This window comes from Promicromonospora sp. NPDC110617 (assembly GCF_055598465.1).
The window spans coordinates 1-55995 of the sequence record NZ_JBVKBM010000003.1; the positions used below are offsets into that span (position 1 = coordinate 1).

The 55995-nt window shown below is 73.9% G+C and carries 52 protein-coding genes and 1 pseudogene (1 of these 53 only partly in view); 29 read left to right on the forward strand and 24 right to left on the reverse strand.

Translation table 11 applies throughout. The features are described from left to right. The 4 genes and pseudogenes from ACZ7LE_RS17685 to ACZ7LE_RS17700 form a co-directional block, all read right to left on the reverse strand. A pseudogene (locus ACZ7LE_RS17685) lies at nucleotides 1-161 on the reverse strand (ABC transporter ATP-binding protein); the annotation flags it as partial. 117 nt (nucleotides 162-278) lie between these two features. Further along, nucleotides 279-2498 (reverse strand): alpha-galactosidase, encoded by a 2220-nt coding sequence (locus tag ACZ7LE_RS17690; protein WP_470404567.1) that lies wholly within the window; start codon nucleotides 2496-2498, stop codon nucleotides 279-281. Beyond that, nucleotides 2495-4537, reverse strand: a complete 2043-nt coding sequence (locus ACZ7LE_RS17695) for a beta-galactosidase (RefSeq protein ID WP_470404568.1) — start codon at nucleotides 4535-4537, stop codon at nucleotides 2495-2497. Before ACZ7LE_RS17695 ends, ACZ7LE_RS17690 begins: the two co-directional genes overlap by 4 nt. A 122-nt stretch (nucleotides 4538-4659) precedes the next feature. After that, nucleotides 4660-5835 (reverse strand): ROK family protein, encoded by a 1176-nt coding sequence (locus ACZ7LE_RS17700; RefSeq protein WP_470404569.1) that lies wholly within the window; start codon nucleotides 5833-5835, stop codon nucleotides 4660-4662. A gap of 175 nt (nucleotides 5836-6010) precedes the next feature. On the opposite strand from ACZ7LE_RS17700, the gene ACZ7LE_RS17705 reads away from it, so the two are divergent. The 3 genes from ACZ7LE_RS17705 to ACZ7LE_RS17715 are packed head-to-tail and all read left to right on the forward strand — an operon-like array spanning nucleotide 6011 to nucleotide 9145. Further along, on the forward strand, nucleotides 6011-7300 hold the full coding sequence (locus ACZ7LE_RS17705) for an ABC transporter substrate-binding protein (RefSeq protein WP_470404570.1): 1290 nt from the start codon (nucleotides 6011-6013) through the stop codon (nucleotides 7298-7300). Nucleotides 7301-7313: 13 nt separating this feature from the next. Further along, entirely contained in the window at nucleotides 7314-8240 is a 927-nt protein-coding gene (locus ACZ7LE_RS17710) for a carbohydrate ABC transporter permease (protein ID WP_470404571.1), read from the forward strand. Beyond that, nucleotides 8237-9145, forward strand: coding sequence for a carbohydrate ABC transporter permease (locus ACZ7LE_RS17715; protein ID WP_470404572.1), 909 nt, complete (start codon nucleotides 8237-8239; stop codon nucleotides 9143-9145). The genes ACZ7LE_RS17710 and ACZ7LE_RS17715 overlap by 4 nt, the downstream gene beginning before the upstream one ends. Before the next feature lie 43 nt (nucleotides 9146-9188). Here the strand turns inward: ACZ7LE_RS17715 and ACZ7LE_RS17720 are convergent, their stop codons facing one another. Continuing rightward, nucleotides 9189-9395 carry an EF-hand domain-containing protein gene (locus ACZ7LE_RS17720; protein ID WP_470404573.1) on the reverse strand — a complete coding sequence of 69 codons (207 nt, stop codon included), beginning with the start codon at nucleotides 9393-9395 and terminating at the stop codon, nucleotides 9189-9191. A 134-nt stretch (nucleotides 9396-9529) separates the two neighbouring features. On the opposite strand from ACZ7LE_RS17720, the gene ACZ7LE_RS17725 reads away from it, so the two are divergent. Further along, nucleotides 9530-10123 (forward strand): hypothetical protein, encoded by a 594-nt coding sequence (locus tag ACZ7LE_RS17725; protein WP_470404574.1) that lies wholly within the window; start codon nucleotides 9530-9532, stop codon nucleotides 10121-10123. Nucleotides 10124-10129: 6 nt separating this feature from the next. Here the strand turns inward: ACZ7LE_RS17725 and ACZ7LE_RS17730 are convergent, their stop codons facing one another. Then, complete coding sequence (locus tag ACZ7LE_RS17730) at nucleotides 10130-10876, reverse strand: GntR family transcriptional regulator (RefSeq protein WP_470404575.1); 747 nt, start codon at nucleotides 10874-10876, stop codon at nucleotides 10130-10132. A gap of 128 nt (nucleotides 10877-11004) precedes the next feature. On the opposite strand from ACZ7LE_RS17730, the gene ACZ7LE_RS17735 reads away from it, so the two are divergent. The 8 genes from ACZ7LE_RS17735 to ACZ7LE_RS17770 all read left to right on the forward strand — a co-directional run bounded on the left by ACZ7LE_RS17735 (nucleotide 11005) and on the right by ACZ7LE_RS17770 (nucleotide 20323). Beyond that, nucleotides 11005-12306, forward strand: coding sequence for an MFS transporter (locus ACZ7LE_RS17735; RefSeq protein WP_470404576.1), 1302 nt, complete (start codon nucleotides 11005-11007; stop codon nucleotides 12304-12306). 3 nt (nucleotides 12307-12309) lie between these two features. Beyond that, complete coding sequence (locus ACZ7LE_RS17740) at nucleotides 12310-13305, forward strand: phosphoglycerate dehydrogenase (RefSeq protein ID WP_470404577.1); 996 nt, start codon at nucleotides 12310-12312, stop codon at nucleotides 13303-13305. Next, on the forward strand, nucleotides 13302-14381 hold the full coding sequence (locus ACZ7LE_RS17745) for a tartrate dehydrogenase (RefSeq protein ID WP_470404578.1): 1080 nt from the start codon (nucleotides 13302-13304) through the stop codon (nucleotides 14379-14381). Before ACZ7LE_RS17740 ends, ACZ7LE_RS17745 begins: the two co-directional genes overlap by 4 nt. Nucleotides 14382-14395: 14 nt before the next feature. Next, entirely contained in the window at nucleotides 14396-15775 is a 1380-nt protein-coding gene (locus ACZ7LE_RS17750) for an acyclic terpene utilization AtuA family protein (RefSeq protein WP_470404579.1), read from the forward strand. After that, on the forward strand, nucleotides 15772-16134 hold the full coding sequence (locus tag ACZ7LE_RS17755; RefSeq protein WP_470404580.1) for a DUF4387 domain-containing protein: 363 nt from the start codon (nucleotides 15772-15774) through the stop codon (nucleotides 16132-16134). Before ACZ7LE_RS17750 ends, ACZ7LE_RS17755 begins: the two co-directional genes overlap by 4 nt. 9 nt (nucleotides 16135-16143) lie before the next feature. After that, a complete protein-coding gene (locus tag ACZ7LE_RS17760) occupies nucleotides 16144-17433 on the forward strand; it encodes an acyltransferase (protein WP_470404581.1) in 1290 nt (429 codons plus the stop codon). 48 nt (nucleotides 17434-17481) lie between these two features. Further along, nucleotides 17482-17856: a hypothetical protein gene (locus tag ACZ7LE_RS17765; protein ID WP_470404582.1), complete on the forward strand. Its 375-nt coding sequence runs from the start codon at nucleotides 17482-17484 to the stop codon at nucleotides 17854-17856. A gap of 106 nt (nucleotides 17857-17962) precedes the next feature. Then, complete coding sequence (locus ACZ7LE_RS17770) at nucleotides 17963-20323, forward strand: beta-galactosidase (protein WP_470404583.1); 2361 nt, start codon at nucleotides 17963-17965, stop codon at nucleotides 20321-20323. A 62-nt stretch (nucleotides 20324-20385) separates the two neighbouring features. Here ACZ7LE_RS17770 and ACZ7LE_RS17775 read toward each other — a convergent pair whose 3' ends face one another. The 3 genes from ACZ7LE_RS17775 to ACZ7LE_RS17785 form a co-directional block, all read right to left on the reverse strand. Further along, nucleotides 20386-21084, reverse strand: a complete 699-nt coding sequence (locus tag ACZ7LE_RS17775; RefSeq protein WP_470404584.1) for a GOLPH3/VPS74 family protein — start codon at nucleotides 21082-21084, stop codon at nucleotides 20386-20388. 48 nt (nucleotides 21085-21132) lie between these two features. Further along, complete coding sequence (locus tag ACZ7LE_RS17780; RefSeq protein WP_470404585.1) at nucleotides 21133-21909, reverse strand: helix-turn-helix domain-containing protein; 777 nt, start codon at nucleotides 21907-21909, stop codon at nucleotides 21133-21135. A 249-nt stretch (nucleotides 21910-22158) separates the two neighbouring features. Beyond that, nucleotides 22159-22629 (reverse strand): carboxymuconolactone decarboxylase family protein, encoded by a 471-nt coding sequence (locus ACZ7LE_RS17785; protein WP_470404586.1) that lies wholly within the window; start codon nucleotides 22627-22629, stop codon nucleotides 22159-22161. Nucleotides 22630-22770: 141 nt separating this feature from the next. On the opposite strand from ACZ7LE_RS17785, the gene ACZ7LE_RS17790 reads away from it, so the two are divergent. Further along, the gene (locus ACZ7LE_RS17790; protein WP_470404587.1) at nucleotides 22771-23697 is read left to right on the forward strand and encodes a S1C family serine protease; all 927 of its coding nucleotides are present in this window, start codon (nucleotides 22771-22773) and stop codon (nucleotides 23695-23697) included. Between the two features lie 32 nt (nucleotides 23698-23729). On the opposite strand, the gene ACZ7LE_RS17795 is transcribed toward ACZ7LE_RS17790, so the two are convergent. After that, nucleotides 23730-24416, reverse strand: coding sequence for an alpha/beta fold hydrolase (locus tag ACZ7LE_RS17795; RefSeq protein WP_470404588.1), 687 nt, complete (start codon nucleotides 24414-24416; stop codon nucleotides 23730-23732). 214 nt (nucleotides 24417-24630) lie between these two features. On the opposite strand from ACZ7LE_RS17795, the gene ACZ7LE_RS17800 reads away from it, so the two are divergent. Both ACZ7LE_RS17800 and ACZ7LE_RS17805 read left to right on the forward strand, forming a co-directional pair. Then, nucleotides 24631-25203 carry a dihydrofolate reductase family protein gene (locus tag ACZ7LE_RS17800; protein WP_470404589.1) on the forward strand — a complete coding sequence of 191 codons (573 nt, stop codon included), beginning with the start codon at nucleotides 24631-24633 and terminating at the stop codon, nucleotides 25201-25203. Nucleotides 25204-25236: 33 nt separating this feature from the next. Continuing rightward, nucleotides 25237-26196, forward strand: coding sequence for a helix-turn-helix transcriptional regulator (locus ACZ7LE_RS17805; RefSeq protein ID WP_470404590.1), 960 nt, complete (start codon nucleotides 25237-25239; stop codon nucleotides 26194-26196). Between the two features lies 1 nt (nucleotide 26197). Here ACZ7LE_RS17805 and ACZ7LE_RS17810 read toward each other — a convergent pair whose 3' ends face one another. Then, complete coding sequence (locus tag ACZ7LE_RS17810; RefSeq protein ID WP_470404591.1) at nucleotides 26198-27001, reverse strand: CHAD domain-containing protein; 804 nt, start codon at nucleotides 26999-27001, stop codon at nucleotides 26198-26200. 481 nt (nucleotides 27002-27482) lie between these two features. Here ACZ7LE_RS17810 and ACZ7LE_RS17815 point away from each other — a divergent pair, with 481 nt between their 5' ends. Next, complete coding sequence (locus ACZ7LE_RS17815) at nucleotides 27483-28553, forward strand: radical SAM protein (RefSeq protein ID WP_470404592.1); 1071 nt, start codon at nucleotides 27483-27485, stop codon at nucleotides 28551-28553. A 21-nt stretch (nucleotides 28554-28574) separates the two neighbouring features. Here ACZ7LE_RS17815 and ACZ7LE_RS17820 read toward each other — a convergent pair whose 3' ends face one another. From ACZ7LE_RS17820 to otnK, 3 genes are read right to left on the reverse strand one after another with little or no spacing between them, the layout of a single operon-like run. Continuing rightward, the gene (locus ACZ7LE_RS17820; protein WP_470404593.1) at nucleotides 28575-29363 is read right to left on the reverse strand and encodes a DeoR/GlpR family DNA-binding transcription regulator; all 789 of its coding nucleotides are present in this window, start codon (nucleotides 29361-29363) and stop codon (nucleotides 28575-28577) included. Nucleotides 29364-29384: 21 nt separating this feature from the next. After that, complete coding sequence (locus tag ACZ7LE_RS17825; protein WP_470404594.1) at nucleotides 29385-30038, reverse strand: class II aldolase/adducin family protein; 654 nt, start codon at nucleotides 30036-30038, stop codon at nucleotides 29385-29387. Further along, nucleotides 30035-31273, reverse strand: coding sequence for a 3-oxo-tetronate kinase (otnK, locus tag ACZ7LE_RS17830; protein ID WP_470404595.1), 1239 nt, complete (start codon nucleotides 31271-31273; stop codon nucleotides 30035-30037). Before otnK ends, ACZ7LE_RS17825 begins: the two co-directional genes overlap by 4 nt. 120 nt (nucleotides 31274-31393) lie before the next feature. On the opposite strand from otnK, the gene ACZ7LE_RS17835 reads away from it, so the two are divergent. Then, on the forward strand, nucleotides 31394-32791 hold the full coding sequence (locus ACZ7LE_RS17835; RefSeq protein ID WP_470404596.1) for a homoserine dehydrogenase: 1398 nt from the start codon (nucleotides 31394-31396) through the stop codon (nucleotides 32789-32791). 52 nt (nucleotides 32792-32843) lie between these two features. After that, a complete protein-coding gene (locus tag ACZ7LE_RS17840) occupies nucleotides 32844-34193 on the forward strand; it encodes an SLC13 family permease (RefSeq protein ID WP_470404597.1) in 1350 nt (449 codons plus the stop codon). A 6-nt stretch (nucleotides 34194-34199) separates the two neighbouring features. Here the strand turns inward: ACZ7LE_RS17840 and ACZ7LE_RS17845 are convergent, their stop codons facing one another. Further along, nucleotides 34200-34994, reverse strand: a complete 795-nt coding sequence (locus ACZ7LE_RS17845; protein WP_470404598.1) for an SDR family NAD(P)-dependent oxidoreductase — start codon at nucleotides 34992-34994, stop codon at nucleotides 34200-34202. A gap of 462 nt (nucleotides 34995-35456) precedes the next feature. Beyond that, nucleotides 35457-36893, reverse strand: a complete 1437-nt coding sequence (locus ACZ7LE_RS17850) for a zf-HC2 domain-containing protein (RefSeq protein WP_470404599.1) — start codon at nucleotides 36891-36893, stop codon at nucleotides 35457-35459. A 156-nt stretch (nucleotides 36894-37049) separates the two neighbouring features. On the opposite strand from ACZ7LE_RS17850, the gene ACZ7LE_RS17855 reads away from it, so the two are divergent. Then, nucleotides 37050-37409, forward strand: coding sequence for a nuclear transport factor 2 family protein (locus ACZ7LE_RS17855; protein ID WP_470404600.1), 360 nt, complete (start codon nucleotides 37050-37052; stop codon nucleotides 37407-37409). 5 nt (nucleotides 37410-37414) lie between these two features. Continuing rightward, nucleotides 37415-37927 carry a MarR family winged helix-turn-helix transcriptional regulator gene (locus ACZ7LE_RS17860; RefSeq protein ID WP_470404601.1) on the forward strand — a complete coding sequence of 171 codons (513 nt, stop codon included), beginning with the start codon at nucleotides 37415-37417 and terminating at the stop codon, nucleotides 37925-37927. Here ACZ7LE_RS17860 and ACZ7LE_RS17865 read toward each other — a convergent pair. The 4 genes from ACZ7LE_RS17865 to ACZ7LE_RS17880 form a co-directional block, all read right to left on the reverse strand. Beyond that, entirely contained in the window at nucleotides 37918-38781 is an 864-nt protein-coding gene (locus ACZ7LE_RS17865; protein WP_470404602.1) for a DUF4184 family protein, read from the reverse strand. The two genes, ACZ7LE_RS17860 and ACZ7LE_RS17865, sit on opposite strands and share 10 nt — an antisense overlap. 71 nt (nucleotides 38782-38852) lie before the next feature. Then, complete coding sequence (locus tag ACZ7LE_RS17870) at nucleotides 38853-39365, reverse strand: mycothiol transferase (protein ID WP_470404603.1); 513 nt, start codon at nucleotides 39363-39365, stop codon at nucleotides 38853-38855. A 67-nt stretch (nucleotides 39366-39432) separates the two neighbouring features. Continuing rightward, complete coding sequence (locus ACZ7LE_RS17875) at nucleotides 39433-40458, reverse strand: L-idonate 5-dehydrogenase (protein WP_470404604.1); 1026 nt, start codon at nucleotides 40456-40458, stop codon at nucleotides 39433-39435. Further along, entirely contained in the window at nucleotides 40455-41840 is a 1386-nt protein-coding gene (locus ACZ7LE_RS17880; RefSeq protein WP_470405311.1) for an MFS transporter, read from the reverse strand. Before ACZ7LE_RS17880 ends, ACZ7LE_RS17875 begins: the two co-directional genes overlap by 4 nt. 167 nt (nucleotides 41841-42007) lie before the next feature. Here ACZ7LE_RS17880 and ACZ7LE_RS17885 point away from each other — a divergent pair, with 167 nt between their 5' ends. The 8 genes from ACZ7LE_RS17885 (at nucleotide 42008) to ACZ7LE_RS17920 (ending at nucleotide 49621) form a co-directional block, all read left to right on the forward strand. Next, entirely contained in the window at nucleotides 42008-42718 is a 711-nt protein-coding gene (locus tag ACZ7LE_RS17885; protein WP_470404605.1) for a GntR family transcriptional regulator, read from the forward strand. 138 nt (nucleotides 42719-42856) lie between these two features. After that, entirely contained in the window at nucleotides 42857-43552 is a 696-nt protein-coding gene (locus ACZ7LE_RS17890; protein ID WP_470404606.1) for an ABC transporter ATP-binding protein, read from the forward strand. Next, nucleotides 43549-44832: an ABC transporter permease gene (locus tag ACZ7LE_RS17895; protein WP_470404607.1), complete on the forward strand. Its 1284-nt coding sequence runs from the start codon at nucleotides 43549-43551 to the stop codon at nucleotides 44830-44832. The genes ACZ7LE_RS17890 and ACZ7LE_RS17895 overlap by 4 nt, the downstream gene beginning before the upstream one ends. Nucleotides 44833-44933: 101 nt before the next feature. After that, nucleotides 44934-45656 carry a ZIP family metal transporter gene (locus tag ACZ7LE_RS17900; RefSeq protein WP_470404608.1) on the forward strand — a complete coding sequence of 241 codons (723 nt, stop codon included), beginning with the start codon at nucleotides 44934-44936 and terminating at the stop codon, nucleotides 45654-45656. A 105-nt stretch (nucleotides 45657-45761) separates the two neighbouring features. Continuing rightward, nucleotides 45762-47261, forward strand: coding sequence for an arylsulfatase (locus ACZ7LE_RS17905; RefSeq protein ID WP_470404609.1), 1500 nt, complete (start codon nucleotides 45762-45764; stop codon nucleotides 47259-47261). Further along, a complete protein-coding gene (locus tag ACZ7LE_RS17910; protein WP_470404610.1) occupies nucleotides 47258-48277 on the forward strand; it encodes a formylglycine-generating enzyme family protein in 1020 nt (339 codons plus the stop codon). Before ACZ7LE_RS17905 ends, ACZ7LE_RS17910 begins: the two co-directional genes overlap by 4 nt. Beyond that, the gene (locus ACZ7LE_RS17915) at nucleotides 48274-49182 is read left to right on the forward strand and encodes a haloacid dehalogenase-like hydrolase (protein WP_470404611.1); all 909 of its coding nucleotides are present in this window, start codon (nucleotides 48274-48276) and stop codon (nucleotides 49180-49182) included. Before ACZ7LE_RS17910 ends, ACZ7LE_RS17915 begins: the two co-directional genes overlap by 4 nt. Nucleotides 49183-49213: 31 nt before the next feature. Beyond that, complete coding sequence (locus tag ACZ7LE_RS17920) at nucleotides 49214-49621, forward strand: hypothetical protein (protein ID WP_470404612.1); 408 nt, start codon at nucleotides 49214-49216, stop codon at nucleotides 49619-49621. 39 nt (nucleotides 49622-49660) lie between these two features. Here ACZ7LE_RS17920 and ACZ7LE_RS17925 read toward each other — a convergent pair whose 3' ends face one another. The 4 genes from ACZ7LE_RS17925 to ACZ7LE_RS17940 all read right to left on the reverse strand — a co-directional run bounded on the left by ACZ7LE_RS17925 (nucleotide 49661) and on the right by ACZ7LE_RS17940 (nucleotide 54325). Then, entirely contained in the window at nucleotides 49661-52453 is a 2793-nt protein-coding gene (locus tag ACZ7LE_RS17925) for a response regulator transcription factor (protein WP_470404613.1), read from the reverse strand. A gap of 234 nt (nucleotides 52454-52687) precedes the next feature. Beyond that, nucleotides 52688-53146 carry a DUF7144 family membrane protein gene (locus ACZ7LE_RS17930; protein ID WP_377233379.1) on the reverse strand — a complete coding sequence of 153 codons (459 nt, stop codon included), beginning with the start codon at nucleotides 53144-53146 and terminating at the stop codon, nucleotides 52688-52690. After that, nucleotides 53143-53664 (reverse strand): DUF1269 domain-containing protein, encoded by a 522-nt coding sequence (locus ACZ7LE_RS17935; protein WP_470404614.1) that lies wholly within the window; start codon nucleotides 53662-53664, stop codon nucleotides 53143-53145. The genes ACZ7LE_RS17930 and ACZ7LE_RS17935 overlap by 4 nt, the downstream gene beginning before the upstream one ends. Nucleotides 53665-53755: 91 nt before the next feature. Then, entirely contained in the window at nucleotides 53756-54325 is a 570-nt protein-coding gene (locus tag ACZ7LE_RS17940) for a hypothetical protein (RefSeq protein WP_470404615.1), read from the reverse strand. Nucleotides 54326-54590: 265 nt separating this feature from the next. Here ACZ7LE_RS17940 and ACZ7LE_RS17945 point away from each other — a divergent pair, with 265 nt between their 5' ends. Next, nucleotides 54591-55995, forward strand: partial view of an MSCRAMM family protein gene (locus ACZ7LE_RS17945; RefSeq protein ID WP_470404616.1) — the 5' end (the start) only. Its footprint extends 2948 nt past the window's final position; the window shows 1405 of its 4353 coding nt (coding positions 1-1405); the start codon lies at nucleotides 54591-54593; its stop codon lies off the right edge, out of view.

A 55995-nucleotide genomic window follows, 5' to 3' on the forward strand; every position in this document is an offset into this window, starting at 1 on the left:
GAACCCGAGGGGCCCATGATCGCGGTGAACCGGCCCTGCTCGAAGTCCACGTCCACGCCGTCCAGAGCGCGCACGACCGCCTCACCCTTGCCGTAGGTCTTCGTCAGGGAACGGGCGCGCACTGCGGGTGACGACCCGGGCGCGTACACGGTGGTGTCCATGGGAAGGACGCTACGGAGCGGAGGCACCGGAGCGCGTCCGGCCCCGGGCTGGTCTTGGTCGGCCCCCGGGTCATACCCAGGTCGTACGACCCACCCTGACCAGCCCGGAGGCGGGCGTCAGTCCACGGCGTCGAGCTCGATCACGATGCCGTGCGCGGGGTGCAGCAGCGGGAGCCGCAGCCCGACCGCGCCGAGCGCCGCGCCGGGCACCACCGCGGGGTCGTCCGGGGAGTCCGCCGCCGCGAACAACGGCGGTGCGTTGCGGTGCGGTTCGCCGGCCAGCGGCAGCGACACCCGGTACCGGCGCGCCGGGTCCAGCCCGGGTACGCGCTGCAGCGCGGGCAGCGCCCGGTCGCCGGTCACCGACCGCACCACGCGCACCACCGCCCGGCTCCGGTCGGGCGCGACGACGACGGTCGCACTCGTCCCCGCGTCGCCCGTCGGCGGGTGGTGCACGTCGCCGGTGTGCAGCAGGGGCCGCAGCCGCCGGTACGCGGCGATGCCGTCGCGCAGCCGCTCCAGCTCGTCCGGCGTGCCCGCCGTCAGGTCCCACTCGATGCCGAAGTGCCCGGTCAGCGCCACGGCGATCCGCAGGTCGAGCCCGGTGGCGCGCCGCGTGGTGTGGGCCACGGGCGGGCCCACGTGCGTGCCCACGAGCTCCGGGGGCAGCAGCAGCTCCGTCCAGCGCTGGATGGCGAGCCGCTCGACCGGGTCGTTCGTGTCGGAGGCCCACACCCGGTCGGTGTGCTCCAGGACGCCGAGGTCCACGCGGGCCCCGCCCGAGGCGCACGCCTCGATCTCCAGGCCCGGGTGCCGCGCCCGGAGCGCCGCCAGCAGCCGGTAGACCGCCTCCGTGTGCCGGTGCACGTTGGCGCGGCCGGCGGTCACGGCCTCGATGAGGTCGCGGTTCTGGTCCCACTTGACGTAGTCGAGCCGGTACTCGGCCACGAGCGCCGAGACCGCCTCCAGCAGGTGGTCGAACACGTCGGCCCGCGACACGTCGAGCACGAACTGGTTGCGCCAGGGCCGCACCTCGTTCTCGATCGGCTGCAGCAGCCAGTCGGGGTGCTCGCGGGCGAGCTCCGAGTCGAGGCTGACCATCTCGGGCTCGAGCCACAGCCCGAACTCCATGCCGTGGCCGCGCACGACGTCGACCAGCGGGTGCAGCCCGTCCGGCCACGGCTCGGGGTCCACGCGCCAGTCGCCCAGCCCGGCCGAGTCGTCGCGGCGGCCGAGGAACCAGCCGTCGTCGAGCACGAACCGCTCCACGCCGACATCGGCGGCGAGGCGGGCGAGCCGCTGGAGCTTGCCGAGGTCGTGGTCGAAGTAGACGGCCTCCCAGGTGTTCAGCGTCACCGGGCGGGGACGGCGTGGGTGCCCCGCCCGGCCGCGCACGAACCGGTGGAAGCGCCGCCCGACGCCGTCGAGACCCTCGTCGCTCCACACGAACAGCGCGGCCGGGGTACGGAACGAGGCGCCGGGCTCGACCGCGATCTCGCCCGGCCGCAGCAGCGGCCCGGCGCCGAGCAGCGTGCGGCTCTCGGGCAGCGCGTCGACCCGGTGCACCGCGTCGCCGCTCCACGCGAGGTGCACGGCCCACACCTCGCCCCGGACGTCGTCGAACCCGGCGGTCCCGAGCGCGAGCACCAACGGGGAGTCGTGCCCGGTGCGGCCGCGGCGTGACTCGCGCGCCTGGCTGCCCTGCGTGAGCGGACGGCGCTGCGGGGTGCGCTCGCGCGTCCAGCGCCCCGAGAAGTCCAGCACCTCCGCGGCGACGTCGCCGACCGGCATCGTCGCCTCCAGGAGCGCGAGGTCGACCGGCTCGGCGCCGGTGTTGTGCAGCTCGTGCTCGACCCGGAGCACCCCCGACGGATCGAGGGCGAGGCCGACGACGACACGCAGCCCCGTGGCCTCGGCGACCACGCGCAGGTGCCGTTCGTCGCCGTCGGCCGCCGCGCGCCGCCAGCGCGGCAGCAGCGCCCGGCGTCCCACGTGGCCGGCGAGGCCCGGGCGGCCCTCCCAACCGTCGTGCTCGCCGGGGAGCACGGTGAGCGGCCACGGCGCGTCGAGCGCGCTCGGAGACGCCGGGCGCGCCACGGACCGCAGCAGCCGCCGCGCGTCGTCCGCGTCGAGCGGGCCGATGTCCCGGCCCCAGTGCACCACCTCAGGCAGCCCGTCCTGCGGCAGGGCGACGACGACGCCGACGCCCGCGGCCCGCAGCACGTGCACGGACGGACCGGACCCGGTGCCGGGCTCCGGGCCGGTCAGCCCGGCGCCGGCCGGGCCGGTCACCTCGGTCGCCTCCCCGGTCGCCTCCTCGGCCGCGTCGAGCGTCACTCGGCGGCGCTCTCGCGCAGCACGACCACGCGGCCGGCGGGCACGAGCGCCGCGCCGTCGAACGTCGCGTCGTCCAGGAGCGAGCGGCCGGACACGGCCACGGTCTCGTCGACGCCGGAGTGGTTGATCAGGAACAGGACGTCGCCGTCCGGCGTCCGCCGGCGCACCGCCTCGATCCCCGTGCTCGCCTCGACCGCGCGGGGCAGGGCGAGCTCGTCGATGAGCCGGTCGGCGATCCGCGTGGCCGAGTCGAGCGGGAGCTGCGCGGAGACGTACCAGGCGGCGCCGTCGCCGACGGCGTTGCGGGTCACGGCCGCCCGGCCGGCGGAGTCGCCGTCGGTGTAGGTCACGACCGCCTCGGCGCCGCGCAGGTTGGTGTCCTCGCTCCAGTCGGTGACCTCGCCGCCGTCGGACAGACGCACCGTCTCGTCGGCCTGCAGCGGGCGGAACTCCTCGGTCGTGACGCCGAGCAGGTCGCGGAACGCGCCGGGGTAGCCGCCGCCGCGCACCCGGCTGGTCTCGTCGACGACGCCGGAGAGGTACGTGACGAGCACCGTGCCGCCGCCGCGCACGAACGCGTCGACCCGCGCCGCCTGCGCGTCGGAGACCACGTACAGCGTGGGCAGCACCACCAGGTCGTAGCCGTCGAGGTCGGCGGCCACGGGGAGCACGTCGACGAGCACCTGCCGCTGCCAGAAGACCCGGTGCCAGAGCCGGGTCTCGCGGGCGTACCGCAGGGAGTTGTGCGGCTTGAGCCCCTGCTGCAGGGCCCAGGCGGACTCCTCGTCGACCAGGAGCGCCACCTTCGCGGGCTCCACCGGCGCGCCGGCGATGCCACGCAGCTGCCGCAGCGCCGCGCCGAGCCGCACGACCTCGCGCCACACGCGGCTGTCGGTACCGGCGTGGGGCAGCATCGCGGAGTGGAACTGCTCGGTCCCCGCGGTCGAGGCCCGCCACTGGAAGAACATCGCGCCGTCCGACCCGCGCGCCACGTGGGCGAGCGCGTTGCGGAGGATCTCGCCGGGGGTCTTGGCGCGGTTGCGCTCCTGCCAGCTCGGCGCCCCGGTGGAGTGCTCCATGAGCAGCCACGGTTCCCGGGCGCGCGTCAGCCCGCGCATCCGGTCGGCCGCGAACGCGAGGTCCTGCTCGCGCACCGGGTCGGCCCCGATCGTGTAGTGGTCGTTCGCCACGACGTCGACGTGCCCGGCCCAGTCGGAGTAGTCGACCACGTGCCCGCCGGAGCCCACCATGAAGTTGGTGGTGACGGGCGCCGTGCTGTGTGCGCGCAGCACCTCGGCCTCGGCGAGGTAGTGCTCCAGCAGCTCGTCGGAGGAGAAGCGCTCGAAGGCGAGGAACAGGCCCGGGGTCGCCTTGTCCCGGTCGCCGCGGGGCGGCTCGATGTGCTCGATGTCGGCGAAGGTGTGCCCCCAGAACGCGGTGCCCCAGGCGGCGTTGATCGCCTCGACCGTGCCGTACTGCGCGCGCAGCCACTCCCGGAACCGGGCCGCGGACACGTCGCACCAGCACCGCCCGTTGCCGCCGCCGAGCTCGTTGCTCACGTGCCACAGGCGCACCGCGGGGTGGTCGCCGTAGCGCTCGGCGAGGGCGGTGGTGATCCGCAGGGCGTGCTCCCGGAACACCGGTGAGCTGGCGCACCAGCCGAGCCGCCCGCCGGGCTGCTCGCGCACGCCGTGGGCGTCGACGGGCAGCACCTCGGGGTGCTCGTGCAGCAGCCAGCTCGGCGGCGCGGCCGTCGGGGTGGCGAGGTCGACGGCGATGCCCGCATCGTGCAGCAGGCCGATGATCTCGTCGAACCAGCCCCAGTCGTACTCGCCCTCGCGCGGTTCGAGCAGGCCCCAGGAGAACACACCCAGGGTGACGATGTTGACGCCCGCCTCGCGCATGAGCCGCACGTCCTCGCGCCACACCTCGGGCGCCCACTGCTCGGGGTTGTAGTCGCCGCCGTAGCCCAGGCCGTCGGTCGGCCAGGCGGGCAGGGCGCGGCGGGTGGGGGGTCGTCCGGTCGCACGACGGGCCACGGGGCATCTCCTTCGATGTCGGTGCGGGGACGGGCGCCCCCGGCGTCAGACTTGTCGAGCCGATGGTTGTTTGTCAATCTGCGGAACAAACGGGCGCTGCGGACCAGGCGTCGGGCCGGGCCTCAGAACCGGAGCATCGTCCGCAGGCCCACCACGGCCCCGCCGCGGGCCCACTCGTCGAACTCGAACGGCTGGACGTCCAGCGCGAGCGGCGGGATGCCGGGCGAGCGCACCTCCTCGATCGTGGCCCGCACCTGGTCGCCCGCGAGCTCCATGACCACGAGGCCGTCCCCGGCGAGCACGATCTTCTGCGGGTCCAGCGCGTTGGCCACCGTGCCGATCAGCACCCCGAGCGCCTGCCCGGCGTCTGCGAAGGCCCGCCGGGCGACGGCGTCGCCGCCGCGCGCCAGCGCGACCGCGCCGTCGAAGTCGAGCCCGGGGATGCGCAGCGCGTCGACGATCGCCTGGTTGGGCAGCAGCGCGCTGACGCAGCCGCGGTGGCCCTGGCCGCAGATGGGACCCGCCGAGTCGACCCGGAGGTGGTCGAGCCGGCCCGCGCGCCCGTGGTGCCCGGTGACCACCCGGTCGTCGACGACGAACCCGAAGCCCACGCCGGTGCCCACGGTGATCAGGGCGAGCGAGGAGCAGCCCACGCCCGCGCCGAACCAGTGCTCGGTGGCGGTGAGCGCCCGCACGTCGTTCTCCGCGCCCACCGGGATGCCGAGCCGTGCGGTGAGCAGCTCCGCGAGGTACACGTCCCGCCAGCCCAGGAACGGGGAGTCCTTGACCACCTGGCGCCCGTCCACCACGGTGAGGTCGCCCGCCAGCGCGATCCCGCCGGCCACGATCGAGCCGAACCGCCCGGCGAACCGGGCGTGAGCGGCGGCGACCTGGTCGACCACCGCGGCGGGCTCCCGGTCGGCGAGGGGCTCCTCGTGGCTGGCCACGATGCGCGCCCCCAGGTCGGTGACGACGGCGAACAGCGTGTCGCCGGTGAGCTTGACCCCGAGGAGGTGGTGGGCGGCGTGCCGCACCACGAGCAGCTCGCTCGGCCGCCCGGTCGCGCCGCGCAGCTCGACCTGGCCCTCCGTGACCAGGCCGTGGTCCATGAGCGCGCGGGTGACGCGGGTCAGGCTCGCGCGGGACACGCCGAGCCGGCGCGCGATCTCGGCGCGGGGGAGCGGGCCGTGGATCAGCAGCTCGCGCAGCACGCTGCGCTCGGCGTCGGCGAGCGCCGGCCACACCGCCGCGCCGTCCGGTGGTGCGCCGTCCGACACCGCCGACTGACCTCGTGACATCACTACCTCGTCTCTGGGGCTCGGATCCTATCCGCCGCCAGGGGGCGGACAGGCGTGCCGCGCCGCCTGCCGGCCCAGCCCTTTGTTTCGATAATTGACAAAGGGTAGGCGCGCCGTCAGACTCTGGTCCAGTTGGCGCCCGGTCGCCGACGAGTACCGATCAAAGGAGATCCCGATGCGCATCCGACCCCTCGTGGCCTGTGCGGCCACGGTCGCCGCCGTCACCGTCCTGAGCGGCTGTGGCGCCGCGAGCGCCGAGTCCGAGGGTCCCGTCACCCTCGAGTACTGGGCGTGGCCGGCCGGCAGCAAGACCGTCGTCGACACGTGGAACGCGACCAACCCGGACATCCAGGTGAAGCTCTCGGACGCCGGCGGCGGGGACGAGTCGTCCCAGAAGCTGCTCACGGCGTCGCGTGCGGGGAACGCGCCCGACCTGGCCCTCGTCGAGTACACGACGCTGCCGTCGCTGATCGTCGCGGACGTGCCGCTGGAGATCACGGACTACGTGGGCGACGTTCAGGACGCCTTCACCGAGGGCACCTGGGCGCAGACGACGTTCGACGGCGCGGTCTTCGGCGTGCCGCAGGACGTCGGCCCGATGGCGCTGGTCTACCGCGAGGACCGCTTCGAGGAGCTCGGCGTGCCGGTGCCCACCACGTGGGAGGAGTTCCGCGACGCGGCGGCCGCCGTGCAGGAGGCCGACCCGGACGCCGTCATCGCCAGCCTGCCGCCCACCGAGTTCGGCTTCTTCGCCGGCGTGGCCACGCAGGCGGGCGGGCAGTGGTGGGGGGTGGACGGCGAGGAGTGGACCGTCGGGATCGCCGACGAGGCGTCCCTGGAGGTGGCCGACTACTTCGAGGCGCTGGCCGCCGACGGCCTGATCCAGACCGAGCCGCTGCTGACCCCCGAGTACAACGCCATGATCAACGAGGGCACCATGCTCTCGTGGCCGTCGGCCGTGTGGGCGCCGGGCGTCATCGAGTCCGTCGCGCCCGACACCGCGGGGAGCTGGGCGATGGCGCCGCTGCCGCAGTGGACCCCGGGTGACGCGGCCGTCGCCTACCAGGGCGGCTCCGCCCTGGTGGTGACCAAGGACAGCGAGCACCCGGAGGAGGCGGCCAAGTTCGCCACCTGGCTCAACTCCACCGAGGAGGGCAACACCCTGCTCCTGGACGAGCAGAGCCTGTACCCGGCGTCCAGCCTGGGGCAGGAGATGGCCGAGAGCAACGACCCGCCGACCCTCATGCCGCAGCAGAAGGACTTCTACTCCGTCTCCGCCGACATCTCCGCGCAGACCGTCCCGGTGACGTGGGGGCCGAACGTCAACCTCGCCAAGTCGGTCTTCGAGGACGAGCTGGGCAAGGCCATCCGCAACGGCACCCCCTGGCGGGACGCGTTCGTCGCCACCCAGGAGGCCGTGGTCGCCGACATGACGGAGACCGGGTTCGCCGTGAGCAACGGCTGACCCGGAGCCCGCGATGTCGACCACCCTGCCACCGGCCCGCCGCCGTCCCCGACGGCGGCAGGTCGCGCCCTACCTGTTCACCGCCCCGGCGGTCATCCTGTACGTCACGTTCATGCTCGTCCCGGTGGGCTACGCCGTCTGGCTGAGCCTGCGCGCCTACCGCATCGAGGGCGCGCTGCTGGGGCGCAAGACGGAGGTGTTCGTCGGCCTCGACAACTACGTCGCGGTGCTGACCGACCCGGAGTTCGCGGCCGGCTTCGGCCGGCTCGCGATCTACGGCATCATCGCCGTGCCGCTCACGCTCGGCCTCGCGCTCCTGTTCGCGCTCGTGCTGGACACGCCCGCCGCGCGGCTCAAGCGGTTCGGCCGGACGGCGATCTTCATCCCCTACGCGGTGCCCGGCGTCGTCGCGGCCCTCCTGTGGGGCTTCATGTACCTGCCGAGCACCAGCCCGTTCTCGTACGTCACCCGCGCGCTCGGGCTGGGGACCATCCCGTTCCTCGACGGCCCGGGGCTGTTCGGCTCGCTCGCGAACATCGCCATCTGGGGCGGCGTCGGGTTCAACATGATCATCATCTACACCTCGCTGCGGTCCATCCCGGGCGAGATCTACGAGTCCGCCCGGCTCGACGGCGCCGGGGAGGTGCAGATCGCGCTGCGGATCAAGGTGCCGCTGGTGGTGCCGGCGCTCGTGCTCACCGGGGTGTTCTCGCTGATCGGCACGCTCCAGCTCTACAGCGAGCCCGCGACGCTGCAGCCCATGACGAGCGCCATCTCGAACACGTGGGTGCCGCTGATGACCATCTACCGCGACGCGTTCGGGACCGACGACCTGCCCCAGGCGGCCGCGGCGTCGACCGTGCTCGCGGTCGGCACCGTGCTCGTCTCGGTGGTCATCCTGCGGATCGTCAACCGCCGGCGGATGGGGGTGCAGCGATGAGCGTGCTCACTGCCCGCCCGGAGCCGGCGCCGACCCGGCGCGACCCGTCCGACCGGGCGCGCTCGCGGGCGCGGCAGGGCGGCTGGGGCGTGCTGCCGACGATCGTGCTGCTCGTGGGCGCCTTCTACTGCCTGATCCCGGTGGCCTGGGTCTACGTCGCGGCGACCAAGACGCGCGGCGAGCTGTTCACCACGTTCACCTTCGCGCCGGGCACCGGCCTGGGGGAGAACCTGACGGCGCTGTTCGCCTACGAGGGCGGGCAGTACCTGATGTGGTGCCTCAACTCGCTGATCTACTCGGGCGTCGGGTCGCTCCTGTCGGTGCTCGTCTCGACGATGGCCGGGTACGGCCTCGCCAAGTACGAGTTCCGCGGCCGCTCGTTCCTGTTCCTGTCGATCCTCGCGGGCGTGCTCATCCCGGGCATCGTCCTGGCCGTGCCGCAGTACCTGCTGCTGTCCCAGCTCGGGCTGGTCGGCACGCACTGGTCGGTGCTGCTGCCGAGCATCGTCAGCCCCTTCGGCATCTACCTGTCGCGGGTGTACGCGATGTCCGCGGTGCCGCAGGAGACGCTGGAGGCCGCGCGCATCGACGGCGCGGGGGAGTGGCGCATCTTCCAGCGGATCGTGCTGCCGCTCATGGTGCCGGGCATGGTCACGGTGTTCCTGCTGCAGTTCATCGGCACCTGGAACAACTTCCTGCTGCCGTACATCATGCTGTCGGACCAGAGCCGGTACCCGCTCACCGTGGGGCTGTTCACCCTGCTGGCCAAGGGGTCGAGCTCCCCGGCGCTGTACTCGGTGGCGATCACGGGGGCCGCGGTCTCCATCGTCCCGCTGCTCGCTCTCGTGCTGTTCCTGCAGCGCTACTGGCGCCTCGACCTCGTCTCGGGCGGGCTCAAGGGGTAGCCGGCCGGACGTCGGGCGCCCGGGACCCGGGCGCCCGACGGCCTCAGGCGTCCCAGGCGATCGTGAACTCGGCCAGGTCGATCTTGCCGTCCCGGTCGTGGTCGGCCTTGCCGAAGATCTGGTCGAGGTCCTTGTCCGTGGTCTCCTCGCCGCGCGTGGCCATGGCCTGGCGGAACTCGTCCGCGGTGATGCGGCCGTCGCCGTCGGAGTCGAACTCGACGAAGGTCCGGGTGAGCTCGTCGGCAGCCATGCTGATACCTCGCAGAGTCGGAAACGATTCGGGGAGTATGCAATCACATGTCGGTCTGATCGGTGGTGGAATTGCTGACCGGTAAGTCCGATACGGTGCGGCGTGCCGAATGTCGACACCCGGAGGTCCGCACCATGAGGTTGTACGCCGCCGCGCCGGCCAGGGGCGCCCGCCAGGTGCTCGGCGACCTGCTCCTGCTCGCCTGGGTCGCGGGGTGGGCGTGGGCCGGCCGCGAGGTCTGGGCGGCGACCCTGGAGCTCGGCCGCCCCGGCCGCGCGACGGCCACCGCGGCCGACGACATGGCCGCCCGGTTCCACGACGTCGAGGGTCGCATCGACGGCGTCCCCGGGGTGGGCGACGACCTGGCCGCGCCGTTCAGCGGGGCCGCGGACGCCGCGGAGAGCCTGGCCGCGGCGGGCCGTTCCCAGGCCGAGACGGTGGCCGACGTGGCACTGCTCGTCGGGCTCGCCGTCTTCCTCGTCCCGGTGCTGCTGGTGGCCGTGCTCTACGTGCCGCTGCGGGTGCGGTTCGTGCGGCGGGCGAGCGCCGGCCGTCGGCTGGTCGCGGCCGACCCGGCGCTGCTGGCGCTGCGCGCGCTGACGAACCGGCCGCTGCGCGCCCTGACCAGGATCTCCGACGACCCGGTGCGCGCGTGGCGGGACGGCGACCCCGACGTGGTGCGGCGGCTGGCCGACCTGGAGCTGCGGGCGCTCGGCCTGAAGCGGTAGCCGGGCTCAGGAGGCGGGCGCGGTCCGCGCGGCGCGCAGCCGGTCCGTCCCGGCGAGCAGGTCGCTGAGCCCGCCGCGGGCGTCCTCGATCACCAGCGCCTCGGCGGCCGCGGCGTCGCCCGCGCGCAGCGCGCTGACCAGCGCCCGGTGGGTGGCGTAGCGCTCCATGCCGAACTCGTCGTCGTGCGCGACGCGCTCGAGCCGCCGTGCGCGCTGCTCGGGCCGGGAGAAGACGCGGGTCTGGTCGAGCAGCCGCACCAGCACGGGGTTGTCCGCGCAGGCGTCGACGGTGTCGTTGAACTGCTGCATGACGTCCAGGAGCTGGTGGAGCTGCCGGGTGACGTCCTCGCCGGACCCGTGCCGCTGCCGGGCGACGATCAGCAGGTCGTCGGCCTCGTCCAGGAGGGCGTCGAGCCGGTCGAGCCGGCCGGGCGTCGCATGCCGCGCAGCGAACCGCGCCACCATGCCGCGCAGCGCCACCTCGACCTCGGCCAGGTCCTGGACGGCGGTGTCCCCGATGGGCGAGACCTTGACCGTGCGGGGCCCGGTCCGCTCCAGCAGGCCGTCCTGCTCGAGCCGCCGGATCGCCTCGCGCACCGGCGTGGGGCTCACCGAGAGCCGTTCGGCCAGCCCGCGCTCGGTCACCTTCTGACCCGGGCGGAGCTCCCCGGTCGTGATCGCGTCGCGGATGGCGCGGTAGGACCGGTCGGCGAGCGTGTCGCCGGCCAGGGCTGCCAGGGCTTCGGAGGTCACCGGCCCATCGTAGGGCCCGTGCTATCGCAGAGCACTTTTGCAACTGTTGACAGTTTTGCTATAGCAAAAGTACGGTGAGCGCCACACGCCGACGTGGCCACGACGAGGTGGCAGAGGGAGAAGGTTCCATGTCCACCACCGCGCCGCCGGTACGGCACGCGCAGACCAGGATCACGTTGCTGGTGGCGCTCGCCGTCTTCGCCCAGGAGTCGACCTGGAACTTCTACGACGCCCAGGTGCCGCCGCTGCTGCGGGAGCACCTCACCAGCGCGGCGCTGGTCGGCTTCCTGATGGGCATGGACAACCTGCTCGGCGTCTTCGTCCAGCCGTGGCTCGGCAACCGCTCCGACGGCACGCGCACGTCGTGGGGCCGCCGCATGCCGTACCTCGTGGTCGGCATGCCGGTCGCCGCCCTGCTCTTCCTGGTCCTCCCGCACGTCGCCGCGTCGCTGCCGCTGCTGGTGGCGGTCATGTTCTGCTACGCGCTGGTCGCCAACGCGTTCAAGCCGATCGCCGAGTCGCTGGTGCCCGACTTCGTGGCCCCCGAGAAGCGCAGCCGGGCCAACGCTGCGGTCAAGATCGCCTCCAGCCTGACCGTGATCGTCGCCGCGCTGATCAGCCTGCTGGTCGTCGACGAGCACCCCGGGATCGCGTTCGCCATCCCGTCGGCGCTCATGCTGGTCTCGATCGTGGTGCTCGGGCTCACGGTGCGCGACAGCCGCTCGCCCGGCTACCAGGCGGCCCTGGCCGAGGACGCCGCGGACGCCGAGGATTCGGACGCCGAGGATGCGGACGCCGCCGCACCCGCGCGGCCGGGCGTGCGCCGCGTCGTGCTCGACATCGTCCGCGACCCCGACCGCAGCCGGCTGCTCATGATGGTCGCGATCCTGCTCTTCGGCAGCGCCTGGTCGGCGTCCCGCGCCCTGGCCACGCCGTACGGCATGGAGGCGCTCGGCCTCTCCCGCGGCGACGCCGGCGGGCTGCTGCTGCCGAGCGGCGTCGCGTTCCTGCTGGCCGCCTACCCGACGGCTCTGCTCGCCGAACGCATCGGCCGGCTGCGGACCATGATGATCGGGATGTCGCTCTTCGCGGCGGCGATGGTGCTCGGCACCGTGGCGCAGACTCCCGCGGGCACCGTCGTCGCCTTCTGCGTCGGCGCGGCGGGCGCCGCCGCCTTCCTGGTCAACGCCGTCGTGGTGCTCTGGAACCTGGCCCCCTCGGCCCGCGTCATGGGCACCTACGCGGGCCTCTACGCCGTGGGCTGGGCCGGCGGCGGGTTCGTGGGCCCGGCGCTCGTGGGCGGCATGGTCGACCTGACGGGCTGGACGCTGATGCTCGTGGACGTCGCCGTCGTCGCGGTGCTCGGCGTGCTCGCCGTCGCCCGGGTCGAGGCCCTGCAGCGGCGCACCGACACCGTGAAGGCGGTGTGAGCGATGACCCGCGTGCTGATCACCACCGACTACCTGCGCCCCGGTGACGACGTCGACCGCTACCTGCGGGCCGCCGGGCTGGAGACGGCGCACCTGCCGCTCGTCGGCCGCCGCGACCCGGCGGAGCTGGTCGCCGCGCTCGACGGCGTGGCGGCGGCGCTCGTCGCCAACGAGCCGATGACGGCCGACGTCCTGGCCCGGGCCCCGCGCCTGCGCGTCGTGGTGCGCACCGGCGTGGGCCACGACTCGATCGACGTGGCCGCCGCCGCGCGGCACGGCATCACGGTCAGCAACCTGCCCGGGATCAACGCCAACGCCGTCGCCGAGTACACGCTCGGCCTGCTCCTGGCCGCGGCCCGCGGCCTGGTCCGCAGCGCCCGGGGCGTGGCGGACGGCGGCTGGCCGCGCGCCGACGGGCACGAGCTGCGCGGCGCCACCCTGGGGCTGATCGGCTACGGTGCGGCCGCCCGCGCCGTCGTGCCGCTGGCCCGGGCGTTCGGCCTGACGGTGCTCTGCACCACCCGGGTGCCCGAGCCGGAGCGCACCGCAGGGCGAGAGGCCGTCGAGTTCGTCGACCTGCCCGAGCTGCTGGCCCGGTCCGACTACGTCTCCGTCCACACCGCGCTGACCGACCGGACCCGCGGCCTCATCGGCCCCGCCGAGCTGCGCCTGATGAAACCCACCGCGGTGCTCGTGAACACCGCCCGCGGCGCCGTCGTCCAGGAGCAGGCCCTCGCGGACGCCGTCCGCGCCGGGGAGATCGCCGGCGCCGCCCTCGACGTCGTCACCGAGGAGCCGCTCCCCGCCCACAGCCCGCTGCGCGGCGTGGACGGCATCGTCGTCTACTCCCACCTCGCCGGGCAGACCACGCAGGCGCGCGCCGCCGCGGGCCTGGAGGGCGCGGCCGAGCTCGTCGCGGCGCTCGCGGGCCGCCCCCGGCACGCCGTGAACGCCCACCTGCTCGCCGTCCCGGCGACACGATCCGAGGAGCCCTCATGACCATCCCGGCCGAGTACCGCATCGCCGTCATCCCCGGCGACGGGATCGGCACCGAGGTGATCCCGCCCGCGCTCCAGGCCCTCGACCTGCTCGCCGCCCGGCACGGGTTCGCGCTGCGCTACGACCACCTCGACTGGTCCTGCACCCGCTACCTGGTCACCGGCGCTATGATGCCCGACGGCGGGCTCGACCGGATCGCCGGGCACGACGCCGTGCTGCTCGGCGCCGTGGGGTGGCCCGGCGTGCCCGACCACGTCTCGCTGTGGGGGCTGCTCATCCCGATCCGGCGGCGGTTCCGCCAGTACGTCAACCTGCGGCCCATCCGGGTGCTGCCCGGGCTGCCGGGCCCGCTGCGCGACGCGGGCGCCGTCGACCTCGTCGTGGTGCGGGAGAACGTCGAGGGGGAGTACAGCGAGATCGGCGGGCGCCTGAACCGGGGCCTGCCGGACGAGCTGGCGGTCCAGGAGGCGGTCTTCACACGCCCGGGGGTCACGCGGATCGTGGACCACGCCTTCGAGCTCGCGGCGACCCGGCGCGGCGACGTCACCTCGGCGACGAAGTCGAACGGCATCGTGCACACGATGCCGTTCTGGGACGAGATCGTCCGCGAGCGCGCCGCCCGGCACCCCAGCGTCACCTGGCGGCAGGAGCACATCGACGCCCTGGCCGCCAAGCTCGTGCTGCGCCCGTCTGCGTACGACGTGATCGTGGCCTCGAACCTGTTCGGCGACATCCTCAGCGACCTCGCCGCCGCCGTCGCGGGCAGCATCGGCATCGCCCCCGCCGGCAACATCGACCCCACCCGGGAGCACCCCTCGATGTTCGAGCCCGTGCACGGCTCGGCGCCCGACATCGCGGGCCGAGGCATCGCCAACCCGGTGGGCGCCCTGTGGTCCGCGTCGATGATGCTCGACCACCTGGGGCAGCCCGGCGCCGCCCGGGACCTCATGACGGGGATCGAGACGGTGCTGGCCGACGGCGCCGTGCGCACCCCTGACCTCGGCGGCACGGCCACCACCCGGGAGATGACCGACGCCGTCCTGGCCGCGATCCCCGCAGCGCCCACCGGCGCGTGACAGAGACGAGAACCATGGACACCAACACATCTACCGGCTCCGTCCGGATCCTCACGCCGAGCGGCATGCTCGGCGCGGGCTGGGACGAGTCGACGATAGAGCGCGGCCTGGCGCTCGGCGTCGACGTGATCACCCTGGACGGCGGCTCCACCGACTCCGGCCCCTACTACCTCGGGTCGTCGACCCCCAAGACCGCCGCGCAGGCGGTGACCCGTGACCTGCGCAGCCTGCTCAAGGCGGCGGCCCGCGCCGACGTGCCGCTGATCATCGGCTCGTGCGGCACCAGCGGCACCGACTCCGGCGTCGACTGGGTGGCCGGGCTCGCGGCGAAGGTGATGGCCGAGGAGGGGCTGGACCTCAGGGTCGCGCGCATCTACAGCGAGCAGGACGCCACGGACCTCAAGGAGCACCTCGACGCCGGGCGGATCCACGCCCTGCCGCCCCTGGGCGAGCTGAGCGCGGAGACCCTGGAGAGCTGCACCCACATCGTGGGCATGATGGGGCACGAGCCGATCGTCGAGGCGCTCCAGGCGGGGGCGCAGGTGATCCTCGCGGGCCGGGCCACGGACACGGCGCTCGCCGCGGCGTACCCGCTGCTCCAGGGGATGCCGGCCGGCCCCACCTGGCACGCCGCGAAGATCGTCGAGTGCGGCGGCCAGGCCACGACCGACCCGCGCACGGGCGGGGTGTACACGACGATCGACGCCACCGGGTTCACCATCGAGCCGCTGGACCCCGGGACCGCGTGCACGCCGCGGACGGTGGCGGCCCACATGCTCTACGAGACGGTCGACCCGTTCCAGATGCGCGAGCCCGACGGCACCCTCGACGTGCGCGACGCCGTCTACACGGCGCTCGACGAGCGGACCGTCCGGGTCGAGGGCTCGCGCTTCCACGTCGCCGACCAGCACACGGTCAAGCTGGAGGGCGCCCGGATCACGGGCTACCAGACCATGTCGTTCACGGCGGTCCGGGACCCGCTGATCCTGCGGGACATCGACGCCTGGGCCGACCTGATGCGCACCATGATCCGCCGGTGGGTGAGCGACACCCTGGGCCTCGCCGACGACGAGTACGCGTTCGACCTGCGCCTGTACGGCCACGACGCGGTGCTGGACGACCTGGAGCCCGAGAGCGGGCCGCCGCGCGAGGTGGGCGTGATGCTGCTGGTCGACGCGGCCGACCAGGCCACGGCGACGGCGGTCGCCAAGCTCGTCAACCCGCTGATGCTGCACCTGCCGACGCCCGCCATGGGCTACCTGCCGAGCCTGGCGTTCCCGACCTCGCCGGCGGAGGTCGAGCGCGGCGCCGCCTACGAGTTCGTGCTCAACCACGTGGTGGACAGCCCCACCCCGACCAGCCTGTTCCGCATCGAGTACGGAGTGCAGCGATGACCGAGCCCCTGACGACCGCCCCCGCCCCGCCGCGCACGATCGCCGACCTCGCCCACGAGGTCCGGTCCAAGAACGCCGGCCCGTTCTGGGTCACGATGGAGCTCTTCCTGCGCGACGCCGCCGGCTACCGCGTCGTCGCCGACGAGGGGTTCGTCAACGAGGACGTCGTCGCCGGCCTGTACGGGGTGGAGGCGAGCGCGGTGCGGATCTTCCGGATCCCGTCGCTCGACGTCGTCAAGATCTCGTTCCCCCGGCCGGTCTCGCAGGGCTCGCTGCGGGACCGGGACGTGCACGCCGGGCAGCACCACGTCCCGCTCGCGCTGCTGCGGCTCCCGGAGGGTGCGCCGGCACGTGGATAGGCTTGCGGCGTGGATCACTCAGCGGCCCAAGGTGTCCGACGTGTCGACTTTCTCCCCTGGGAGTACGACCCCGCCTCGGCGGAGGGCGCGGCGCAGGCCGTCCGGCAGCGCGAGCTGGTCGACGCCGGTGCGCAGCTCGGCACGGGCGTCTTCGTCGCCCCGAACGCCGCGGTCTACTGCGACCGGCTCGCCCTCGGCGACCGCACCTACGTCGCCGCGCTCGCCTACCTCTCCGGCGACCTGACGATCGGGGCGGACTGCTCGGTCAACCCGTTCGCCGTCGTCCGCGGGGAGATCCGGATGGGCGACGGCGTGCGGATCGGCGCGCACAGCTCGATCCTCGGGTTCAACCACCAGATGGCCAACGACCGGCCGGTCTTCCAGCAGGGCACCTGGAGCAAGGGCATCACCATCGGCGACGACGTCTGGATCGGCTCGAACGCCACGATCCTGGACGGCGTGACCGTGGGCGACCACGTCGTCGTCGCGGCCGGCGCCGTCGTCACCAAGAACGTGCCCGACTGGGCCGTCGTGGCCGGCAACCCCGCGCGTGTGCTGCGCGACCGGCGCACGGAGACGAAGGGCGCGACCGCCGGTGACCTCGCCGCCCGGCTCGCTGCCTTCGGCGACCGCGCCCGCGAGCAGGCCGGCGACGTGCTGGCCCGCTGCTTCGAGGACGGGCGGTTCGTGGACCGCCCGTCCGCCGCCGCGGGGCCGCTGCCGCCGGCGGTCCGACCGTGGGCGGACGCCGTCGAGATCGCCGACCTGCTGCTCGGCACCCCGCCGCCCGGGTTCGAGGCCGCCGACCTGGTCCGGCGGCTCACCGCCCGCCAGGACCCCGCGACCGGGCTGATCCCGGAGGGCGACCTCTCCGACGCGGGCCTGTCGGACGGCGGCCTGCCGGACGAGCCGCTCTCGCCCACGGACGGCGACGCCGCCTACCACGTGCTCAGTGTCGGCTACGCGGTGCGGCTGCTGGGCGCGCGCCTGCCGCACCCGGTCCGCGCGGTGCACGAGCTGACCGACCGCGACGTCGTCGCCGCCCTGGAGGCGCGGGACTGGGGCGCGCAGGCCTGGGGGAGCGGCGCCGCCGTCGACGCGCTGGCCACGGCCTGCGCCCTCAACGTCGCCGACTTCTCCGCCGAGCTGCCCGACGGCGGCGTCGGCCCGCTGTACGGCCTGCTCGGCTGGCTGACCGCGCGGGCGAACCCCGCCACGGGCCTGTGGGGCGGGCCGCAGCCCGCGCCGCGCTGGCTCCAGGCGGTCAACGGGTTCTACCGCCTGACCCGCGGCTCGTAAGCGCAGCTCGGGCTGCCGCTGCCCTACCCGGAGGCGGCGGTCGACACGGTGCTGGAGCACGCGGCCGACCCCGTGCTCGCGAGCCCCGAGGGCTGGACCGCGTGCAACGTGCTCGACATCGTGCACCCGCTCTGGCTCGCGGCGAAGCAGACCGCGCACCGCCGGGCCGAGGGCGAGGCCTGGGCGCGCGAGCAGCTCGACCGGGCGCTGGAGAGCTGGGCCGACGGCGCGGGTCTCGCGTTCGCCCCGCGCGGCGCCGGCCCCGACGGGGTCCCCGGTCTGCAGGGCACCGAGATGTGGCTGAGCATCGTCTGGTACCTGGCCGACTACCTCGGCGTCGCGGACCCCCTCGGTTACCGGCCGCGGGGCGTGCACCGCCCCGAGCCGCTCGTGCGGCTGACGCCGGTCGACGAGGTGGGCTGACGGCGGGACCGCGAGCCCCGCGGTCCCGGCGTCGCCACGCGATCGTCCAGGCGCGGCGTCGATCTGTGCATGTCGCCGCGCGCCGCCGCTTCGTAGGGTCGCGTGGGTGAGCCCGAACCTCGCGCAGCAGCCGACCGTCCACCGTGTCCGCGTCCCGGCGGCGCCGCCCGTGCGGTCCGCGCCGCTGGACCTCGGCGACCCCGCCGGCACCCCGGACGCCGTCCGCGTCACCGACCGGTACGTCGAGCGGGACGGGCGGCCCTGGTTCCCCGTCATGGGCGAGTACCACTTCAGCCGGGACCGCCCCGAACGGTGGGAGACCGAGCTGCGCACCCTGCGCTCCGGGGGCGTCACGGTCGTCGCGACCTACGTGCTCTGGATCGTGCACGAGGAGGTGCGCGGGCAGGTGCGCTGGGACGGGCCGCGCGACCTGCGCCGGTTCGTCGAGACAGCGGGCCGTGCCGGCCTCGACGTCGTGCTCCGCATCGGCCCGTGGGCGCACGGCGAGACGCGCAACGGCGGCTTCCCGGACTGGCTGCAGGCACTGCCCCTGGCGCACCGCACCGACGACCCCGCCTACGTGGAGCTCGCCCGCGGCTGGTACGCCGCGATCGCGGAGCAGGTGCGCGGCCTGCTGCACGCACCCGGGCAGCCCGGCCCCGTGATCGGCATCCAGGTGGACAACGAGCTCTACGACCAGCCCGAGCACCTCGCGACGCTCCGCGACCTCGCCGAGGCCGCCGGCCTGCGCGTGCCCCTGTGGCTCGCGACGGGCTGGGGCGGCGCCCGCCTGCCGCGCGGCCGCGTGCTCCCGGTGTACGCGGGATACTCCGACGGTTTCTGGGAGGAGTCGACCACGGGGTGGCCCGCGTTCGGCGCCGCGCACTACACGTTCTCCACCGTGCGCGACGACCTCACCGTCGGCGCCGACCTGCGCGACGGCCCCGCCCCGGCCCAGGCGGCGGACGGCGCCGCCGACCCGTGGCCGTTCGCCACCTGCGAGCTCGGCGGCGGCATGCAGGTCGCCTACCACCGGCGCCCCCACGTGGACGCCGACGACGTCGCCGCGCTCGCCCTCACGAAGCTCGGCAGCGGCTCCGCCTGGCAGGGCTACTACCTCTACCACGGCGGCACCCAGGTGCTCGGCGACCGCTCCACCACGCAGGAGTCGCACGCGACCGGCTACCCCAACGACCTGCCCGTGCGCGACTACGACTTCTGGGCGCCGATCGGCGCGGCGGGCCAGCAGCGCCCGCACTACCACCGGCTGCGCCGCCAGCACCTGTTCCTGCAGACGTTCGGCCCCGATCTCGCGACCTACCCGACGGCGCTGCCGGACGGCGCCAGCGGCGGCGACCCGGTGCGCTGGTCCGTCCGGGGCGACGGCGAGCGCGGCTACCTCTTCGTCAACAACCACCAGCCCGCGGTCGCGGCGCTCGCGGACGTCGAGGGGGTGCGGTTCGACGTCGAGCTCGGCCCGCACCGGGTGACCGTCCCGACCGCGACGTGCACCCTGCGCTCCGGGGTGTCGGCGGCCTGGCCGCTGCGGCAGCGGCTCGGGTCGGTCCCGGCGCTCACGGTGCCGGCCCAGCCGATCACGCGCCTGGACACCGCGCGCGGCCCGGTCTTCCTGTTCGCGACCACCGACGGCGTCGACGTCGAGCTGCAGCTCGAGGGCGTCGACGCCGAGGACGTCCGAGGGGCGGAGATCCTCCGGACCGGCACCCGCGTCGTGGCCCGGCCGACCGCCGCGCCGGGGCTCGCCGCCGAGGTCGTCGTCGGCGACACGACCCTGGTCTTCCTGCCGTCGGCCCTGGCGGACACCGTGTGGCAGGGCACGATCGACGGCCGCGAGTCCGTCGTGCTGTGGGACGGCAGCGGGTACTTCGACGGCGAGACGTTCCGCGTCGTGCCGCACGCCGAGGACCGCACCGTCGACGTCCTGCCCGCGCTGCCCGCGGGCGGGCGCACGCGGGTGCCCGGGGAGGGTTCGTTGTTCGCGCGGTACGTGGTCCCGGGCGAAGACCTGTCCCGGCCGCTCGCCGTGCCGCGGTTCGACGCCGCCGTGGTGGCGCCGGTGCGCACGGGCGGCAGCGCCGGCCGGCTGTCCGCGCCGGACGACGCCGACTTCGCGGCACTCGTCCCCGTCGAGGTGGTGGTGCCCGACGACGTCTTCGAGGACGCCGACCGGGTGCTGCTGAGCCTCGGCTGGACGGGCGACGCGATCCGGGTCCACGCCGGCGACCTGCTGATCGCCGACCAGTTCTGGTCCGGCCGCGGCCTCGACGTCGACCTCGCGCCGTACCGCGCCGAGATCCGCGCGGGCGGCCTGTGGCTGCGCGCGTTCGCCTGGTCGCCGTCGTCCGGCGTCCACGTCGACCCGCGGGTGCGCCCGTCGTCCGACGCGCCGCTGCTGGAGGTACGCACGGCAACGCTGCACGCCGTCCGCCCCCACCCCCTTCGTTGAGTGCTGGCTATTTGCGGGCCTACAGCCGTTCGGCCCGCAAATAGCCCGCACTCAACGACGGGTCAGGGGTTGTTCTGGACGGTGGCGATCGCGATGGCCGCACTCGCGGTGGTGACGGCGATGGTGGTCCGCGTGACCGCCTCGCCGGCGGCGGCAGCACCCCAGTCGCCGTGCTCCAGCTCCTTGCCGCGCGTGTAGACGGCGCCCGACCAGGGGATGTCGCGGTGCAGCGTCGGCAGGCTGCCGCTGGCCGAGAGCAGGGCCGCGAGCACGGCGGTGCGCGGGTCCGGATCGGCGCCGTCGGCCAGCACGGGCCGCACTGCGGCGACGAGCTCCGCGCGGCGGGGCGTGCCGCCGTCGGTCAGGGCCGTGGTGGGGATGAACCCGAGGGCCTTGCGCTTCTCGCGGACGACGTGGCCGCGTTCGACGAGCCGGTCGAGCAGCGGCTCGCGCAGCCGCGGGCCGACCTCGGCGAGGAACGTCTGTGCGCCGCGCGGCTTCCCGGCGATCCGGTCCCACGGCTCGTGCAGCAGCGGGTCGGCGGGCGGGTTGCCCGCGACGGCGCTCACCCGCGGGCCGGTCAGCGTGGGGCGGTCGTCGATCTCGACGTGCCCGGCCAGCGCCAGCTCGGTGAGCACCGCGCCCGCCAGGGTGTAGAAGAGGGTGTTCTCCCCGGCGATGGTGCCCGACCGGGGGTCGAACAGCAGGAGGAGCAGGTCCTCGGCGATCAGCTCGGGCTCGGGCGTGGTCGGTGCGGTCAACGTCTCGTCCGTTCGTCGGGGTCGTCTGGCCTGCGGCGTGGTCGGTGCTCAGGGGCGGGGTGTCCGGTCCACGACGAGCTCCTCGGCGTCGAGCCGTTCGTCAGTCTCTCCGGTGACGATCAGGTGCGCGCGGTAGAGCACCTCGAGCTGGGCCGGGTGGTAGAGCTCGCGCAGCGCCTGCACCACGGTGCACCCCGTCAGGCCGGGGCCGTGCAGCGCGTGCGACGCGGCGTCGCCGAGCGCCGGGTAGGCCGCGAGCTGCTGCCGCATGATGGGCGCGATGCGCTCGGCGAGCGCCTGCCGCGTGGCCCGGTCGGCGTCGGCGGGCAGCGTCTCGAACTGGTCGTCGGCGTCGGTGTGCGGCTGGTCGTGCAGCAGCGCGCGCAGCGCGTCCATGGCGTCGTCGTCGAACACCTGGGCGTAGATCATCAGCATGGAGCGGTCCACGTCGGTCAGGTCGCGCGCGACCTCGCTGAACCCCGTCGGCAGGTCCGCCGGTGCGCGGTGCCGCAGGATGACCGCCAGCTCCGCCCGGACACGCTGGAGCCGGGTGATCGTCGCCTCCAGCTCGGAGTCGAGCACGCGGAGCGCCTCGTCGGGGTCCTGGTCGGCGCGGCCCATCGTCGCGATCTGCGCGAGCGGCACCCCGAGGTCGCTCAGCCGCTTGATCTGCAGCAGCCGCACGAGGTGCGCGGTCTCGTACTGCTTGTACCCGTTGGAGCGGCGGGCGGGCTCGTCCAGCAGGCCGATCTCGTGGTAGTGCCGGACGGCCTTGATCGTGGTTCCCGCGATCTCCGCGAGCTGGCGGGTGCTCCAGGCGGCCACTGTCCGCTCCTCTCGGTCCGCCGGCGGGACCGCCGACGAGAGCAGTCCAAACCATGCCCCCGGGGCACAGTCAAGCGGAGCGGCTGTCGTCCGGCGGGCCGACGCCGCGGCCCGTGCGTGACTCCCGGTCGCGACGTCCCCTTCGAGGCCGGGGTTTCTTCGCTTTGAGGCAGCTCAAAGCGAAGAAACCCCGGCCTCAAAGGTGAGAGGGGCGGCCGGCCCCGGCGATCAGGCCGGGGCCGGACGGCGTCAGAACTGGCCGGGCACGTAGTGGCCGGCGGGCTGCCGGTTGATGACGTTGATCCGGTTGTACGCGTTGATGATCGCGATCAGCGAGATCAGCGCGGCGAGCTGGTCCTCGTCGAAGTGCTTGGCCGCCCGCGTCCAGGTCTCGTCCGAGACGCCGCCCGCGGCGTCGGCCAACCGCGACCCCTCCTCGGCCAGCTCCAGCGCGGCCCGCTCCGGCTCGGTGAACACCGTCGCCTCCCGCCAGACGGCGACCAGGTTGACGCGGAGCTGCGTCTCGCCCGCGGCGAGGGCGTCCTTGGTGTGCATGTCGGTGCAGAAGCCGCAGCCGTTGATCTGGCTGGCCCGGATCTTCACGAGCTCCTGCGTGACGGCCGGCAGCGTCGAGTCCACGACGAGCTTGTTCGCGGAGTTGATGTGCCGCAGGACCTTGCCGGCGAGGGGGTTACCGAAGAAGTCGATCCTGGCTTCCATGTCTGCTGTCTCCTTGGTCAGGTGTGCGGACCCGTCGCGGGCCCGGACACCTGACCGGAACCGGTCCCCGAATGTGACCGCCCTGTCTGCCCGTGGCGAATCCCCTCCCGGCCACCGGCCCCGCGGTGTGTGATGGGACCTATGGACGATCAGGAGGCGCTGGACGCCTACTCGGCGTCGATCGTGCGCGTGGTCGACGCCGTGCTGCCGTCGGTCGCGGCGGTCTCGGTGCGGACGGCGCGCGGGGCCGGGGCGGGGAGCGCCTCGGTCATCCCGGGCGACCGGCTGCTGCTCACGAGCGCGCACGTCGTCGAGTCGGCCACCGACGTCCGCGCCGCCTTCTCCGGCGGCTCGGAGGTCGCCGCGCGGGTGATCGGCCGGGACCCACTCTCCGACCTCGCGGTGCTCCGGGCGGACGACGACGTGCCGCCCGCCCTGACCCTCGGCGACGCGGCGAACCTCCGGGTCGGCCAGCTCGTCGTCGCCCTCGGCAACCCCCTGGGGCTGGCGGGCAGCGTCACCGCCGGCATCGTGTCCGCCCTCGGCCGCTCGCTGCCGACCGGGGCCGGCCGGATCATCGACGAGGTGGTCCAGACCGACGCGGCGCTCAACCCCGGCAACAGCGGGGGAGCGCTCGCGGACACGTCGGGCCGGCTCGTGGGCGTCAACACCGCCGTCGCGGGCATCGGCCTGGGGCTCGCGGTGCCGGTCAACGCCACGACCCGGGCCATCATCGACACCCTGGTCCGCGACGGCCGGGTCCGGCGCGCGTGGCTGGGCATCGCCGGCGCGCAGGTGGTGCTGCCCGAGCCGGTCGCGGAACGGGTGGGTTCCCGGACCGGCATGCAGGTGGCGCAGGTCATCGCGCGGTCCCCGGCCGACCTCGCGGGGATCCGGCGCGGCGACATCCTCGTGGCGATCGACGGCGCGACCGTCGTGACCACCACGGCCGTGCAGCGCCTCATGGTGGGCGACGCCATCGGGCGGCGTACCGAGGTGACGGTGTGGCGCAACGGCGCCCTCGTCGACGCGGTGGTGCTCCCGCAGGAGCTCGTCACCGCGCCGTGAGGGCGCCGGGCCGCCGTCAGACCGTCACGCCTTCACACCGCCGTGGCCGCGTCCGCCAGGACGCGCGCGAGCTCCGCCGGCCGCGTGAACATGGGCCAGTGGCCCGAGTCGAGGTCGACCAGGTCGACGTGCTTGGCACGCGCGAGCTCGGGGACGTCGCCGGCGTCGATCCACTCCTGCGCCTGGGCGGGCGTGAACTCGGGGCACACGACCACCACGGGCACGTCGAACCGGCGCTCGTCGCCCAGGTGCACCACGCCGCGGGCGACTCCCTCGGGGACGGGGACGGCCCGCGCCGAGAAGGCGCTGCGCGCGGCCTCGTCCAGGTCGTCGGAGTCAGGCCCCGCGAACGGCTCCCAGCCGGGGAACGGCATCACGCCGTCCGTGACCGGGAACAGGTCGGCGTAGGGCTTGCCGTCGTCCCACGGGAAACCGCCGACCTGGACCACGCCCGCCACCCGCTCCGGACGGGCGTCGGCCGCCAGCCACGCCAGCGTGCACGCCGCGGAGTGCCCCACGACGAGCGGCCTGCCGGCCGCCGCATCGACGGCCGCGACCACGGTGGCGACCTGGTCGGCCAGCGTGACCTCCGTGCGGCCGTCGCCCTGACCGGGCAGCGTGATCGGCACGGCCCGGTGGCCGAGCGCCTCGAGCTGCGGGACGACGTCGTCCCAGGCCGAACCGTCGAGCCAGAGGCCGCCGATGAGCAGGATGTCCATGATTCTCGTCTCCCGGGAGGTTCGTGCTGGGTGGTGGGTGCGGGGCGATGCGCTCCCCGTGCACCCCACGGTAGAACTGGTTCCGGACGTTCTGCTTCCGGATAAAAAATCGCGCGCGGAGCCGATGACTTTGCTGCCACGCTCCCGTCCAACCCCGTAGAACCAGCCCGCAGGACGCCGCACCGCGCGGCCACCACGACAGGAGATCCACCGCATGCGCACCATCGTCGCCACGCACTTCGTCTCGCTCGACGGCAAGGTCGACCCCACCGGGGGCGACCCCGGGCTGCACGACACCGCGTGGACCTTCAAGACCGTCGACATGGTCCCCGAGGCCTACGAGCTCAAGGGCCGGGAGCAGGAGGAGGCCGGCGCACTGCTGCTCGGCCGCGCCAGCTACCAGATGTTCGCACCGGTCTGGCCGGACATGGCCGAGTTCACGCGCTACAACGAGCTGCCCAAGTACGTCGTCTCCACGACCCTCACCGACGCGGACCTGACCGACGGCTGGGGCGAGACCACCATCCTGCGCTCGCTGGACGACGTCGCCCGGCTCAAGGAGACCGACGGCGGCGAGATCCAGGTGCACGGCAGCGTGTCGCTGACGCGGGCGCTCGCCGACGCGGGGCTCGTCGACTCCTACCACCTGCTCGTCTTCCCGGTGCTCCTGGGCCAGGGCAAGCCGCTGTTCAGCGACACCGACAAGCCCGCGCAGAAGCTCCGGCTGGTCGAGCACGAGGCGTACAGCAACGGCATCCAGAAGCAGGTCTTCGACGTCGTGCGCTGAGGCCGTCGTGCGCTGACCGCTTAGCCTGCAGGGGTGCCGTCCGAGACCAGCCCCACCGCCCGCGCGCTGCGCGCCCTGGAGATCCTGCAGACGCGCCCGGGGACGACGGCGGACGAGCTCGGCGACCGGCTCGGCGTCACCGAACGGGCCGCCCGCCGGTACGTCGAGATCCTGCGCGAGGCGGGGATCCCCGTCACCTCGACCCGGGGGCCGCACGGCGGCTACCGGCTCGGGCGGGGAACCCGCCTCCCGCCGGTCACCTTCACGCAGACCGAGGCGCTCGGCCTGGTCATGGCGGTGCTCGACAGCCACCCCGAGGCCGACGACCTCGTCAGCACCGCGCTCGGCAAGGTCATCCGCGCGCTGCCCGAGGACGTCGGCCGGCAGGCCGCCACCCTGCGCGAGTACGCGTCCGCGGCCCCGGACCGGTACGCGGCCCGCCCGGACACGGCCGTCACCAGCGAGCTCGTCGCCGCCGTCGCGGTCCGACGGCGCGTGCTGGTCACCTACCGCGGCGAGTCCGGCAGCGAGTGGGTCGCCGAGGTGGACCCCTGGGCCGTCGTCGTCCGCTACGGGCGCTGGTACCTCCTGTGCCACTCGCACCGCGCCGACGCCGTACGCACGTACCGCGTGGACCGGGTGCTCGCCGTCGAGCACACGGACCGGCCGTTCGAGCCGCCCGCCGACCTCGACCCCGTCGGGACGCTCGAGGAGCACCTCGGCACCGGCTGGCAGTTCACCACGCGGGTCGTGTTCGACGCCCCGCTCGCCGACGTCGCCCCCTGGGTCGGTGCGCAGATGGGCCGCCTCGAGGCCGCGGGGGAGCAGCGGTGCGTGCTGACGGGGACCACCCGCAACCCCGCGATGTACGCGCAGGAGTGGCTGGCGAGCGTGCCGTTCGCCTTCCGGGTCGAGGACGGCCCGGAGCTGCGGGCCGCGGTCGCGACGCTGGCGGCGCGCCTTGCGGCGGCGGTGGACGACGTCCCCGAGTGAGTCAGGAGCCGCGGGTCCGGCGCTCCAGGTCGCCCAGCACCGCCGGGAGGGTCGCCAGCGCCGACAGGGCACGGGCCTGGCAGTAATCCACCACGGCGTCGTACGCGCGGGCGTCGTCCGTGCGCACCCGCGCGTGGTCGCGGACGTGCTCGGCGAGGAGCAGGGCGTCGCGGTGGTCGCCCAGCACGGACTGGATCCGGTGGCCGACGTCGCCGAGGTCCTTGGTCCTTCGGCCCAGCAGGCCGACGGGCTCGCGGGTGGTCGCGTCGCAGGTGTGCCGCAGCCGGCGCGCCGCCTTGCGCAGCTCGTGGGCGGCCTCGGGGTCCGCGAGCCGGGGCGCGGCGTCCAGGGTGCGCCTCGCCTGCCGCCGCACGGTCCGGCGGGCCGCCTTCCTGGCCGGCTGCGCCGCACGGTCGCCGAGCCGGGGCAGAGCCGCCCACTCGGCCAGCAGCCGGTCCAGGTCGCGGCTGCGCTCCGACCGGATCCAGCGCACGGCCGCGGCGTGCGCGTGCAGGTGCGCCGCCCGCAGCGGGTCGACCAGTGCGGAGCGCGCGGCGTCGTCCAGGCCCGCGGCGTCGGCCGCGGCGGCGGCCTGCTGCGCCCGGACCTCCAGGTCGCGCGCCGTGCCCAGCACGTCGCCGAGCTCCTTGAGCCGGGACCGGAGCGCGGCCGCGGCGTCCCGGTCGAGGTACCGGCGGAAGGCGGCCAGCACGTTGCGCAGGCGCCGCACCGACGTGCGCAGCCGGTGCACGGCGTCCGGCTCGTCGGCGAGCGCGGCGGGGACGTCGTCGTGGATCCGGCGCACCAGCTCGCCGACCGCGAGGGTCAGCAGCTCGCCCGCGGTCCCGGGACGGTTCGTGGTGGCGATCCCGCCAGGCTACCGCGCGGCGTGCGCCGAACACCCGGGAGCGGCCCGCGTGGAGCCGGGAAAAACCCTGGGGACGCCGCACGGCCCGCTGGTACGTTGCCGCACATCATGATCGAGGTCGACAGACTCTAGCCGCCGAACTGCCGGTGGTACTCCACGCGCAGGGCGCGGGCCGGACCCGCCCCCCGGCCAGAGCCACCTCGGCACGTTCGCGACGCACCGGCCATCGGTCATGGTCTCGTGCGCGCTCTGTCGACACCTCTCTCGCACGGTCCCGCGTCAGGTCGACCGTGCCCCCTCGGTACCCGGCTTGCCTCGTGCTGCCCTGCCGCCGTCGACCCTCGCGTCCCTGGGCCCTGCCCGTGGTCGGTCGCGCCCTCAGCCCCGCTGATCGGCAACCGCTCACGAAAGGCAGTCCATGCAGCATCGAACCTCCACCGCCGTCGACCTGACCGCCCGGAGCCGCTGGATGCGGATCCGCCACCACCTGTCCGCGACCGGTCACCCGGACTTCCGGTTCCGGCAGGTCATCAACGCCTGGCAGGGGTCGACGGCGGAGACGTTCGCCGACGTCCGCGCCCTCCCGCCGGGCCTGCGCGCCGACCTGGCCGAACGGTTCGGACCACGGCTCCACCCGCTCACCGCCGTCGAGGTCCAGCGTGACCACCACGTCGAGAAGGTGCTCTTCGCGGCGGAGTCGGGGGCGCGCATCGAGACGGTGGTGTCGCACTACCGGACCGGCTGGGACTCGATGTGCGTGTCGTCGCAGGCCGGGTGCGGGCTGGGCTGCACGTTCTGCGCGACCGGCGCGGTCGGGCTGGTCCGCAACCTGACGGCCGACGAGATCACCGCCCAGGTGATGCACCCGCGCTGGACGCGCGAGGGGCTGCCCCGGCCCGCGAGCGTCGCCTTCATGGGGATGGGTGAGGCACTGGCGAACCCGCACGTGTTCGACGCGCTGACGCTGCTCACGGACCCCGGCTACGCCGGGCTGTCGGCGCGGCGGATCACCGTCTCGACGGTCGGGTTCGCCCCCAACCTCGACCGGCTGGTCGCGGAGCACCCGCAGGTGACCCTCACGCTGTCCGTGCACTCGCCCTTCCCCGGCCAGCGGGCCGAGCTCATCCCGCTCGAACGCCGGTACCCCCTGGCGGACAACCTCGCGATCCTTGACCGGCACGTGCGCACGACCCGGCGCAAGGTGTACCTCGCGTACCTGCTCATCGCCGGCGTCAACGACGGCGAGGCCCATCTGGACGCGCTCGCCGACCTGGTGCGGCAGCGGTCCCGGCCGGAGCTCTTCCACGTGAGCGTCATCCGGTACAACGAGGCGGCCGGCGCCGACCCGGCCTACCGGGCGCCGTCGACGCGGCTCGTCGAGGGGTTCGTGCGCGGCCTCGCGGCCCGCGGGGTCCGCGCCACCCGGCGTCGTCAGCTCGGGACGACGATCGACGCGGCGTGCGGCCAGCTGCACGCCCGCTACCTCTAGGACACGGGCCGGCGGGTTGCCTCAGGACAGCGGCGCCCGGACGACGTCGACGCCCAGGGCCTCGATCCGCTCGGCGTCCGCGTCGTCGAGCGCCAGGTCGCAGACCACCGTGTCGAGCTCGTCCAGCGACAGCACCCGGTACTTCGCATAGCTGCCGAACTTGCCGCTGTCGGCGAGCAGCACGGTCGTGGTCGCCGAGGCCATGGCGGCGCGCTTGGCCTCGATCTTGGCCTCGACCGGCGTGGTGACGCCGTGGCGCGCGTCCCACGAGCTCGACGACAGGAACGCGATGTCCAGGGACAGCTCCGCGAGCGTCAGGGCCGCGAGCCGCCCGATCGTCGACTGGTTGTCAGGGTCCACGCGCCCGCCCACGCTGATCAGGTCCACGCTCGGGTGGTCGAGGAACGCGAGCACCGTGCTGAGGTCGTTCGAGACGACCGTGAGCCCGGTGCGCTCCTCCAGGAACGGGCGCATCGCCTGCACCGTGGTGCCGGCGTCGAGGTAGAGCGTCATCGAGTCGGTGACCATCTCGGCCGCCGCGCGGGCGATCGCGGTCTTCTCGGCGAGCCCGGTCACCGCCTTCTCGGCGCGCCGGGGCTCGTTCAGCAGCCGGGTCACCAGGGTCGCGCCGCCCTGCGTCGCGCGCACCCGGCCCTGCTCGGCGAGCAGGGCCACGTCCCGGCGCGCGGTCATCTGGCTGATGCCGAGCAGCTCGGTGATCTGCCGGTAGCTGAGCACCTGCTCCGTGCGCAGATGCCGCAGGATCTGCTGCCTGCGCTGCTCCGGGATCAGCGCCGTCGTCTTCGCCATCATCGCCTCCTGCGCGTCAGTCTAGGGTTCCGGCGTCCACGGGCTGCCCCACCGGTCGGCCAGCTCGCGGATGCGTCCGGGCGCCAGCTCGCGGCGCTCGGAACCCGCCGTGAGCAGGGCGATCCGGCACGCCTCCTCCAGCTCCGTGGCGCGGTCGACCGCCTCGTCCAGGCTCGCCCCGGCGACGACGGCGCCGTGGTTGGCGAGCAGCGCGGCGCGCAGCGGCCACGGCGCGGCCAGCAGGTCGTCGCCCAGCGCGGGGTCGCCCGGGTGCCGGTAGGGGAGCAGCGGCGTCTGCCCCACCCGCATCACGAAGTAGGGCGTGAGCGGCGGGACCGCGTTGTGCCCGGCCCACGGGGCGAGGCAGGCCAGCGCCACGGCGTGCGGGGAGTGCACGTGCACCACCGCGCGGTAACCGTCCTCGCGCCGGTAGAACGCGGTGTGCAGGGGCGTCTCCTTGGAGAAGCGCGCGCCGCCCAGGTGCGTGCCGTCGAGCGCGACCTCCGCGATCCCGTCGGGCGTCAGCCGGCCGAGCGAGGTGCCCGTGCCGCTGATCAGGATGCGGTCGCCGTCGCGGACGCTCACGTTGCCGCTGCTGCCGGGGCTCAGCCCCGCCTCGACGAGCTGGCGGCCGGCCTCGATCAGCGCGGCCACGGGGTCGGTCGAGACGCTCATGCCAGCACCTCCCACGCCTGGGTGAACAGGTCCTCGCCGCCGAAGTTGCCGCTCTTGAGCGCCAGCGCCACGTTCTGGTCGGGGTCGCCGTCGACGTCCCCCGCCGCCCAGCAGACGCCGGGGGCCAGCTCCGGCCCGATGTGCAGCGCGCCGACGCCGAGCGCCCGCACCACCGCGCCGCTGGACTCGCCGCCCGCGACGATCAGGGCCGTGACGAGCCCGCGCTCCACGAGCCGCCGCGCCACTCCGGCGAGCACCCGCTCGACCACGGGCGCGACCTCGACGCCGTCGAGATGGGACCGCACGTCCGAACGCTCGCGCGCCGCGCACACCACCGGGTGCGCCTGAGGGGACTGCTGCTCGACCCAGGCGGCCAGCTCCGCGATCGTGGCCTGCTCGTCGGTGACCGCCGCCGCGACGTCGATCAGCCGCACCGGCTGCGTCCGTGCGGCGTGGGCGATCTGGGCGAGCGTCGTCGTCGACACGCTGCCGCACAGGACGGCGCCGCGTCCTGACGTGGGGGCCGACCACAGGGCGTCGGGCAGCCGCGGCCCGGGGATGCTGAGCGCCAGGCCTGACCCGCCCGAGACGAGGACGTCGCCCGCCGTGGCCGCACCGATCGTCGCCAGGTCGCCGTCGGTGATCGCGTCGACCACGGTGTACCGGGCGGCCGAGGCGTCCAGGACGCCCTGGACGGCGTCCGCCCCCTCGTGCACGGTGGAGAGCGGCAGCTCCCCGACGTCGTGCGTGGTCTGCGGGCGCAGCAGGTCCGCGACGCGCGAGCGCGTCATGGGCGTCAGCGGGTGGTGCCGCATCGAGGAGTTCTCCAGCAGGTCGCCGCCCACGAAGAGGTGCCCCTGGTAGACCGTGCGGCCGTTGGCGGGCAGCGACGGCACGACGACGGCGCGCTCCGCGCCCACGGCGTGCGCCACGGCGTCGAGCACCGGGCCGATGTTGCCCTCGTCGGTGGAGTCGAACGTGGAGCAGTACTTCACGTAGAAGCGGTCGGCGCCCCACGAGCGCAGGCGGGCAACCGCGTCGAGCGAGGCCGCCACGGCCTCGGCGCGGGGCGCGGTGCGCGTCTTGAGCGCGACGACGACGGCGTCGACCTCGGCGAGCTGGGCGGGGGAGAGTGTGCCGTCCTCGATCACCACGGAGACGCGGTGACCGGACGTGCGCAGCATGGTCGCGAGGTCGGTGGCGCCGGTGAAGTCGTCGGCGATGGATCCGAGCATGCTCAGATCTTCTCACACCGTGTGAGTATTTGATGCGAAGTTGGACGATGTTAGAAACTGTGGCACAGTTGCCGCCAGCCCGCTCGAACGCCGAGCGGGTGCACGACGATCGGAACAACGGTGATCCTCAATCACGCCTCCCGGACGCGAGCCCCGCTCCGCGTCGCCCTGACGGGTGCGAACGGCGGCTACGGGCGCACGTTCCTGGCGCAGCTCGCGCTGACGCCCGAGATCCGCCCGGCGGTGCTCGTCGACCCCGACGTCGCCGGCGTGCGGCGCATGCTCGACGAGCTGGGCTACCCGGCCGACCAGGCCGTCGAGTCCGCAGACCCGGCGACCACGGCGCGCCTGGTCGAGCAGGACCGCGTCGCGCTCGTGGCCTCGGCCGACGCCCTGGACTGGTCCGGCGTCGACGTCCTGGTCGAGGCCTGCGGCCGCGTCGCGGCGGGCTTCGGCTACGCGGCGGCGGCCCTCGAGCACGGCACGCACGTGGTCATGGTGAGCAAGGAGGTCGACACCGTCGTGGGCGCCGACCTCGGCGCGCGCGCCGCCGCCAACGGCCTGAGCTACCTGCCCGGCGACGGCGACCAGCCCGCCAACCTGCTGCGCCTGGTCGACTGGGTCAGCGCGGTCGGGCTCGACATCGTGGCGATCGGCAAGTCCGGCGAGTACGACCTGGAGCTCGACCCGGCCACCGGCCGCGTCACGCAGGCCGGGGTCACGGTCGAGGCCCCGGCGCTGCTCGACCTGCTGGAGCTCGGCGACGACGTCGCGGGCACCCTGGCCCGCCGCGCCGACGCCGTCCGCGGCCTCAAGCGGGCGGCCGCCGCCGACGCGTGCGAGATGACCGTGGTCGCCACCCGCACCGGCACGCGCGCCGACGTCGAGGCCATGCACTACCCCGTGGCCCGCATCGCGGAGCTCGCCGACATCTACGCGGCGCGCGCGGACGGCGGCATCCTGACCCACGACGGCGTCGTCGACGTCTTCTCGGCGCTCCGGCTGCCGGGCGAGGCCAGCTTCGCCGGAGGCGTGTTCGCCGTGGTGCGGACCGGCGACCCGGCCACCTGGGAGCTGCTGCGCGGCAAGGGTCACGTGATCAGCCGTGACGGGAAGTACGCCTGCGTCTACTGGCCGTACCACTACATGGGCGTCGAGACGCCGCTCACGGTGCACGCCGCCGCGGACCGGGTGCCGGCCCCGCGGCCGGCCTGGACCACGCTGCTCGCCGCCCGCGCGGCCGAGGACCTGGCGGTCGGCACGACGCTGCGCGTCGAGGGCCACCACCACGAGATCGCCGGGGTCGCCCCCGTGCTGATCGACCCGGCTGAGGGTGTCGCCCCCTACTACCTGCTCGACGGCGCGCGCCTCGCGCGTCCCGTCGCCGCGGGCACCCTGATCGGCCTGGCCGACGTCGACGGCGTCGACGCGCCCGCGCTCGCCGCCTACCTGGCGGGCACCGCCGGGACCACACCCGCCGAGACCACCGGCACCACCACGAACGGAGACGATCGATGACGATTCTCGCCCCGTGCACGCAGTCCGCACGCTCACCCAAGGAGCTGACGGCATGACCGCCGAGATCGTCGCCCTGATCGGGCTCGCGCTCGTCTTCGGGATCTCCGCGCTGCGGAACGTCCACATGGGCGCGCTCGCACTGGTGGCCGCCTTCGTGGTCGGCATCGGCGTGGTGGGGGAGGGCCTCGACGACGTGCTCGGCGGGTTCCCCGTCGACGCCCTGATCATCCTGGTGGGCATCACCTACCTGTTCGGCATCGCGCGCGAGACCGGCACCATCGACTGGCTCGTGGACCGCTCGCTCGGGCTGATCGGCGACCGCGTCGCGTTGCTGCCCTGGGGCCTGTGGCTCATCGCCACCGGCGTCGCGTGCCTCGGCACCTCGCACGCCGCGTTCGCCGTGGTGCCGATCGCCATGAGCCTGGCCGCGACCCACCGCATCAGCTCCACCATGATGGGCATCGCGATGAGCTCCGCCATCGTCGGTGGCGCGCTCGCGCCCACCAGCATCGTCGGCATCACCGTGCAGACCGTCGCCTCCAGCGCGGACATCCCCTACGACGCGGGCCTCATGTTCGGCCTGTCCGTCGGCGTCAACGCCCTGGTCGTGCTCGCCGCCTTCTTCCTGTTCGGCGGGCGCGAGCTCATCCAGCGCACGCGGCTGGCCCGTTCGGCGTCGGACGGCGGCGCGGGCGGCGGCGTCGGCGGGTCCGGCGGCGCGGCGGGCGGTTCCGGCGGCGGCGTCGCCACGCTGGAGCGCACGGAGACCAAGGCGCCGGCGAAGATCACGGCGATGCAGGTGCTCGTGATCGTCTCGATCCTGGTGCTGATCGGCGGGTTCTTCCTGCTCACCACGCTCGACGTCGACATCAACCTCGGCGTGGTCGCGCTGACCATCGCGGTGATCCTCGCGCTCGTGGACCCCGGCGTCGGACGCCGCGGGATCTCGCGGATCGACTGGAGCACCATCCTGCTGCTGGGCGGCATCATCACGTACGTCGAGGTGCTCACGCGGCTCGGCGCGATCGACCAGCTCGGCGAGGCCGCGCGCTCGGTCAGCGAGCCGCTCGTCGCGGCGCTCGTGCTGTGCATCGTGGCGGGCCTGGTCTCAGCGTTCGCGTCGACCATCGGCATCATCGGCGCGCTCATCCCGCTCGCCGTGCCGCTGCTCGTGCCCGGCGGCGGCCTGGAGATGACGGGCTTCATCTACGCCCTGGCGATCTCGGCCTCGCTGGTCGACTGCGCACCGTTCGGCACCACCGGCGCGACGATCGTCGCCTCGACGGTGGAGCACGACCGGCCGACGGTGAACCGGAACCTCACCATCTGGGGCCTGTCGATGGTGGTCATCGGTCCGGTCGTCACGCTGCTCACGATGGTCGTGCCCTTCCTCTGGGCCTGACCGGTCTCAGGGCACGATCGAGTCCACGTAGCCGCCGTCCACCCGGACGGCGGCTCCCGTGGTCGCCGACGCGAGCGGCGAGCTGAGGTAGGCGACCATGTTCGCGATCTCCTCCGGCTCGATGAGCCGCTGCAGCAGGGACTGCGGGCGGTACAGCTTCATGAACACCCGCTGCGCCTCGTCCCAGGGCAGGGTCTCGTCCACGAGCTCGTAGACGAAGTTCTCGACGCCGCCGGTGTGGGTGGGGCCGGCGATGACGGAGTTGACCGTCACGCCGGTGCCCGCCGCCTCCTTCGCGAAGCCGCGGGAGACGCCCAGCAGCGCCGTCTTGGAGACGCCGTAGTGGATCATCTCGGCCGGGATGACGATCGCGGAGTCGCTGGCGATGTTCAGCACCCGTCCCCAGCCGCGCGCCGTCATGCCGGGCAGTGTCTCGCGGATCAGGCGGACCGCCGCCAGCACGTTGACCTCGAAGTAGCGGCGCCACTGGTCGTCGTCGATCTCCAGGGGTGGCACGCTGCCGAAGATGCCCAGGTTGTTGACCAGCACGTCGACGTCGCCCACGGCCGCGAGCACCTGCGCGGCCCCCGCCGCGTCGGTGACGTCGCCGGTCGCCGCGACCAGGTCGCGGTCCGCCGACTCCTCCCGCAGCTCGTCGATCGCGGCGACGACGCCGTCGGAGCGGCGTCCGTTGATCGCCACCCGGGCGCCCGCGTCGGCGAGCGTCGCGGCGATCGCCCGCCCGATGCCCTGGGTCGAGCCGGTCACCAGCGCGGTCCTGCCGGTCAGATCGATCTGCATGCTTCCCCCTGCTGTGGTCGCTGTGTCGTCCTGCTGTCCGCTGCGCTGCCGTGCTGTCCTACTGTGCTGCCTCCTCGTCCGGTCCGCCCGCTGGTTGATGGGCTCGGCCTGCTCGGCCTGCTCGGCCTGCTCGGCCTGCTCGGCCTGCTCGGCCTGCTCGGCCTGCTCGGCCTGCTCGGCCTGCTCGGTCCGGCGGGCTGCGGGCCGCCGGGCCTCCGGACCGCCGAGCTGCCTGCCCGGAGGTGGACACGCCGTCGGGCGGGGTGGTCGGGTGGGCTGTATTTCGCTCGGTCCGGCCCCACCTCGTTCATCCAGGCCGGACTATCCGGCGCAGCCAGCAAACGCGACCCACAGCCGATCGAAGTTCAGCCCACCCGGCCACCCCTTCCGCACCACTCTTCGCCCCAGCCGCTCCGAACTCCGAACCGGCGCGGTCGTCACGGCGCTGGTGCGGAGCGGCGGTCAGTCGTCGGCGCGCGTCCAGCGGTCCCAGAGCCAGAGCAGGAAGACAAGCAGCAGGAACGCCGGGATGCCCGCAATGCTGAGCCGGGTGAACCAGCTCGTCATCTCAGCGCCGAGGTGCGTCCGCGACCCGTCGGCGCTGCTCGCTCCGTCACCGTCACCGCCGCGGCCATCACCGCCGCCGCCATCACCGTCGCCGTCGTCGCCACCGCCGTTGTTCCCGGCGCGGTGCGCGGTCTCGTCGGTCGAGCCGTGCCCCGACGCGCCGCCCGGCTCCTCGGACGTGCCGACCGGGATCCCGAGGTCGGCCAGCCACCCCGTCACCGTGTCCGCGACGGCTGCACCCGGCAGATCGGCTGGGCCGGATCCGCTGCCGGAGTCCGCACCGGCGTCGCCCTTCGCGCCGCTGCCGCCGTCCTCACCGGCCTCGGCACCACCACCGGTCCCACCGCCGTTCGCGGTTCCCGTACCCGCGCCGCCGTCGCCCGCGCTGCCGCCACCCGCGCCGCCGTCAGCACCCGGGTTCGCCGCCGACTCGGCGGCCGGGGGGTCGTCGGGCTGGCCCGCGACCAGCGCCGCCGCACCCCCACCGATCGCCAGCGCGGCGAGCACGCCCGCCACGATCGCGGCCTCCTTCTTCCCGAACGCGGGCTTCTGGGCGCCCGCGGCCCCCGCCGCCCCCGCGCCCGCCCCGGCGGCCCCCGCCACCGCGGCGCCCAGCGCACCCGTCGCCACGGCGCCCGCCACGAGGTGCTGTCCGAGGTCGCGGAGCATCCACGAGACCTCGCGCACGTCGACGAACGCGCGCGTGCACTCGGCGCAGCCGTCCATGTGCGCCTCGACCCGGGTGCGGCGCCGGGGGAGCAGCCGCTCCTTGAGGTAGTCGTGCATGGCGGCGCGGGTCGCTCGGCACTCGGGCTCGTTGACCTCCTGGGCGTGGGCGGCGGCGAAGGCGCCGGCGAGGCGTTCCTCGGCGCGGCGCAGCCGCATGGTCACGGCGTGCGGACGCACCCCGAGGTCGCCGGCGATGTCGGCGACGGCCATGTCACGGACGTGCCGGTCCAGCAGGATCTTGCGGTCGTCGTCGGCCAGGTCCGACAGGGCCGAGCGGAGCATCGAGACGTCGGCCTGCCGCTCGGCGTCCAGCTCGGCCCCGGCCACCGGCGGCGTCAGGGCGGCGAGCGTGTCGTCCTCGACCGGACGAGCACGCCCGGCCTCGCGCGTCATCGAGATGGCCTCGTTGACCGCGGCCCGCCGCCAGTACGGGGCCGGGTCCTCGATGGTGCCGCCGGTGGAGACGATCCGGACCATCTTTTCCAGGGCGCGGCTGGTGGCTTCCTCGGCGTCGATGCCGGGTACGCGTGCTGCGACGGAGCGTACGACGTTGGGCCGGTGCACCACCCAGTCGTCGAGCTGCAACGCGCGTGCGGCAGTCATACCGGTCCATCCCCTCCCGTTCGGGGACCATTCCACCGAGGTCGGGCGGAAGCCGCGCGACGAACCGCAGAATGTGCGTCAACGCACAATCGGCTTGACGATCGGCGTGCGGACACCTACTTTGAGTGAAACTTCACGTAAATCTGGAGGGGTGTCATGTCGGACCAAGGGCTCGAGAAGCTGATGCGCGCCAACCTGCTGGAGGTCTTCGGCGAACGTGACCCCGCTCGCCGGGCGGAGGCGATCCGCCGGACGTACACCCCGGACGTCGTCTTCGCCGACGTCGAGGGCCAGGTCGAGGGGCACGAGGCACTCGACACGAAGGTGCGGGAGATCCTGGACGGAGCGCCGGGCTTCGTGTTCCGCCCGGACGGGGACTTCTACCAGGTGCAGGACCTGGGCTACCTGGCGTGGGCGCTCGGGCCCGAGGGGGCGCCGCCGGTCGTCCGCGGGACGGACATGGGCTTCGTCCGCGACGGACTGCTCGCGAAGGTCTACACCGTCCTGTTCCGCTGACCGGCATGGGCGGGTACGACGTCCCTCCGGAGTCGCCCTTCGCGTTCCTCGACGACGACCAGGCGCGCGCCTGGTACGCCTACATGAAGGTGCACCTGCGCCTGCGGTACGAGATGAACCACCAGCTCCAGGCCGACGCCGACGTCTCGCTGGCGGACTACGACGTCCTGGTCGCGCTCACCAGTGACCCGGACGGGCGGATGACCGTCTCTGACCTGGCCACGCGGATCGGTGCCGAACGCAGCCGGGTGTCCCACCAGGTGCTGCGCATGGCTCGCCGGACCCTGGTCGAGGTCACCCCGAGCGTGCGGGACCGCAGGGCGACGGACGTCACCCTGACCGACGAGGGCCGTGCCCTGCTCGGCCGGGCCTCGCCGGGCCACGTCGCGTTCGTGCGTTCCGTCTTCCTCGATGCGCTCTCGGGCGCGCAGACCCGGCAGCTGGCGAGCGCGTTCGAGCGCGTCTACGACCAGCTGATCGCGCACGGGACGCTCCCACGCCCCGCGGATCACCCCTGAGCGGCATCGTCCCGGACGACGGACCGCACCCCCCGCACCGCCCACCACACCACGACGTAGAGCAGCAGCGCGCCGATCAGGGCCGCCCCGGCGCCGGTCGCGACGTCGGACAGCACGCCCTCGACCACGTCCCGGGGCGCCAGCCCGCTGTCGTCGGACCACCAGCCGAGGGTGGTCACCACGGCGCCGGCGGCCGCGACGCCGGCGATCGCCCACAGCCCCCGCCGCGTCGTCCGCCAGGCGAGCGAGCCGTGCCCGGCCGAGCCGCGCGCGCCCGAACCCCACCCGGGCATCCGGTCCCGGCGCCGCCACAGGTACACCGCGACGACCACGAGTCCGACGACGGTGCTCACGTGCTGGAGCAGCCGCGCCCACGTGAGGTCGCCGAACGCCGTGGCGCTCAGCACGGGCACGTGCGTGACCACCCACCCGTCGCCGTGCGTGAAGGAGTCCCACACCAGGTGCGTGGCGATGCCGATCACCAGCGACAGCAGCACCCACCCGACACGAGCGAGCGGCGCACCCGGCGCCGTCGTCCGCGGTGTGCCGGGCTCCGCGGTGTCGGTCTGCACGACGGCGGGCAGCGCCGCCCCGACCGGCCGCCGCGCCACCCGGAGGAACCCGTACAGTGCCAGCGCGTACGGCAGGCTGACCGTGACCGCCCCGGCCAGGGAGTGCGACGTCGTCGCGTTCAGGAACGGCTCGTACCAGGACTGGGCGCTCACGGGGACCGGCGTGCTGCGGGCGAAGTACGGCAGGTCGGGCGCGACCGCCCCGGCCACGAGCGCGGCGGCGCTGAACGGGCGGCGCAGCAGGGGCAGCACCGCGGCGGGGTGCGAGAGCGTGAACGGCATGCGGGTCCTTCAGCGGCAGCCGGCGACCGCCCCCGCGCACGGGGAGCGGCCGCCGGAGGAGCGGGAGAGGTTCAGCGCCGCCGCAGCACGAGGCCGCGCACGTACGACGCCTGACCCGCGTGCTGCAGGTCGTCGTTGACGATACTGACCAGCCGGACGCCGAGCGTCACGGGCGGGTCCCACGACTCGTCGACCACGCGGTCGAGGTCGTCGTCGGACAGCCGGCTCAGGTACCGCACCGTCTGGTCGTGCACGGCGTCGTGGTACCCCGTGAGCAGGTCGCCGGAGGGCACACGGACCGCGGCGACGCTGTCGGGGTCGTGCCGGTAGCCGGTCTCCTCCGCCGGGAACGGCAGCCCGAACCGGCGGTCCCAGCCGTCGTCGGACCAGATCTGGCTGGTCCCCGCGGCGTCGGCGACGTGGTCGTCCTGGACCCTGGTCAGGTGCCAGACGAGCCAGGCCACGGAGTTCGCCCGCTCGTCGGGCCGGTAGGCGAGCTCGTCCGCGGACAGCCCCTTGACCGCCCCGTGCACCGTCTCGCGGATCCGGCCGAACGCGTCGGCCAGCAGATCGGTACCACGCATCGTTCCCCCTCAGACCTCGACGTCGCGTGCGGTGCCACGATGCCACAGCACCGCGCGCGACGGCTGGTCAGCCCTGCGCCAGCCGGATCAGCACCTTGCTGCTGTCCCGCCCCGCGGCGGCGGCCAGCGCCGCGCCGGCGTCCTCGATGCCGAAGCGGTGCGTGATCACGCCGGACACGTCGAGCCCGTCGCGCAGCGCGTCGAGCGCGTCGCTGATCTCCTCGACGAACCGGTAGGCCCCGATCCACGTGATCTCGCGGGTCACGAGGTCGCCGAGCGCGGCGGGCGCCGCCGTGCCGGGCAGGTTGCCGACCTGCACGAGGGTGCCGCCGCGGGCCGTGGCCCGCAGCACGCCGCCGAGCGCCGCCGGGGCGCCGGAGGCCTCGAAGACGAGCTCGCTGTCGGGCGGCAGCACGTCGCCGCCCGCCACGTTGAGCACGTGGTCGGCGCCGAGCTCCTTGGCCACGGCCAGGGAGGCGTCGGAGACGTCGGCCGCGGTGACGGAGGCGGCGCCGGCGTGCTTGGCGGCGGCCACGACCAGGCATCCGATGGGGCCCGCGCCGTTGACCACCACGTCGCGCCCGGTGACGGCGCCGGCCCGGCGTACCGCGTGCATCGCCACGGCGAGCGGCTCGGCCAGCGCGCCCAGCTCGGTGCCGACGCCGTCGGGCAGACGGCGGAGCTGTGCCGCGGGGACGGCCCGCAGCTCGCTGAACCCGCCGTCGGTCGGGGGATCGAAGGCAGCCGACCCGAAGTACCGGACCTGCGAGTGCAGGTTGGTGCGCCCGGCCAGCCGGTCGGGCAGCACGGACCCGGCGGTGGCCTGGGCGGGGTGCACCGTGACCGCCGTGCCCGGCGTCCAGCCGGTGACGCCGGGGCCGCTCGCGACCACGTGCCCGGCCACCTCGTGGCCCAGCACGAGCGGGTCGCGCAGCACGGCCGTGCCGGAGGCGCCGTTCCGCCAGTAGGCGACGTCGGACCCGCACACGCCGCCCCACTCCATGGCGACGACGACCTCGCCGGGCCCGGCCACGGGGTCGGGGCGCTCCTCGACCCGCAGGTCGCCGGCGCCGTGGACGACGACGGCCCTCATGCCGCGTCCTCGAGCTGGACCAGGTCGCGGCCCTGGGTCTCCGGGGAGAGGCGCGCCGCCACCAGGGTGATCGTCGAGTAGACGATGAGCATCGCCGCGATGGGCCACCAGCTCCCGGTCGCCGCGGTCAGCGACGCGGCGATGACCGGCCCGATCGCGGTGGCGAGGATGCCGCCGATCTCCTTGGACAGGGCGAGCTGCGTGAACCGGGTTCGGGCGCCGAACAGCTCCGCCATCGTCACGCTCTCCAGGGCGAACAGGCCCAGCACGCCGAGGTTGAGGCCGGCGATCATCCCGAACAGCAGGGCGGCGGTGCTGCCGCTGGTGATGAGCAGCATCATCGGGAACGCGAACGCGATGGTCAGCAGCGACAGCGCGGTGTAGATGGCGCGCCGGCCGAACCGGTCGCCGAGCATGCCGACCAGCGGCACGGTCACGAAGCCCGCGATGGAGCCCCACATGATGGCCTCGGTGGGCAGGGCCCGGTCCATGGCGAGGCTGGTGGCGATGTAGCCCACCAGGAAGGTCTGCACCAGGCCGGAGTTGCCGGCCTGGCCGAACCGCAGGGCCAGGGCCAGGAAGAACGCCTTGCCCTTGCGCTGGGCGAGGGCGGCCTCCAGCACGGGTGCGGCCTCGGCCTCCTTGACCTCGGCGCGGGTCAGGGCCACGCCGTCGACGACGTCGGGCCGGGCCTCGAAGACCGGGCTCTCCTTGACGTTCCGGCGGATCCAGACGGCGAAGATCATCAGCACGAAGCTGAGCAGGAACGGCAGCCGCCAGCCCCAGGACAGGAGCTGCTCCTCGCTGAGCACGACCAGCAGCAGGGCCCACAGGGCGGAGGCCGCCAGGGTGCCGGAGTTGGTGCCGAGCGAGACCAGCGAGGCGACCAGGCCGCGCCGCTTGACGGGCGCGTACTCGGCGAGCATCACGGTGGCGCCCGCGATCTCGGCGCCGGCGCCGAAGCCCTGGATGAGCCGCAGCGCGACCAGGAGGATCGGTGCGGCGATCCCGATCGTCTGGTAGGTCGGCAGCACGCCGATCAGCGTGGTGGACACGCCCATGAGCGCGATGGTCAGGAACAGCACCTTGCGGCGGCCGATCCGGTCGCCCATCCGCCCGAAGTAGACGGCGCCCGCGAGCCGCGCGACGTACCCCACGCCGTAGGTGGCCATCGCGGCGATCAGCGCGATGGCGGGGCTGACGCCGGGGAAGAAGATCTGGTTGAAGACGATCGCGGCCGCCAGCGAGTAGAGCTGGAAGTCCATGAACTCCATGGCCGTGCCGAGCCAGCCGGACACGGCGGCCCGGGTCAGGTCCTTGGTCGACCGGGTGACGGCGTTGCCCGGCGAGCTGCCCGGTGAGGTGTTGCCCGGTGAGGTCATAGCGGTGTCCGCCATGGGAGGTGCTCCTTGACTTCTCTGACTGACGTCGTTGTCCGAACGGCTGCGACGGCCGATGTGTGGCAGGGCTTGTATGTAAGCAGCGTCCACAAGTCTGTGTCAACCGTCGCCGGCGCGGGATCCGGCGTCGTCTCGTCTAGACTCCGGGCATGGGGCAAGCCTCGACCCGATCGAACCGGAGCGTCGTCTACGAGACGCTGCGGCGCAAGGTGCTCACGCTGGAGCTCGCGCCGGGGGCCTCCCTGTCGGAGAACGAGCTGGCCGCGTCCCTCGGCGTGAGCCGCACGCCGGTGCGCGAGTCCCTGATCCTGCTCGGGGAGGAGGGCCTGGTCCGGGTCTTCCCCAAGGTCGGGTCCTTCGTCTCCCGGGTCGACGCCGAACGCGTCGCGGACGCGCAGTTCCTCCGCGAGGCGGTCGAGCTGGCCGCCTTCGACGACATCCCGGAGACCCTCGACCCCGACCTGCTCGCGGAGCTCCGGGCCAACCTGGAGCAGCAGCGCGAGCCCGGGCTCGACATCGAGACGTTCTTCGCGCTCGACGAGGCGTTCCACCACGGCCTGCTCCGGCTGAGCGGGCACGGCAGGGCCTGGTCGACGGTCGTGGCCGCCAAGGGACACCTCGACCGCGCGCGACGCCTCGGCCTGCACGAGACGAACGGCGTCGGCCGGTTCGTGGACGAGCACCATGCCATCCTCGACGCCGTGGTCGCCGGCGACATCTCCAGCGCCCGCGCCAGCCTCCGGGCGCACCTGCGCGCCGTCTTCGACGACATCGAGAAGACCCGGCAGCGCTCGCCCGAGCTGTTCGCCGCGGACGACGGGACCGTGCCCGTGCGCCGCAGCATCGCCGTCTGGGAGTAGCGCTCCGCCGCGCTCCGGCGACCCCACGTACTACCAGGGGGGTACACAGGAGTCATCCCTGGGACGATTCGCGCGCGCCCGCCGTGGACCAGAGTCGGTCACGTCAACATCTCCGGCACCACGAGAGAGGCGGCCGACGTGGCCTCCCCATTGATCTCCGTCCATGACCTGCGCAAGACCTACGGGTCCGGCCCCGGCGCCTTCGAGGCGCTCAAGGGCCTCGACCTGGACATCGCCCCCGGTGAGTCCCTGGCGATCGTCGGCAAGAGCGGCTCGGGCAAGTCGACCCTGATGCACCTGCTCGCCCTGCTCGACCGGCCCACCTCCGGCACCATCACCCTGGACGGCGCCGACACGTCGCGGCTGTCCGCGCGGCAGCTCAACCACACCCGCAACAGCGCCTTCGGGTTCGTCTTCCAGCAGTTCTTCCTCAACGCCCAGGCCAGCGTGCTGGACAACGTGACGCTCCCGCTCAAGATCGCCGGGGTGCCGCGCCGCGAACGCACCGCCCGCGGCCTGGCGGCGCTGGCGCAGCTCGAGCTCGACGACAAGGCGGGCAACCGGGCCAACGACCTGTCCGGCGGGCAGAAGCAGCGCGTGGTCATCGCCCGGGCGCTGATCAACGAGCCGCGCGTGATCTTCGCCGACGAGCCGACCGGCAACCTGGACACCGCCACGGGCGCCGTCGTGGAGGACATCCTCTTCGACCTGAACCGGCGTCGGGGCATCAACCTGGTGGTCGTCACGCACGACGAGGAGCTCGCCTCCCGCTGCGACCGCAGCGTCCACGTCCGCGACGGCCGCGTGGCCGCGCACGCGGAGGTGGCGGCATGAGGGCGCTCGACGTCGTCACGACGGCGTTCCGCAACGCGTTCCGGTCCCGGCTGCGCACCAGCCTGACCGTCCTGGCGATCTTCATCGGCGCGTTCACGCTGTCGGTGACCAACGGCCTGGGCACCGGCATCAACCGGTACATCGACGACACGGTGGCGTCGGTGGGCGTCGACGACGTCATGACCGTCACCGCGACGAACGAGGACGCCCCCGCCGACGGCGGCCCCGCCGAGTACGACCCCGACCAGATCGCGGTCGAGGGGCCGCCGGGGGCCACGGCGACCGCCCTGACCGACCACGACATCGACACGATCGCCGGCATCGACGGTGTGCTGTCCGTCGAGCCGGTCAAGAACGTGACGACCGACTACGTCCAGCACGACGGCGGCGACAAGCTCCAGCTCTCCCTCTCCCAGTTCGTGCCGGGGATGAAGGTCGAGCTCGCGTCCGGCACCCAGGTCGACCTCGACGCCGCCGACCCGCAGGTCGTGCTGCCCGAGAGCTACCTGGACCCGCTGGGCCTGGGCAGCGCGGCCGACGCCGTCGGGCAGACCGTGGTGCTGGCCGTCACCGACGGCACGGGCACGCAGGTGACCACCGAGGCGGACGTCGTCGGCATCGCCGAGCCGGGCGTGATCAGCATGGCCGGGGCGATCCCGAACGACACCCTCGCGGAGACGCTCTACGACCTGCAGACCACGGGGGCGCCGGCGGCGGAGACCACGCGGTACGCCCAGGCGTCCGTCTCGTTCGACGCCGCGGCGGGCGACGAGGCGACCCAGGCCCTGAAAGACCGGCTGGAGGACGCCGGCTACACCGCCAGCACGCTGGAGGACCAGCTCGGCACGATCACCTCCGTGATCGACGCCATCGTGCTCGTGCTCAACGGGTTCGCGGTGATCGCCCTGGTCGCGGCCGCGATCGGCATCGTCAACACCCTCTTCATGGCGGTCCAGGAGCGCACCCGCGAGGTGGGGCTCATGAAGGCGATGGGCCTGTCCAGCCCGCGCGTCTTCGCCCTGTTCAGCATCGAGGCGGTCGTCATCGGCCTGGTCGGCAGCGCCCTGGGTGTGCTCGCGGCGATCGGGGTCGGGCAGCTCGTGGGCGGGATCTCCGGGGACCTCCTGGCGAACCTGCCGGGGCTCACGCTCATCGCCTTCGACCCGGTGACGGTCGCGGCCGTGGTGCTGGGGGTCATGGCCATCGCGTTCCTCGCCGGCACGCTGCCCGCGCTGCGGGCCGCGCGGCAGGACCCGATCTCCTCGCTGCGTTACGAGTGAGCGACCGGACGCCCCTTCGCCGCGCGGCGGAGGAGGCGTCCGGCTACTTTGCAGTGCATGAACCTGTGGGACGACGGCGGCGTCCTGACCGGCCCGGCCCGATGCTCGTAGCCGCGCTGTGGGGCGCGGTCGGTGCGGCGGCCCTGGTCGTCGGCGCCCTCGTCGCCTACGCCGGGGCGCCGAGCCGCCGGTTCATCGCGGTCGTCATGGCGCTCGGCGCCGGCCTGCTCATCGGGTCGGTCTCCTTCGAGCTGGTCGACGAGGCGGTCAAGACCGCGTCGGTCGGCCTCGTGGGGCTGCTCACGCTGCTGGGCGCCGCCACGTTCACCGTCGGGGACTGGTGGCTGGGGCGCAAGGGCGGCGGCGGGCGCAAGGACGCGGACGGGGCCCAGGCGGACGGGAACCCGCTCGCCATCGTCTTCGGCTCGGTCCTCGACGGCGTCCCGGAGTCGTTCGTGCTGGGCCTGACGGTGCTCCAGGGTGACGTCAGCGTCGCCCTGCTGGCGGGCATCGTCCTGAGCAACTTCCCCGAGGGCCTGTCGTCCTCCAGCGGGCTGCGCGCCACGGGCTGGGCGCGGTCGCGGGTGCTGTGGATGTGGTCCGTCGTCGTGCTGGTCTCCGCGGTGAGCGCCGCGCTCGGCTTCCTGCTGCTCGACCCGGCCACCGGGCGCACGGGGGCGGCCGCACAGGGCTTCGCGGCGGGCGCGCTCCTCGCGATGGTCTCGAACACGCTCCTGCCCGAGTCGTACAAGGTGGAGGGCGTGGCGACCGGGTCGCTGGTGGCGATCGGTTTCGCCGTCTCCCTCATGATGTCCGCGCTCTGACGTAGCTCACCCGTTCTGGGGGAGCCCAGCCGTCGGCGGCGCGGCGAGCATGGAGGTCGCCCCGAGCCTCGCGGCGTGCACACCGACGACCCTCAAGGAGCCATCGTGGCCGAGAAGCCGAACATCCTGGTCATCTGGGGTGACGACATCGGGATCACCAACGTCAGTGCCTACTCCGACGGCGTGATGGGCTATCGGACCCCGAACATCGACCGGATCGCCGCCGAGGGCGCGCGCTTCACCGACTACTACGGCGAGCAGAGCTGCACCGCCGGCCGCGCCGCGTTCATCACCGGGCAGAACCCCTACCGGACCGGGCTCACGAAGGTCGGCATGCCCGGCGCCAAGGTCGGGCTCCAGGCCGAGGACCCCACGATCGCCACGGCGCTCAAGGACCAGGGGTATGCCACCGGCCAGTTCGGCAAGAACCACCTCGGGGACCGCGACGAGCACCTGCCGACCAGACACGGCTTCGACGAGTTCTTCGGCAACCTCTACCACCTCAACGCCGAGGAGGAGCCGGAGCTGGACGACTACCCGAGGCCGGAGGACTTCCCGGACTTCCGCGAGCGGTTCGGCCCGCGCGGTGTGCTGCACTGCTGGGCGAACGGGGACGGCACGCAGCGCATCGAGGACACCGGCCCGCTCACGCGCAAGCGCATGGAGACCGTCGACGAGGAGTTCCGCGACGCGGCGGTCGGCTTCATGCGCGACAAGGCGCGCGCCGACCAGCCGTTCTTCCTGTGGTTCAACTCGACCCACATGCACTTCCGCACCCACGGCAAGCCCGAGAGCAAGGGCCGTGCCGGGCGGTGGCAGTCGGAGTACCACGACACGATGCTCGACCACGACGACGTCGTCGGGAGCCTGCTGGACGAGCTCGACGCGCTCGGCATCGCCGACAACACGATCGTCATCTACTCCACCGACAACGGCCCGCACATGAACAGCTGGCCCGACGCCGGGATGACCCCCTTCCGCAACGAGAAGAACTCGAACTGGGAGGGCGCCTACCGTGTGCCGGCGATGGTGCGCTGGCCGGGCCACGTCGAACCGGGCACGCTGCTCAACGGGCTCTTCAGCCACAACGACTGGTTCGTCACCCTGCTCGCGGCCGTGGGGGAGCCCGACATCGCGGGCAGGCTGCGCGAGGGGACCGACCTGGCCGGTACCCGGTACAAGGTGCACCTGGACGGGTTCGACCAGCTCGCCTACCTGACCGGCGCCGCCGAGGAGTCGCCGCGCAACCACTTCTTCTACGTGTCCGACGACGGCGACCTGACCGCCCTGCGGTTCGACAACTGGAAGATGGTGTTCCTGGAGCAGCGCGCGGCCGGCACCCTCGACATCTGGCTGGAGCCCTACGTCGAGCTGCGGGCCCCGAAGATCTTCAACCTGCGGACCGACCCGTTCGAACGCGCGGACATCACGTCCAACACCTACTTCGACTGGATGCTGGACCACATCTGGCTGGCGGTGCCCGCACAGGCGTACGTGGCCCGGATGCTGGAGACGCTGGCCGAGTTCCCCGCCCGCCAGGAGCCGGCGTCGTTCAGCATCGACCAGGTCCTCGCCAAGCTCAAGGCGGGTGCGCCGAGCGCATGACGGCGTACACCGACCACCCACGTGCCGGCACGCCGGGCGCCGACGCGCCGGACGCCGTCCGGCTCGACGGCGGGCTGTTCCGCATGGGCTCCGACGACCACTACCCCGAGGAGGCGCCGGCCCATCCCGTGCGCGTCGACGGGTTCCGGATCGACCGGTACGCCGTCACGAACGAGCGGTTCGACGCCTTCGTCGCGGCCACCGGCTACGTGACGGTGGCCGAGCGACCGCTGGACCCCGCGCTGTACCCCGGCGCCCCGGCCGAGAACCTCGCGCCCGGGTCCATGGTGTTCACCCCGACGCCCGGCCCGGTGGACCTGCGCCACCTCAGCCAGTGGTGGGCCTGGGTTCCCGGGGCCTCGTGGCGCCGGCCTGAGGGCCCCGGGTCCGGCATCGAGGACCGCGGCGACCACCCGGTGGTCCAGGTCGCCCACGAGGACGCCGCCGCCTACGCGGCCTGGGCCGGGGCGGACCTGCCCACGGAGGCCCAGTGGGAGTTCGCCGCCCGCGGCGGGCTCGACGGCGCCGGCTTCACCTGGGGCGACGAGGCCCGGCCCGGCGGTCAGGTCCTGGCGAACACGTGGGACGGCCCCGACTTCCCGTGGCGGTCCACCGGCGGGTCCGGTTTCACGCGGACGGCCCCGGTGGGGTCCTTCCCGCCCAACGGGTACGGCCTGTTCGACATGGCGGGGAACGTCTGGGAGTGGACGGCGGACTGGTGGACCGACCGCCACCCCGACGCGGCGCCCGACGCCTGCTGCGCACCGGTGAATCCCCGGGGCGGCGACGCCGCCGCCAGCCTGGACCGGCACCAGCCGCAGTTCGCCGTGCCGCGCAAGGTGATCAAGGGCGGCTCCTTCCTCTGCGCCGACACCTACTGCCGGCGCTACCGGCCCGCCGCCCGCCGGCCCCAGGCGGTCGACACCGGGATGAGCCACGTCGGGTTCCGCTGCGTGGTGGCCGGCGCCGCGGCCGTCCCGCCGTCCCGGGCCACGCTCCTGGAGGTGCTTCCGTGACCGGCGACCAGCTCCCGTCGTGGCGGCCCGGGCGCACCCGGGACACCCTGCTCGGTTTCCTCGACGACGCCGTCACGATCCCGCCCGAGGACCGCGTCGCCTATTTCGACAACGACGGCACGCTGTGGTGCGAACGGCCCACGTACGTGCAGTACGAGTTCTACGTCGACGCGCTGCGGCGGCGGGTGGAGGAGGACCCGTCGCTCGCGGGGGAGGCCGAGTTCCGTGCCGTGCTCGCGGGCGACAGCGCCGCCGTCGGCGAGATCGGGCTGGCCCGCGTGGCGCTCGCCCTGGCGGGCCTCTTCCAGGGGCTCGACCCGCAGGCGTTCACGCGCGAGGTGCGCGAGTTCCTCCGCACCGGCGCCCACCCGACCCTGGGCCGGCCGCTGAGCGCGGTCCGGTACGGGCCGATGCTCGAGCTCCTCGACGCCCTGCGGGCCCTCGACTTCACGGTCGGCGTGGTGACGGGCGGCGGCACCGAGTTCGTGCGTTCGGTCAGCCAGGACCTGTACGGCGTGCCGCCCGAGCGGGTGGTCGGCACCATGATCGCGTACGAGCTCGGGCAGGACGCGCACGGCCGCCCCGCGCTGCGGCGCACCGCCCGCGTGCTGGGCGACGTCAACGAGGGTGCCGCCAAGGTGACCAACATCCAGGCCCAGCTCGGCAGGGCGCCGGTGTTCGCGGCCGGGAACTCCGCCGGGGACCACGAGCTCCTGGAGTGGGCGGCGGCCGCGGACGGGCCGCACCTGTCCCTGCTGGTGGACCACGACGACCCCGAGCGGGAGTTCGCCTACGCCAGCCAGGCGCAGACCTTCGAGGCGACGGAGCCCGTCACGGAGACGGCCGACCGGCTCGGCTGGACGACCGTCAGCATGAAGGACGACTGGGCGGTCGTGTTCCCGTGAGCAGTGTTCCGGCGAGCAGAGAGGTACGGACATGAGACGGACAGCAGGAATCCTGGTCGGGCTGATGCTCCTGGGGACGGCCGCGTGCTCCGGCGGCGACACGCCGGAGCAGAACACCGAGCAGGCGTGCGGCGCGGCCGACGACCTCACGGCGGCACTGGACGACTTCCGCTCCACGCTGACACCCGACGCCACGGTCGACGAGGTCCGCGCCGCGCGGGACGACCTGAGCGACGCGTGGCAGGAGTTCGACACCGCGGCGTCCGACGTCGTCGCGGACCGCTCCGAGGAGCTCGACGAGGCGTGGGACGGCCTCCAGAAGGCCGTTGACGACGTCGCGGGCGAGGCGACGGTCTCGGGTGCGATCGACACGCTCCGCGACGAGTGGCAGGGCGTCAAGGACGCCAAGGACGACGTGGTGTCCGAGCTCGACTGCTGAGACGCTCCGGAGGGCGGCGTCGTCACTGCGGCGGCGTCGTCACAGCAGGTGGAAGCTCCGCGCGATCTTCAGCGCCTCGCTGCGGCGGGATGCCGCGAGCTTGGTGTACAGGCTGGACACGTGCGTCTTGACGGTGTTCTCCGAGACGAACAGCGCGGCGGCGATGTCGGCGTACGTCGCGCCGCGGGCCAGCTCGTTGAGCACCTCCCGCTCGCGCGGGCTCAGGGCCGGCGGGACGAGGGCCCGGCTCACCTCGTCCAGCTCGCGGGGCGTCGCGGTCATCGAGGCGTAGAGCACCGTCACGTCGGGTCGTTCGGCCGCGGTGGTGGCGAGCTCCTGCACCCAGGACCCGGCCGGGCGTTCGACCAGTCGGCGCAGCAGCGTCGCGACGGGCGTGCCCTGGCGCGTCCAGCCGAGGAAGGGCGCGGCGTTCCGGCGGGCCTCGGTGACGGAGATCGCCTCGGCCAGCCGGTCCTCCGAGCCCGACGGGTCGCCCAGCGCGTCCAGGAGCTGGGCCTCGCACGCCAGCGCGAGCGCACGGGTGGGCGGCTGCGAGTAGGCGGCGTCCGCGGCGGCGGCCTCGAACGCGACCGCCGCGCCCCGGCGGTCGCCCTCGCGGTCGGCGCGCAGCCCCTGGAGGAGCGCCGCCTCGCCCACGGCGCCGAGCGCGTCGAGCGCGCCGTGGAGCGACTTGAGCGTCTCCCGGTCGCTCGCGAGCACCGCCACGAAGGCCTGCTCCACGAGCAGCGCCACCCGCAGGTGCTCCGGGAGCTGGTCGTCGGTCAGGCGCTGGCTCTCCCGCGGGGTGGTGAGGATCCGCTGGGCCTCGACCACGTCGCCGGCCAGGACGGCCTGGCGGGCCTCCCAGATGCGGAACCAGAAGCGGGTGCACAGGTCGGCGCCGTGCCAGTCGGCGCCCGTGACCTGCGCCTCGACCGGGCCGGTGGGCGAGGGCACGTCGAGCAGGCGCGCGAGCGGCCGGGCGAGCCGGGCGCGCGCGGCGACGAACGGGAGCGTGCGTGCCCCGGGCGCGTCGGCGGCGACGAGCACCTCCCCGGCCAGCTCGACGCAGGCGTTCTCGCGGCCGCGCATGTACTGGGTGAAGGCGAGGTGGCTCAGGGCGAGCACCCCGAGCGGCCCGAGGCCCTGGCTGCGGGACAGGCTGACGGCGAGGGTGAGGCTGGTCTCGGCCTCGGTCAGCTCGCCGAGCCAGTTCTGCGTCACACCCAGCTCGGCCGCCAGGACGGGCAGCACGTCGGCGTTCGCCTCGCGCACGGCGGGCCGGGTCTGGGACGCGACCACCACCCGCTTGGCGTGGCCGACGGCGGCGTAGGCGGGCTCGAGCCCGAGCGCCACCCGCCACAGCCGTACGCAGGCGACCGCCGCGTCCAGGCCTTCCGGCCCGCCCGCCAGCCAGGACGGCGACCACCGCCGCTGGGCGGCCAGCAGCCGGTCGCCCCAGTGCCGCGCCCCCTCCAGGTCGTCCCGGATCCAGCAGTCGAGGGCGATGGCGAACCAGATGTCCGGCCGGCGGTCCACGATCTCGGGCTGTGCCCGGACGAACTCGCCCACCTCGTCGTGCTCGCACTGGTTCAGCACCATGCGCACGCCGTCCTGGGCCAGCACGTCGGCGGCCTCGGTGGGCGCCCCGACCCGGACGAGCCGCGCGAACGCCCTGGTGAGGTTGCCGCGCGCCATGTCGAGCCGGACGGCCCGGATCACGGTGGCGCGGGCGCGCACGGCGTCGACGCCGCCCACGGCGAGCTGCCGCTGGACCACGTCCGCCAGGAGCGGGTGGACCCGGAAGCCGCCCTCGGCGGGCGTGTCCTCACCCGGGCCGGGGTCGCACCCGCGGTCCGCGCGCATCACCAGCAGGCCGGTGTCCTCCAGCTCGGCGAGGATCTCGCCCGCGTGCTGGTCGTGGGACAGGTGGGCCGCCGCGGCCACCGTGACCACGCCGTCGCCGGCGATGCACAGCAGGAGGTGCCGTTGGCGCGGGGTCAGGGTGCTGAACACCTCGCCCGCCACGCGTGTGGCCATCGGCGTGACGTCGTGCGCCAGGTGGCGGGCCACGGCCGCCGGGTCGGGCGCCGCGCTCAGGTCGCGCGCCGCCAGCACGGCGGCGGCACACCAGCCGTCGGCGTGCCGGGCCACGGCGTCGAGCACCTGCCGGTCCTCGGTGCGGGCGTGCTTCGAGACGAGCTCGGCGCCCTCGGCGTCGCTCAACCGCAGCAGGTCGCCGCGCAGGAGCGTGAAGTTGCCGAGCAGCTCCGGGACGAGCCGGGTCAGCGGCAGCACCCAGTGGCTCAGCAGCAGAAGCCGCATGCCCTCCGGAGCGTTGTTGAGCCGCTCGTCGATGCGCCGCAGGGCCGAGGGCGGCAGCAGGTGGGCGTCGTCGACGACGACCAGGCGTGGTGGCTCGCCGGGCGCCCCCTCGCCGGCCTCGCGCTCGGCGGGCCCGTCCGGGCCGTCGAGCGCGGCGTCGATCCGCTCGGGGGTCCAGGTCCCGTCGGCGCGCACCCAGACGGCGTGCGCGGCGTGCGCCGGGGCCGCGTTCCGCAGCCAGCCGGTCACGCCGAGGGTCTTGCCGGCGCCTGCCGGGGCGACCAGCAGCGTCACGGCGCCCTCGGTCGCGGCGTCGAGCCGCTGCCACAGGCGCAGCCGTGGGACGTAGACGCGGGGCAGGCGGGGCAGGAGGTCGTCGTCAGCCGGCAGGCGGGACGTGCCGCCCGGGGCCGGTGTGCCGGCCGGGTAGCCGGCCCGTGCCGTGCGGGGCGCACGGGGTGCGCGGGTTCCGCCGTGGCGGACGACGGGGCTGGGGTTGGCGCGCATTCCGCGAAATCCTCACTCGACGGTGAAGTGGCGGCCGCCCCCTGGCCGCCGGCCGGTGACGGGGGAACCCCACCGGCCAGGAATTCACGTCTTCCCGCACCTCCGGAATACCCGGTCAGGAATGCCGCGCCGGAACGCCGCACCAGGAATCGGTCACACGCTTACCTGCAATCATGCGCGCCCTTCTTCGCCCATGCCTGCGCACGGGGTGGTTTCACCCCGTGCGCAGGGTGTTCAGTCGCCGCGTGCGACCAGGGTGGACAACGCCCAGATCACGAACACGTCGAAGGCGATGATCACCAGGCTCCACACGGGGTAATAGGGGATGAACGCGAAGTTCGCGAGGGCCGACAGGGCGGCCAGGACGATACCTGCGACGTACGCCCAGGTCTGCCCCGCGAGCACCCCGATACCGGTGGCGAGCGCGATGGCCCCCACGACGATGTGGATCCAGCCCCAGGTCGAGACGTCGAGCTGGAACACGTACTCGGCGCCCGTGACGTACACCGTGCCCGCGGCGGTCGCGGCGATCCCCTGCAGGATCTGGAACACGGAGACCATGATGAGCATGACCCCGGCGAACGCCGAGGTGGTCAGGGCGACGGTGCTCGTCTGCCCGTAGTCGGTGGAGCTCACGCGGCCGCTCGGGTAGGTTCCCGGGATCGGCTCGGAGCCGGATGCTGCGCTGGTCATGACTTCTCCTCGTCGGTAGGTCGCTCGTCGCCGAAGACCTCGCGGAGCGCGGCCTCCTGCTCGGCGTCGAGGTTGGTGAAGATGAGCTCGGGCGCCTCCTGCCCGGCGAACGCGTCCTGGATCTTCTCGACGACGGCGTCCGAGGACAGGATGAACAGCGCGGAGGTCCCCGGCGTGATCTTGTCCCGGACCCGGTTGATGAAGCCGTCGTCGATCCCCACGTCCGTGAGGGCGCCGCTCAGGGCGCCCGTGGCGGCGCCGATGGCCGCGCCGAGCAGGGGGACGAAGAACAGGAGGCCGAAGAGCATCCCCCAGAAGGCGCCGCCGAGGGCCCCCGCCCCGGCCAGCGACGAGAGCTGATGGGTCCGGGGCTTCTTGGCTCCCGTGTCCCACCGCACGGTCGCGGCGTCGTGGATCGTGACGAGCCGCTCCTTGGCGAGCCGCTGGATCGACTTCGCCGCCTCGTCCGCGCCGTCGGCGGTCTTGAACTTCCAGGCGGTGAGCGTGGACTGGGACATCGAGGACTCCTAGGTGCTCGCGCGGATGGCCTGACGCTGCCACTCCACCGCGCCAGCGGGCACCGGGCCTCACCCGTTCCCGGTGAACCTCCTACCGGTCGGCCTTGCGGTCGGCCTTCCGCGCCGTGGTGCGCTTCTGCACCTGGCTGCCGATCACGGCGAGCACCACCCAGAGCGCCAGCATGAGGACGACCTCGCCGCCGCTCTGCGGTTTCCACAGCTCGCCCGCGTCGGTCCAGAGCCGGCCGACGCCGGACACCACGAGCGCCGCGCCGGCCACCGCGGTGCCCCAGACCAGGAACCGGCGTTGCAGCCGGCGGGCCAGGAACGCGCACAGCAGGGCGACGGCCGGGACCACGATCAGGGCGAGCAGCACGTCGGCGGTACCGCCCTGCACCAGCACGAAGAGCCTGGCCCCGATCAGCGCGCCGACGCACAGGCCGCAGACGAAGAACAGCAGCCGGGCCGCCACGAGCGTGAGCAGGAACGCCAGCACCGCGCCGGCGACGCTCACGAGCAGGGTGGTGGCCGTGTCGGCGCCCAGCGCCTCGGAGAGCATCCACGACACGCCGAACCCGGCGGCGAGGACGGCGAGGCGCACGGACAGCGACCCCGCGAGCAGCAGGACCAGCCCGACCAGGGTGATGGCGAGGGCGGACATCACGGGCCCCCGGGATCGGTCGGCCGACGGCGGTGGGTGCGCACCGTCCTATCGTCGGGTGGCCGTGCGCCTGCCGGATCACCCTGTTCGGGTGACGCCCGGTGCGGTGGTTCGCCGAGCATGGGATTCCGTCCTGCGAAATTCGCCCGCGTCCCGGTGGTCGGCTCGTGGCTCGGTTCGTAGCGTCAAAGGCGCCCGCGCACCGACCCCGCGTGGGAGAGAGGGAGGCACCGGTGCCCAGTGCGAACCCTGCGGCGGCCCGCGCGTGACCGGCGGACGCCGCTTCGTGGCGGCGCTGGCCGCCGCGACGCTGGCGGGCGCCGTCGTCGTCCCCGTGGTGCTGGCGCCTCCGGCGACGGCCGCGACGTTGGAGCCGTCAGGCCTGCAGACCGGGATGGCGGTCGACGGGACCACGGCTCCCGCCGCACCGCCGGAGACGTTCAACTGGGGCGACTTCCTCACCGGCGTGCAGCCGGACGGCAGCTTCACCTTCACGCCCACGGGCCCGTACGTCACGGAGCAGGGCAACAGCTCCACCGGCGTCGTGCAGGGCAGCTTCGGCTGGGACAACGGCACGCTGGCCGCGTCCTGCAACGCCAACCCCGACCAGACGGGGGCTCCGCCGAGCCAGAGCCCGGCCACCAACCCGTGGCGTCCCGGCCCGTCGAACCCCAACGCCAAGGGCGACCTCTGCTCGACGGGGTACGGGGTCGAGACCGTCACGGACGCGGCGGGCGAGCGCCACACGATCCTCTACGGGTACTGGACGCGGTACGTCGGCGCGGGCGAGGTGAGCATCTTCCAGGACCTGGAGGGGCCGGAACCGGGCCGGTGCGACGACGTGCTGCTGGAGTTCGACTACGCCTCGTCGGGCACGACGGCCACCGTCGAGCGGTGGGTCCCGGCCTCGGGTGACGGTTGCGCGGACCCCGTGGGCCCCGGGACGTGGACGCCGCAGCCCGGCACGGCCGACATCGACTGGTCGGTGGGGGTGCGGACCGAGGGCCCGCCCCTGACCAACCAGCCCCAGGAGACGTTCGGCGAGTTCGCGATCGACCTGACGTCCGCCGGGCTGTTCTCGCCCGAGGAGTGCGCCACCTTCCAGGTCTCGGAGATGTTCACGCGGACGGGCAACTCCCCGAACGCGAACATCCAGGACTTCGCCGACCACGGGCCGGACGGCCTGAGCGTCTCGAACTGCGGCGCCCTGACCGTGACGAAGGAGACGGCGCCCGAGGCGGCCGACACCGGGGACGCGTTCGGGTTCAGCGTGACCAGCGACACGGGGCCGGTGCGGCCCGGACCGCCGCCGGAGGAGACCGTGACCGGCAGCGTCGCGGGCGGCGAGACCGTGACGTACCCCGACGTGCTGGCGGGCGGCGCGTACTCGGTCGCGGAGACCGACATCCCGCCGCCCTGGACGCTCGAGTCGCTCGTGTGCACCGCCGTGCCGCCGTCGGGCGGGCCCCCGCAGCAGTACGTGCTCGACGACCCGGCGGACCGGTTCCCGGTCACCCCGCTGAGCACGACGGACTGCGTGATCAGCAACTCGGCCGCGGTGGTGACCGTCACCAAGCAGACGGTGGCCGACGGCGCCGCGGGGGACTTCACGTTCGACGTCACCGGGCAGGACCCGGTGACGCTGGGGGACGGCGAGAGCGTGTCCTTCC

Coding starts and splice junctions, on each gene's coding strand:
- ACZ7LE_RS17700 (WP_470404569.1), bottom strand. CDS start 5,835: ATGTCACGAGGTCAGTCGGCGGTGTCGGACGGCGCACCACCGGACGGC.
- ACZ7LE_RS17705 (WP_470404570.1), top strand. CDS start 6,011: ATGCGCATCCGACCCCTCGTGGCCTGTGCGGCCACGGTCGCCGCCGTC.
- ACZ7LE_RS17710 (WP_470404571.1), top strand. CDS start 7,314: ATGTCGACCACCCTGCCACCGGCCCGCCGCCGTCCCCGACGGCGGCAG.
- ACZ7LE_RS17715 (WP_470404572.1), top strand. CDS start 8,237: ATGAGCGTGCTCACTGCCCGCCCGGAGCCGGCGCCGACCCGGCGCGAC.
- ACZ7LE_RS17720 (WP_470404573.1), bottom strand. CDS start 9,395: ATGGCTGCCGACGAGCTCACCCGGACCTTCGTCGAGTTCGACTCCGAC.
- ACZ7LE_RS17725 (WP_470404574.1), top strand. CDS start 9,530: ATGAGGTTGTACGCCGCCGCGCCGGCCAGGGGCGCCCGCCAGGTGCTC.
- ACZ7LE_RS17735 (WP_470404576.1), top strand. CDS start 11,005: ATGTCCACCACCGCGCCGCCGGTACGGCACGCGCAGACCAGGATCACG.
- ACZ7LE_RS17740 (WP_470404577.1), top strand. CDS start 12,310: ATGACCCGCGTGCTGATCACCACCGACTACCTGCGCCCCGGTGACGAC.
- ACZ7LE_RS17745 (WP_470404578.1), top strand. CDS start 13,302: ATGACCATCCCGGCCGAGTACCGCATCGCCGTCATCCCCGGCGACGGG.
- ACZ7LE_RS17750 (WP_470404579.1), top strand. CDS start 14,396: ATGGACACCAACACATCTACCGGCTCCGTCCGGATCCTCACGCCGAGC.
- ACZ7LE_RS17755 (WP_470404580.1), top strand. CDS start 15,772: ATGACCGAGCCCCTGACGACCGCCCCCGCCCCGCCGCGCACGATCGCC.
- ACZ7LE_RS17785 (WP_470404586.1), bottom strand. CDS start 22,629: ATGGAAGCCAGGATCGACTTCTTCGGTAACCCCCTCGCCGGCAAGGTC.
- ACZ7LE_RS17790 (WP_470404587.1), top strand. CDS start 22,771: ATGGACGATCAGGAGGCGCTGGACGCCTACTCGGCGTCGATCGTGCGC.
- ACZ7LE_RS17795 (WP_470404588.1), bottom strand. CDS start 24,416: ATGGACATCCTGCTCATCGGCGGCCTCTGGCTCGACGGTTCGGCCTGG.
- ACZ7LE_RS17800 (WP_470404589.1), top strand. CDS start 24,631: ATGCGCACCATCGTCGCCACGCACTTCGTCTCGCTCGACGGCAAGGTC.
- ACZ7LE_RS17815 (WP_470404592.1), top strand. CDS start 27,483: ATGCAGCATCGAACCTCCACCGCCGTCGACCTGACCGCCCGGAGCCGC.
- ACZ7LE_RS17820 (WP_470404593.1), bottom strand. CDS start 29,363: ATGGCGAAGACGACGGCGCTGATCCCGGAGCAGCGCAGGCAGCAGATC.
- ACZ7LE_RS17825 (WP_470404594.1), bottom strand. CDS start 30,038: ATGAGCGTCTCGACCGACCCCGTGGCCGCGCTGATCGAGGCCGGCCGC.
- otnK (WP_470404595.1), bottom strand. CDS start 31,273: ATGCTCGGATCCATCGCCGACGACTTCACCGGCGCCACCGACCTCGCG.
- ACZ7LE_RS17840 (WP_470404597.1), top strand. CDS start 32,844: ATGACCGCCGAGATCGTCGCCCTGATCGGGCTCGCGCTCGTCTTCGGG.
- ACZ7LE_RS17845 (WP_470404598.1), bottom strand. CDS start 34,994: ATGCAGATCGATCTGACCGGCAGGACCGCGCTGGTGACCGGCTCGACC.
- ACZ7LE_RS17850 (WP_470404599.1), bottom strand. CDS start 36,893: ATGACTGCCGCACGCGCGTTGCAGCTCGACGACTGGGTGGTGCACCGG.
- ACZ7LE_RS17855 (WP_470404600.1), top strand. CDS start 37,050: ATGTCGGACCAAGGGCTCGAGAAGCTGATGCGCGCCAACCTGCTGGAG.
- ACZ7LE_RS17860 (WP_470404601.1), top strand. CDS start 37,415: ATGGGCGGGTACGACGTCCCTCCGGAGTCGCCCTTCGCGTTCCTCGAC.
- ACZ7LE_RS17865 (WP_470404602.1), bottom strand. CDS start 38,781: ATGCCGTTCACGCTCTCGCACCCCGCCGCGGTGCTGCCCCTGCTGCGC.
- ACZ7LE_RS17870 (WP_470404603.1), bottom strand. CDS start 39,365: ATGCGTGGTACCGATCTGCTGGCCGACGCGTTCGGCCGGATCCGCGAG.
- ACZ7LE_RS17875 (WP_470404604.1), bottom strand. CDS start 40,458: ATGAGGGCCGTCGTCGTCCACGGCGCCGGCGACCTGCGGGTCGAGGAG.
- ACZ7LE_RS17880 (WP_470405311.1), bottom strand. CDS start 41,840: ATGACCTCACCGGGCAACACCTCACCGGGCAGCTCGCCGGGCAACGCC.
- ACZ7LE_RS17885 (WP_470404605.1), top strand. CDS start 42,008: ATGGGGCAAGCCTCGACCCGATCGAACCGGAGCGTCGTCTACGAGACG.
- ACZ7LE_RS17895 (WP_470404607.1), top strand. CDS start 43,549: ATGAGGGCGCTCGACGTCGTCACGACGGCGTTCCGCAACGCGTTCCGG.
- ACZ7LE_RS17900 (WP_470404608.1), top strand. CDS start 44,934: ATGCTCGTAGCCGCGCTGTGGGGCGCGGTCGGTGCGGCGGCCCTGGTC.
- ACZ7LE_RS17910 (WP_470404610.1), top strand. CDS start 47,258: ATGACGGCGTACACCGACCACCCACGTGCCGGCACGCCGGGCGCCGAC.
- ACZ7LE_RS17920 (WP_470404612.1), top strand. CDS start 49,214: ATGAGACGGACAGCAGGAATCCTGGTCGGGCTGATGCTCCTGGGGACG.
- ACZ7LE_RS17925 (WP_470404613.1), bottom strand. CDS start 52,453: ATGCGCGCCAACCCCAGCCCCGTCGTCCGCCACGGCGGAACCCGCGCA.
- ACZ7LE_RS17930 (WP_377233379.1), bottom strand. CDS start 53,146: ATGACCAGCGCAGCATCCGGCTCCGAGCCGATCCCGGGAACCTACCCG.
- ACZ7LE_RS17935 (WP_470404614.1), bottom strand. CDS start 53,664: ATGTCCCAGTCCACGCTCACCGCCTGGAAGTTCAAGACCGCCGACGGC.
- ACZ7LE_RS17940 (WP_470404615.1), bottom strand. CDS start 54,325: ATGTCCGCCCTCGCCATCACCCTGGTCGGGCTGGTCCTGCTGCTCGCG.